41 protein-coding genes (1 of these 41 only partly in view) are annotated in these 57,671 nt (G+C 49.7%); 8 read left to right on the top strand and 33 right to left on the bottom strand.

What is annotated here, in order from left to right:
• Window positions 1-496, bottom strand: partial view of an ABC transporter permease gene (locus tag AM231_RS27335; RefSeq protein WP_054405445.1) — the 5' portion only. Its footprint begins 281 nt before the window's first position; only the first 496 of its 777 coding nucleotides appear in the window; it begins with the start codon at window positions 494-496; its stop codon lies off the left edge, out of view.
• A gap of 1,385 nt (window positions 497-1,881) precedes the next feature.
• Here AM231_RS27335 and AM231_RS27330 point away from each other — a divergent pair.
• A complete protein-coding gene (locus tag AM231_RS27330) occupies window positions 1,882-4,341 on the top strand; it encodes an O-antigen ligase family protein (protein ID WP_054405444.1) in 2,460 nt (819 codons plus the stop codon).
• A gap of 68 nt (window positions 4,342-4,409) precedes the next feature.
• Here AM231_RS27330 and galU read toward each other — a convergent pair whose 3' ends face one another.
• From galU to AM231_RS27315, 3 genes are all read right to left on the bottom strand, one after another.
• Window positions 4,410-5,282, bottom strand: a complete 873-nt coding sequence (galU, locus tag AM231_RS27325) for a UTP--glucose-1-phosphate uridylyltransferase GalU (protein WP_054405443.1) — start codon at window positions 5,280-5,282, stop codon at window positions 4,410-4,412.
• Between the two features lie 334 nt (window positions 5,283-5,616).
• A complete protein-coding gene (locus tag AM231_RS27320) occupies window positions 5,617-8,130 on the bottom strand; it encodes a U32 family peptidase (RefSeq protein ID WP_054405442.1) in 2,514 nt (837 codons plus the stop codon).
• A gap of 365 nt (window positions 8,131-8,495) precedes the next feature.
• The gene (locus AM231_RS27315; RefSeq protein WP_054405441.1) at window positions 8,496-9,593 is read right to left on the bottom strand and encodes a DNA alkylation repair protein; all 1,098 of its coding nucleotides are present in this window, start codon (window positions 9,591-9,593) and stop codon (window positions 8,496-8,498) included.
• 556 nt (window positions 9,594-10,149) lie between these two features.
• Here AM231_RS27315 and AM231_RS27310 point away from each other — a divergent pair.
• The gene (locus AM231_RS27310) at window positions 10,150-11,343 is read left to right on the top strand and encodes an MFS transporter (protein WP_054405440.1); all 1,194 of its coding nucleotides are present in this window, start codon (window positions 10,150-10,152) and stop codon (window positions 11,341-11,343) included.
• Window positions 11,344-11,494: 151 nt separating this feature from the next.
• Here the strand turns inward: AM231_RS27310 and AM231_RS27305 are convergent, their stop codons facing one another.
• From AM231_RS27305 to uvrB, 7 genes are all read right to left on the bottom strand, one after another.
• Window positions 11,495-13,450 carry a GTP-binding protein gene (locus AM231_RS27305; protein ID WP_054405439.1) on the bottom strand — a complete coding sequence of 652 codons (1,956 nt, stop codon included), beginning with the start codon at window positions 13,448-13,450 and terminating at the stop codon, window positions 11,495-11,497.
• A gap of 244 nt (window positions 13,451-13,694) precedes the next feature.
• Window positions 13,695-15,629, bottom strand: a complete 1,935-nt coding sequence (locus tag AM231_RS27300) for a copper amine oxidase N-terminal domain-containing protein (protein ID WP_054405438.1) — start codon at window positions 15,627-15,629, stop codon at window positions 13,695-13,697.
• Window positions 15,622-16,707 (bottom strand): S1C family serine protease, encoded by a 1,086-nt coding sequence (locus AM231_RS27295; RefSeq protein WP_053491220.1) that lies wholly within the window; start codon window positions 16,705-16,707, stop codon window positions 15,622-15,624. Before AM231_RS27295 ends, AM231_RS27300 begins: the two co-directional genes overlap by 8 nt.
• Window positions 16,708-16,940: 233 nt before the next feature.
• Window positions 16,941-17,150: a hypothetical protein gene (locus tag AM231_RS27290; protein WP_053491219.1), complete on the bottom strand. Its 210-nt coding sequence runs from the start codon at window positions 17,148-17,150 to the stop codon at window positions 16,941-16,943.
• 277 nt (window positions 17,151-17,427) lie between these two features.
• On the bottom strand, window positions 17,428-18,384 hold the full coding sequence (locus AM231_RS27285) for a fibronectin type III domain-containing protein (RefSeq protein WP_054405437.1): 957 nt from the start codon (window positions 18,382-18,384) through the stop codon (window positions 17,428-17,430).
• Between the two features lie 307 nt (window positions 18,385-18,691).
• Window positions 18,692-21,559: an excinuclease ABC subunit UvrA gene (uvrA, locus tag AM231_RS27280; protein WP_054405436.1), complete on the bottom strand. Its 2,868-nt coding sequence runs from the start codon at window positions 21,557-21,559 to the stop codon at window positions 18,692-18,694.
• A gap of 101 nt (window positions 21,560-21,660) precedes the next feature.
• Window positions 21,661-23,652 carry an excinuclease ABC subunit UvrB gene (uvrB, locus tag AM231_RS27275; protein ID WP_054405435.1) on the bottom strand — a complete coding sequence of 664 codons (1,992 nt, stop codon included), beginning with the start codon at window positions 23,650-23,652 and terminating at the stop codon, window positions 21,661-21,663.
• A 211-nt stretch (window positions 23,653-23,863) separates the two neighbouring features.
• On the opposite strand from uvrB, the gene AM231_RS27270 reads away from it, so the two are divergent.
• Window positions 23,864-24,658, top strand: coding sequence for a flagellar motor protein (locus tag AM231_RS27270; protein WP_054405434.1), 795 nt, complete (start codon window positions 23,864-23,866; stop codon window positions 24,656-24,658).
• The gene (locus tag AM231_RS27265; RefSeq protein WP_054405433.1) at window positions 24,642-25,454 is read left to right on the top strand and encodes an OmpA/MotB family protein; all 813 of its coding nucleotides are present in this window, start codon (window positions 24,642-24,644) and stop codon (window positions 25,452-25,454) included. The genes AM231_RS27270 and AM231_RS27265 overlap by 17 nt, the downstream gene beginning before the upstream one ends.
• A 136-nt stretch (window positions 25,455-25,590) precedes the next feature.
• Here the strand turns inward: AM231_RS27265 and AM231_RS27260 are convergent, their stop codons facing one another.
• From AM231_RS27260 to AM231_RS27250, 3 genes are read right to left on the bottom strand one after another with little or no spacing between them, the layout of a single operon-like run.
• Window positions 25,591-26,754, bottom strand: coding sequence for an ABC transporter permease (locus AM231_RS27260; protein WP_054405432.1), 1,164 nt, complete (start codon window positions 26,752-26,754; stop codon window positions 25,591-25,593).
• Window positions 26,747-27,925 (bottom strand): ABC transporter permease, encoded by a 1,179-nt coding sequence (locus AM231_RS27255; RefSeq protein ID WP_054405431.1) that lies wholly within the window; start codon window positions 27,923-27,925, stop codon window positions 26,747-26,749. The genes AM231_RS27260 and AM231_RS27255 overlap by 8 nt, the downstream gene beginning before the upstream one ends.
• A gap of 47 nt (window positions 27,926-27,972) precedes the next feature.
• Window positions 27,973-28,911, bottom strand: coding sequence for an ABC transporter ATP-binding protein (locus tag AM231_RS27250; RefSeq protein ID WP_054405430.1), 939 nt, complete (start codon window positions 28,909-28,911; stop codon window positions 27,973-27,975).
• A gap of 190 nt (window positions 28,912-29,101) precedes the next feature.
• On the opposite strand from AM231_RS27250, the gene AM231_RS27245 reads away from it, so the two are divergent.
• Both AM231_RS27245 and AM231_RS27240 read left to right on the top strand, forming a co-directional pair.
• Window positions 29,102-30,268: a sensor histidine kinase gene (locus AM231_RS27245; protein ID WP_054405538.1), complete on the top strand. Its 1,167-nt coding sequence runs from the start codon at window positions 29,102-29,104 to the stop codon at window positions 30,266-30,268.
• A 38-nt stretch (window positions 30,269-30,306) separates the two neighbouring features.
• Entirely contained in the window at window positions 30,307-30,960 is a 654-nt protein-coding gene (locus AM231_RS27240) for a response regulator (RefSeq protein WP_054405429.1), read from the top strand.
• A gap of 202 nt (window positions 30,961-31,162) precedes the next feature.
• Here the strand turns inward: AM231_RS27240 and AM231_RS27235 are convergent, their stop codons facing one another.
• The 5 genes from AM231_RS27235 to ftsE form a co-directional block, all read right to left on the bottom strand.
• Window positions 31,163-32,485: a PDZ domain-containing protein gene (locus AM231_RS27235; RefSeq protein ID WP_054405428.1), complete on the bottom strand. Its 1,323-nt coding sequence runs from the start codon at window positions 32,483-32,485 to the stop codon at window positions 31,163-31,165.
• An 80-nt stretch (window positions 32,486-32,565) separates the two neighbouring features.
• Entirely contained in the window at window positions 32,566-34,035 is a 1,470-nt protein-coding gene (locus AM231_RS27230; protein WP_054405537.1) for a S41 family peptidase, read from the bottom strand.
• Between the two features lie 132 nt (window positions 34,036-34,167).
• The gene (locus AM231_RS27225) at window positions 34,168-35,454 is read right to left on the bottom strand and encodes a murein hydrolase activator EnvC family protein (protein WP_054405427.1); all 1,287 of its coding nucleotides are present in this window, start codon (window positions 35,452-35,454) and stop codon (window positions 34,168-34,170) included.
• Window positions 35,455-35,481: 27 nt separating this feature from the next.
• Window positions 35,482-36,390, bottom strand: a complete 909-nt coding sequence (ftsX, locus tag AM231_RS27220) for a permease-like cell division protein FtsX (protein WP_053491205.1) — start codon at window positions 36,388-36,390, stop codon at window positions 35,482-35,484.
• Complete coding sequence (gene ftsE / locus AM231_RS27215) at window positions 36,380-37,066, bottom strand: cell division ATP-binding protein FtsE (RefSeq protein WP_053491204.1); 687 nt, start codon at window positions 37,064-37,066, stop codon at window positions 36,380-36,382. The genes ftsX and ftsE overlap by 11 nt, the downstream gene beginning before the upstream one ends.
• Window positions 37,067-37,272: 206 nt before the next feature.
• Here ftsE and AM231_RS27210 point away from each other — a divergent pair, with 206 nt between their 5' ends.
• On the top strand, window positions 37,273-38,709 hold the full coding sequence (locus AM231_RS27210) for a VanW family protein (RefSeq protein WP_054405426.1): 1,437 nt from the start codon (window positions 37,273-37,275) through the stop codon (window positions 38,707-38,709).
• A 105-nt stretch (window positions 38,710-38,814) separates the two neighbouring features.
• Here the strand turns inward: AM231_RS27210 and AM231_RS27205 are convergent, their stop codons facing one another.
• On the bottom strand, window positions 38,815-39,543 hold the full coding sequence (locus AM231_RS27205; protein ID WP_054405425.1) for a polymer-forming cytoskeletal protein: 729 nt from the start codon (window positions 39,541-39,543) through the stop codon (window positions 38,815-38,817).
• Between the two features lie 299 nt (window positions 39,544-39,842).
• Between AM231_RS27205 and AM231_RS27200 the strand changes: the two genes are divergently transcribed.
• A complete protein-coding gene (locus tag AM231_RS27200) occupies window positions 39,843-40,616 on the top strand; it encodes an alpha/beta hydrolase (RefSeq protein ID WP_053491201.1) in 774 nt (257 codons plus the stop codon).
• A 148-nt stretch (window positions 40,617-40,764) separates the two neighbouring features.
• Here the strand turns inward: AM231_RS27200 and argH are convergent, their stop codons facing one another.
• The 13 genes from argH to AM231_RS27135 form a co-directional block, all read right to left on the bottom strand.
• Complete coding sequence (gene argH, locus AM231_RS27195) at window positions 40,765-42,180, bottom strand: argininosuccinate lyase (RefSeq protein WP_054405424.1); 1,416 nt, start codon at window positions 42,178-42,180, stop codon at window positions 40,765-40,767.
• Between the two features lie 134 nt (window positions 42,181-42,314).
• Complete coding sequence (locus tag AM231_RS27190) at window positions 42,315-43,547, bottom strand: argininosuccinate synthase (protein WP_054405423.1); 1,233 nt, start codon at window positions 43,545-43,547, stop codon at window positions 42,315-42,317.
• Window positions 43,548-43,660: 113 nt separating this feature from the next.
• Window positions 43,661-44,617 carry an ornithine carbamoyltransferase gene (gene argF / locus AM231_RS27185; protein WP_054405422.1) on the bottom strand — a complete coding sequence of 319 codons (957 nt, stop codon included), beginning with the start codon at window positions 44,615-44,617 and terminating at the stop codon, window positions 43,661-43,663.
• 57 nt (window positions 44,618-44,674) lie between these two features.
• A complete protein-coding gene (locus AM231_RS27180; protein ID WP_054405421.1) occupies window positions 44,675-45,892 on the bottom strand; it encodes an acetylornithine transaminase in 1,218 nt (405 codons plus the stop codon).
• Between the two features lie 284 nt (window positions 45,893-46,176).
• Window positions 46,177-47,013, bottom strand: coding sequence for an acetylglutamate kinase (gene argB / locus AM231_RS27175; protein WP_054405420.1), 837 nt, complete (start codon window positions 47,011-47,013; stop codon window positions 46,177-46,179).
• Window positions 47,014-47,108: 95 nt separating this feature from the next.
• Window positions 47,109-48,335: a bifunctional glutamate N-acetyltransferase/amino-acid acetyltransferase ArgJ gene (gene argJ, locus AM231_RS27170; RefSeq protein WP_054405419.1), complete on the bottom strand. Its 1,227-nt coding sequence runs from the start codon at window positions 48,333-48,335 to the stop codon at window positions 47,109-47,111.
• Window positions 48,336-48,353: 18 nt separating this feature from the next.
• A complete protein-coding gene (gene argC, locus AM231_RS27165) occupies window positions 48,354-49,412 on the bottom strand; it encodes an N-acetyl-gamma-glutamyl-phosphate reductase (RefSeq protein ID WP_054405536.1) in 1,059 nt (352 codons plus the stop codon).
• A gap of 256 nt (window positions 49,413-49,668) precedes the next feature.
• Window positions 49,669-50,238 (bottom strand): GNAT family N-acetyltransferase, encoded by a 570-nt coding sequence (locus tag AM231_RS27160; protein ID WP_054405418.1) that lies wholly within the window; start codon window positions 50,236-50,238, stop codon window positions 49,669-49,671.
• Between the two features lie 287 nt (window positions 50,239-50,525).
• A complete protein-coding gene (locus AM231_RS27155) occupies window positions 50,526-51,431 on the bottom strand; it encodes a YitT family protein (protein ID WP_054405417.1) in 906 nt (301 codons plus the stop codon).
• 26 nt (window positions 51,432-51,457) lie between these two features.
• Window positions 51,458-52,571 (bottom strand): peptide chain release factor 2 gene (prfB, locus tag AM231_RS27150; protein ID WP_106406129.1). Its coding sequence is split into 2 segments (ribosomal slippage): window positions 51,458-52,498 and window positions 52,500-52,571, totalling 1,113 coding nucleotides; the frame shifts between segments, so codons are not numbered across the junction.
• Window positions 52,572-52,846: 275 nt separating this feature from the next.
• Window positions 52,847-55,360 (bottom strand): preprotein translocase subunit SecA, encoded by a 2,514-nt coding sequence (gene secA / locus AM231_RS27145; protein ID WP_054405416.1) that lies wholly within the window; start codon window positions 55,358-55,360, stop codon window positions 52,847-52,849.
• 452 nt (window positions 55,361-55,812) lie between these two features.
• Window positions 55,813-56,379: a ribosome hibernation-promoting factor, HPF/YfiA family gene (gene hpf, locus AM231_RS27140; RefSeq protein WP_054405415.1), complete on the bottom strand. Its 567-nt coding sequence runs from the start codon at window positions 56,377-56,379 to the stop codon at window positions 55,813-55,815.
• A 184-nt stretch (window positions 56,380-56,563) separates the two neighbouring features.
• On the bottom strand, window positions 56,564-56,761 hold the full coding sequence (locus AM231_RS27135) for a cold shock domain-containing protein (RefSeq protein WP_054405414.1): 198 nt from the start codon (window positions 56,759-56,761) through the stop codon (window positions 56,564-56,566).
• Window positions 56,762-57,671: the final 910 nt, after the last annotated feature.

The following is a 57,671-nucleotide window of genomic DNA, read 5'->3' as shown; positions in this document are numbered from 1 at the left end:
AGACAAAGATGGTGGACAAGATCATCCCCGCACCCATCGCAATTATAAGCAATAAAAACAAAGGAATTATTATTAAGAAATTATAAAAAGAGAAGTGAACTCCCGTTAAAAGCATAACCAGAATAATTGGTATTAATGAAATCAATGAAGTAATGAACGATGAACAAACCCGAGACAAGGGAAAGAAATACTTTGGAACATATACTTTTCTTATTAATTGGCTGTTATTAATTATGGAGTTCATGGCAAAATTGGTTGATTCCGAGAAGAACGAATATAACATTCTACCTGTAAGAACATAGACCGGGAAATTCTCTATCTTATTCTGAAAGACTTCAGAGAAAATAATAGTCAATACAATCATCATCAACAGAGGGTTCAGTAAACTCCATAAGACACCCAAATATGAATTCTTATATTTCAAATTAATATCTTTCCTGATCAATTCCAAAAATAAATCCTTGTATTTCAAGAAATTATAAACATGCGTTTTCATGCAATTTCTCCTCTTTGAATTAGTACCACTATGGATCTATATCTAAAATAATTCAAGTATCAAATGCAAAAGAGATAAATTCGTGTCGAATCCAGTATACGGGAAAAAGGCGACAGCGTCGAGGACGAAGGAAAATTATGACTGGTTTAGTCATCAATATAATTACTGGGCGGTAATGATCAGTTAGCCGTTGATGCAGCATGGGTGTAGCATCCTTTAAGCAGATGAGACTGGAAGTCGGCAGAATCGTCTGGGTATTGTTGATACCTGAGACCTACACACTCAGCCTGTTATCGGCGGCAAGCTAGTATTTTGCTATGTATTATTTCAGAACATGTACTCTTTCACATTTATCATTGGATTGTATTTACTTCAATACAGGTTAGCAAATAAGGTTTTAGAAATTTCTGTAATCACGCTTATATGGTCATTATGCTTGGCTTTGCTGAACTGGCTGGGACAAGACTTAGTCCGAGGCTCAGCGTGACTTTAACTCGCCTGATGATCGTGCTGCCATGCACCATTACTCCCTCGGACTCTTTCCTATAGACGACTCACTTCACCTTGTCGGCTCATAGAGCATTTTTTCACGAGTTTTTTTCCGTGGAGGGAATGGCCTCCCAGTTCACTGTATTTTCTCTCATACTATGTCAATTCCCTACACCGGAGAATTCACTTCATGTTTCGGTCTGGTACTTTTCTCGCCTAGACTCTGACTGGTACATTTGTCAATATACGCTTCTACGTACAGATTTCGCCATACACATGCATTCAAGCTACACGGGGGCTCGGACCTCATGTAGTAGACTTTCACCGTCTAGAAGATGTGCGCTTAGCAGGGCTGTGCATAATAAAAAGACCTCGCATTAGCAAGACCTTGTTTGTTTTCTTATTTCGAATATTCTTGAAAGCTACCGGTCTTCCAACTAAATCGGCGTTGAAGGACGCCATACAGTTTGAAGCATCTACTTCAGAAGTTGAATCTGACCATTTATCAGCACCAAAGTAACACATATATTCTGCATTTAAGATCTTTAGATCGACTCCATAAGACGTCATCAACTCAGGATACGAACTGGTAAGGTTGTTATCACCCAAGAGTTTTTTTAGATTAAAGTTCCTACCATACCTTTGAGGAATTCATAAACTCAACGATCGATTACATTCACTTTAAAAGAGTTTAAGATTACAAGGGAAGTTTGACGTCCTTTTCCTGTAGGTTTCAGTTTGAAGGCCCTTTAACGACTTTTATTATTTCTATATCTAATTGAGTGGTTTAATTCTATCATAGATGAAGCGGGACACCTTATTTCCATATATGTGGTCTCTGTTACTAGAGTTATGCTAAAATATTGTCGTATATACACGAAAAGGAGCTAATTACGTTGTCGAAACCAGTATACGGGAAAAAAGCCGCCTCATCGAGGAAACCTGAGACCAGATCGGTTTTATTTTGGGTGTTAATTGCAGGAATCATACTTTTTTTAACCTGGACACCGTTCCAGACGGCACTATTTAACGGACAAATGCTTGAATTTGAGAAACCTATTTTTTGGGCTGCTATATTAGCGTGTCTATTGTTATTTCTCTGGGTTGCGCAATATTATAAAAGCATTCAACTCAAGGATCAGAGAGACTGGCTTGCTGTTGGCGTATTCTTACTACCCCTAACTTACATACTATCACTCATCAGTGCAGCCTCTTATTATCTAGCGATGAACATGGTCATCATTAACTGTATATATGCTATTATGTTTATCATTGGATTGTATCTGCTGCGTGATAAACTGGGAAACCAAATCATACAGACAACCATTATGACGGTTGCCTATCTGATCGTCGGGTTCGGTTTACTGAACTGGTTCGGTCAAGGGAAGGCAGCAGGTGCCATCGCAAAATGGTTCTCCAATACGGTCTCTGACGGTATTTATAGACAAGCAGTTATGACAGATTCCAACGGTCTGCGTCTAACGTCAGTATTCCAATATGCAAATACATACGCTGCCTTTCTAATGGCATTCTTGTTTGCGGCAGTCTTCTATATTACGACATCGCGTAAATGGTACAGTCAAGCGTTCCACAGCTTCATGCTAGTACCTATCATTGTATCATTGCTCTTGACATTGTCCCGGGGCGGACTCGTCATGCTACCGGTTGTATTTGTTCTGCTGTTACTGTTTCTGAAACCCTCGAAACAACTGTTGTGGATCCTTTATTGCGGAGTTGCAGGTATCGCCTCATTGCTCATATCCAAATCGGTTACAGAGCTTGGATTGCAACTAAATAAGAATTTTAATGGAAGCGAAGCTCTTAAAGGTTGGGGAATTCTACTTGGTATATCCGCAGTCGTAGGAATACTAGGTTGGTTGATCCAACAATATGTCGCTCCGAAACTAGAAATAACACTGGACAAATGGTCCGCAAAAAAAGGCTCTGCCCTATGGATACCGATTGGTTCCTTAGTTGTTGGTGGAATCCTGATCTTCCTATTCATTGGCACCAACCTTAAAAGCTTACTTCCGAAGAACATCAGTATCCGACTCGAGAATATTAACTTCAATCAGCACAGTGTTCTGGAACGATTCACTTTCTATAAAGATGCTTTAAAATTACTTGCAGACTATCCAATTATCGGTGCAGGCGGAGGAGCATGGTCCGCACTGTATGAGCAATATCAAAATAACCCGTATACAAGCCGCCAAGCCCATAACTTTTTCTTACAATACTTGGTCGAGGTCGGTATTGTCGGTTTCCTTGTATTCATGTCGTTCATTTTGTTCATATTCTATAAATATATTATTCGTTATATCAAAGACAATGAAGAAAACCGCAATTCGCATTTCCTGTATTTCATCATCGTATTGTCGATTTTCATGCATAGTATTCTGGACTTTAACATGAGTTACGTCTTTTTAGGAATACTCGTATTCCTTGGACTGGGCGGGATGGCTACTGCAATAGACAGTAAACCGATTAAACGACGGAGTCTGAAAAACTCAACTGCTAGTGGTGTGTACACTGCTTTTGTCAGCCTCTTTGCAATCATTGTACTAATCACCTCCATTCGTTATGTTCAAGCTGCTGATGCAGCTATGGAAGCTCGAGTTGTTGCCCAGGTTAGCACATCGTATAGTGAGATAAAAGCACCACTGGATAAGGATTTAAGTATTCGGCCTAGTCATCCGGACTCCGTTCTACTTATGAGTTCACTGTATCAATCTGTTTACAAACAAAATCAAGACGAAAACTTCTATCAATTATCATTGCAGTTGTTAAACAAGGCATTAAAAGATGAACCTAATAATAAATCTATGCTAAAACGATTAATCGACTGGTACGAGTTAAAGCAGGAGCCAGAGGAAGCCTATGAGATACTCATTAACAATGCTTATAAATACAAATGGGATATCGAGTGGTATGAGCAGATTATCGATAAAGGTTACAACCTCGGTATGAATGCTCTAGGAACAGGCGAGACCGCTACAAAAGACAAGTATTTTAAGCAAGCAACGGAAGCGTTCACTGAAGTTCAATCAGGTATTCAATATCTGGCTACATTGCCGGAAGGGCAATTACAAGGACGTGCATTTAAAAACACGCCGGACATGATCTTAAAGACTGGTAAGATGTATTTCTTTACAAATCAACCGAAACAAGCATCCGATGCTCTAAAAATTGGCATACATGAAGACCTGTCGATAACAACAAACAAGGATATCGCCATATGGTATCTTGCATCTTTACAGCAGCAAGGTTTAAATGACGACACACTTATGGACAAATTAATAAAAGTTGATCCTAAAGCTAAGCAAGAAGTTCAACAGCTGGCTGAGCTTCTCTTCTAACTATAAATCGGGCGGTTCGTGGTAGATATACCAAGAACCGCCCGATTTTCTATATACATCTTCTTCAATTAAGTAACCTTCGTCAAGATACTGTTCATATAATCAATCAATTCATCTCTTAAGTCTTCGTGCTGAAGTGCATAATGAAGGCTTGTCTGAATAAAACCCATCTTCTCTCCCACATCATGACGAATGCCCTCAAAGTCATAAGCTATTATAGGACTACGACGAGCTAAGCTAGAGAGAGCATCTGTCAACTGAATCTCACCATTCTTACCAACTTCCTGATTCTCTAATATGTCAAAAATAATAGATGGCAAAATATAACGTCCCATAATGGCTAAATTGGAAGGAGCCTCATCACGAGAAGGCTTCTCTACTAGTCTATTGGTCTCGTAAATTCTGTCTGACTTTCGGTTGCCGTCCACTATTCCATAGCGACCAACCTCTTCCCAAGGTACCTGCTGAACGCCAACAATGGCGGATTGATATGTATTATATACCTTCATCATTTGCTTGAGACATGGAGTCTCCGACTCTACTATATCATCTCCCAGAAGCACAGCAAACGGTTCATCTCCTATGAACTTCCGAGCACACCAGATAGCATGGCCGAGACCTTTTGGCTCTTTCTGCCGAATGTAGTGGATATCCGCCATTTCAGAAGGTTTTCTCACTTCCTCAAGAAGGCCCCATTTTCCTTTCTCCGCCAAGTTATGTTCCAACTCAAATGAAGAATCAAAATGATCCTCGATTGCCCTTTTACCTTTACCGGTTACGATGATAATATCCTCAATACCCGAGGCCACTGCCTCTTCAATGATATATTGGATGGTAGGTTTATCAACGATTGGAAGCATCTCTTTGGGCATTGCTTTCGTTGCAGGAAGAAAACGTGTCCCCAGTCCTGCTGCAGGGATAATCGCTTTGCGTATTTGCATAAAAAGCTGTCTCCTTTTCGATATAAAGCACTATGTATCTGAACACATTAGTGCTATTATATCGAAATTTATGATTTTTTGTTATTATTTTCATAAATAAATATGTTGCAGTGAGGAAAATAACAACTTATCTATCTCTTCTAACACCATCTCAATTAAATAAATATGCACTATTATCCCCGCACACGAATTTCCAATTTTACGTTCAATCGTATTACCAAATAGTTGAGAATCATACTACGAACAAATACTTAACAAAAAAGCATGCCAGACCCTATAAGGCCTAGCATGCTCTATTTATTTCACCACATAATATCATAATTGGCCTTCCGTATTACTTCACCAATTGCCCACGCGTAACCCCAAGCTGGTTGGTCGCTTTCAGCTTCTTCCACACCTGAGTACCGCTGATCTCACCGCGGAGGGCGCGCTTGTAGAGATCGATAACCTCGTGTACTTGTTCCGGCGTTTCTTCGAGGAACTCGACGCGGTAGTTGGATACGCCCAGCTCCATAAAATTGGCCAGGTACTCGGCCCCGGATTGCTCGATGGCATTGTACACCGTGTTGCGGCAGCCTTCGTCTACGCGTACCGGATGGGACATGCCGATCCGGTCTTGCAGGGAGGCCCGATGCTCTTCGCACGGACGGCCGCAGTTCGTGTAGTCCGTTCCTTCGCTCAGGAACGTACAGTAGACGCAGTGCTCGGTATGGAACATCGGCAGATGCTGATGGATGACGATCTCCATCTTGGATGTGTCCGCCTTGCCAAGAAGATCGACCATCTGCTGGATGTTCAGGTCATAGGAAGGCGTGACAATGTCGCAGCCGACTTCGGTGAACAGGTCAACCGCTTTGTGGTTGGCGATGTTCAAGGAGAAGTCGCCGATCAGCCGAGGATGCTTCGTCCCCGGGTTCTCCATGCGGTGGCGCAGGTAGAAATACAGCGCACCGGTGTTGCGCACCAGCACGGCGTCCGGCTGGAGGCGCAGGATGTTGTTGTGGTAGCCGTTCTCGCCCGGCATGTGAATGCGCGGCGTAGCCAGCGCAATCTGTTTGCCGGCTGCCCGTACGGCTTCCACTGCTGCCGGGAACTGCTTGATGAACTCGAAGTCGGCGTAGATCATCTCAACGCCGGCCTCAAGTGCAGCCTCCACCTGCGGGAGGCTGCGGCACAGCGCGGTGAGCTTCGCCTCACCGCGGGCCACAGGCGCTGCGGGCACAGCCGCATCGCCATACACTGACACCGCCCGTTTCACGTATACGGGCGGCTTCGGCCGCTCGCCAGCGAGCAGCTCCACCGCACGGCGGCGGATGCTGTTGAGCTCGCGAATCGGCACAATGACGTCGCCATACAAGTCGACGTCAAGTGCCTCAAGCTGGAACACCGTTCCGCCCAGGCGTCCAAGCTGCTCTTCCAGGATCTCCTGGCTGAGCGGCCGCTTCTGGGCAATCTCCAGTTCCAGCTCCGAATCCACCTGGACCGTCGTGCCCTTCTGCACATCGGTCCACCAGGTCGACAGCGGCTGTCCAGGACGGCCGCTTACACGAACATGTACCGGGAATACCCGGTACGGCTTCTCCGTCTCGTATGTCTGACGGAGTCGCTTGTCCAGCGCCGGATCATTGGTCTTCCAGATCCGGTCACCGACATGCAGCTTGCGCAGATCTACATCGCTCCGGCCCGGAACGATATCGATGATCCAGCCTTTCTGCGCTTCACCCTCCAGCTTAACGCCTTTGCGGCGTACATCGTAGACGCGTCCGCCTTCTTCCTTTTTCGTCGGATCTCCAGCATCAAACACGATGCCGTCCCCGCGCTTCAGCGGCGCATCCAGCTTGCAGACAACACCGTCGCGCAGAATCTGTTCTACCCGACCAAGATACACGCCGCGGCTTTTAGGGAACGTACCTTCAACCAGCTTTTTATTATTCGTACCGTCCAGGAATCCATGCGTGAACCCGCGAGAGAAGCTCTGCTGCAGCTCCCGCACCTCTTCCTTGCTCGGTCTTGCATCTTCCCCGTCAAAATACCGGTCGATCGCCTTCCGGTACTTGCTCACAACGTTAGCCACGTATTCCGGGCTCTTCAAACGTCCCTCAATCTTGAACGAGGTCACACCCGCTTCAATCAGCTCTGGCATCAGGTCAATCGCCGCCAGATCTTTTGGAGAGAGCAGGTACGCTACGTCTCCCATCGGCTTTTGCTCGCCATCCACAATCAGATCATAAGGCAGACGGCAGGCCTGCGCGCACTCACCGCGGTTGGCGGAACGGCCCCCCCACATTTCGGACGTCAGGCACTGACCCGAGTACGATACGCAAAGAGCGCCATGCACGAATACTTCCATCGGCAGCTTCGCCTGTTCTCCGATCTTCTGGATTTGCTTCAGATTGTTCTCGCGTCCTAATACGACACGCTCCATATTGAACGGCTTCGTGAACTCAACGGCCTCTGGCGACGTAATCGTCATTTGCGTAGAGCCATGGATTGGGAAGTCCGGTGAAATTTCGCGAATCATTTTGACCAGACCCAAGTCCTGTACGATTACCGCATCCACGCCAGCATCCACACACGCATCAATCAGTTCCTTGGCATCCTCCAGCTCGTTCTCGAACACGAGAATATTAAAGGTCAAGAATCCCTTAACCCCATAACTGTGCAGAAAGGCCATAATTTCGGACAGCTCGTCCATCCGGAAATTGTTCGCTCGTGCGCGCGCATTAAATTTCTCAACCCCAAAAAAGATCGCGTCCGCCCCGTTTGCCACGGCAGCTCGCATGCAATCCCAGTCTCCTGCCGGCGCCAGCAATTCCACGTCTTCTCTTCGTAGTGCTTTCGTGTCCATCTATTTCCTCCCAGGCCGGTTCAAGCCGGCGTGCTGTGTATTCCTATTCTTCCATTGAAACCTGCAAGCCATACTCTATTTTCATAGAACAAGGCCACCGACATCTATATCATATGATTGTAAACACTTTGAAAGTTTTTCAACTTATCTAGTTTACCAAAAGTCGGGCTTCTCTTCTACCTGCTAACTTGATTTCCACAGTTTTAATAGTGTTGCCATAATCCACATAGCGATATTAGGTTTAAATGATAATGAAACATCCTCGGCTCTAGCTCAACTATAAAAAAGAGAAACCAAAACAAGCCTTCCCATCGGAAGACTTGTTTCTTCTCGCCCATCGCCCTGCGACGGTCCACGACTAACCCTTACTCCACACCCTCCAGCACAAAGTCCATGCTGGCCAGGCGCTTGCCGTTCACAATAATATGCAACCGGTGATCGCCTGAGTAGAAGCGGCGGGTGGAGATCGGCTTAAAAGACTGTTTCTTCTCGACTTTCCAGCTTCCCGGCGCGTAGATTTTGTCCGAGCATTTATAACGTTTTGGCGCCAGCTTGCCGCTTGCCTTCATATAATCAATTTCATAATCGATGCGGAGCACCATCTTCTGGCCGGTTTCGTTAACCAGCTGAAAAGCAAACTCCAGATCATCGCCCATCGCAATGACCGAACGCTTCAAGCGCAGCTCACGCACTTCTAGGCCTTCGAGCTCCTCAAGCTCCTCATAACCAAAAATGGCCAGTGCCCGGACATCCCCTTTTCGCAGCAGCGAGCGCAGTCCATGCCGGACAATCCAATCCGTCAGCGGATGCCCGCCATACCATTGGGACGCAATCTCTAACACAAGCTCCGGGTGATCCTTCGAGATATCGTTCAAGTGATTGGCGACGCTTTTTCTAACGTATAAGGAAGAGTCCTCCTTCAACTGCTCCAGAATCGGCAGAGCCGGACGAGGTTCCTTGATGAGGGCCGGAAGCTGTGGTGCCCAGGGCAACCGCGGCCGCAAGCCTTCGCTAGCCAAGCGGCGCAGATGCTCATCATCCGACTTCGCCCAAATCATCATCTGGGCCAGCATCCCTTCCTGATCCCGCATGATAAAAGGCCGAACCGCAAACTCTGCCGTAGAATAATGCGTAAACACAGCCAGCGCCTCCATGGATGTCTCCAGGTCCTCCATCCCGTTTACTTCAACATAGTCGGGAAAAAATATATATTCCACACCCCTAAAATGTGAAGCCACCTGCTGCAGAATCTGCACCGTTTCGGGATAAGAAGCAGGCAGCGTGTCGGTTAGCGCCAACGTAATATGCCGGATGCGCTGTTTAAATTCCTCATGCTCCCAGGTTTCGTTATATATCAGCTCCATGAAGCGGTTCGTTTCAAATGCCGAATAGGTCTCTTTCAAGCGATCGGTCACTTCTTGGAGCAACGTATTCGTATATAGATCCTTCAGTGTCTCTCTCATTTCAGATCTCCTCAATAAATAATTTCACCATATCTTATCAACAACTTCATGAATCCTGAAACTCCTTATTGCATCAAGGATCGGGCGGTTCCCTGCCATCCTGAACGGAGCCTTTTCATCCCGCCGACTACCTCCCTCTCCTCTTCCCAATCTTTTTCAAGTGATGTAGGATGAAGTTGCACGCCTTTCGCTTTAGTGCGGTAATCGGGTTATTTCCAGATTACCTAATTTGGGGGGCGTTTTGCTATTTCCAAATTCGTCGACAGACATCCAAGCATCCCCGTCCCGGGCCACGCACCTCACGAGGTTGGAGGCCATGGCGATGAATAGATGGAGAGGCCTTTTATCAATAAGATAAACAACAAGCGACGTACTTTCACTAATTACAGCCCACATTAAAAAATGGTTTCTTTTGCGAGATAAGAATGATAGGCCCTACAGCTTGTACTTTCTTATCTGTTTAAAAATGTATTTACATAGATTATATCCTTATTAAAATGACAGGAGGCGAGCACGGAGGACTACAACAAATCATACATCAGGAGTTGAAGAACACATGGAAAGTTGGAAAAAGAATTTATGGGTCTTGTGGTTCGGCTCATTTATCGTTTCATCAAGCTTCTCGATGGTCATACCCTTTCTCCCGCTTTTTCTGATTGAACTCGGCGTTACCCAGCATACGGAAATGTGGTCAGGACTGCTCTTCAGCGCCTCTTTTTTGGCAGGGGCTTTGTCCTCTCCCTTCTGGGGAGCCGTCGGTGATAAATATGGACGAAAGCCCATGATTATTCGTGCAGGTCTGGTGCTCTTTGTCATCTATGTACTCATGGCTTTCGTAACGAATGAATATCAGGTTCTCATTCTCCGTGTGTTGCAAGGACTACTATCTGGCTTTATTCCAGGCGCTATCGCGATTGTAGGCACCAACACACCCGAGAACAAAGTCGGCTATGCCCTCTCCATGATATCCACAGCAACCGCTACTGGCGGCATTATGGGTCCGATGATCGGAGGCACCCTGGCCTCCCTGTTCAGCAACCGAATGGCATTCGGACTGGCAGGTACGCTCTGTCTGGCTGCCACACTGCTCGTCATATTCTGGGTCAAGGAAGAGAAATTTGTTCCCGGCAAAGAGCGCGTCTCCGTCATCAACACATTCAAGGTGGCCGGACATAATAAAGCGCTATTGACCGTGCTGATGCTCACTGTGCTGACACAGTTCTCTGTCATGACGATCGAACCCGTATTGCCGCTGTATATCGCCCAAATCAACGGCTCTTCTACGCATACCTCGATGATTGCGGGCTTCGTCTTCTCCATTGTCGGGATCGCTAGTATTCTGTTTGCCGCCCGCTGGGGACGCTTGGCAGATAAAATTGGGTTCCAGAAGGTGCTGCTGATCGGACTGCTTGCCAGCGGAATCGGTTCGCTCGCCCAAATTCTGTTCAGTAACATCTGGGCATTCTCGGCCATTCGCTTTGCTTATGGCGCCTTCTTCTGTGCGGTATTTCCGGCGCTCAACGGCCTTGTCGTCCAAAATACAGCAAGTGAATTTCGCGGGCGGGCATTTAGCCTCAATCAAACAGCTAACCAAATCGGCGGCATGGCCGGGCCTCTCGCTGGCGGCTTGATCAGCGGTATGTTTAACATCCATTCGGTATTCTTAATGACCGGTGTCTTGATGCTAATTACGACCGCCATCACTTACTGGACCATGCGATCTTCGCGCCAACAACCTGCGGAAAGATAAAGAGTCCCTTCCTTCATAATGCCTTGATTACGCACGCGTTAAGATTGAAGATCACGCGTGCGTAATAATTCTGTTCCAAGCCTTCGCTTCCCGATCTTTCACTTAATTTCAGACCTTCACTTTAAGGCTTTGCATGGTATCTCCCCAACCATCACACATGCATATGACGGTCCGCCTCATCCCACGGAACCGCATAACCGCTTCCCTTGGCGCAGAAGATCGAAGAAGAGCTGTATTCGGGATCTGCATTCTTGTCATAACCCTTGCGTTCGATGACCTCTGCCTCGTTATGGCACCAGTCATAACCGCCGAAAACAAGGGATATCGTCCCTCTTCCTTTTGTAAATGAAGCTAATTCCATGCTGTAGTTCATCATGGTCGATACGGGAGCGGATCCTGTGACTGTTACCTGATCTCCCGCCGTTTCTGGAGGTTCGAAGCTCGCCTTGGCCTGCGTCAGATCCGACATCAATCTGCCGATATACTCCGCAGACACCTTAATCTTGAAGTGATAGTATGGCTCAAGCAGCCGATTGGTTGTCTTCTCCAGGCCCTGACGCAGAGCGCGATAAGTGGCTTCCCGAAAATCACCGCCATGCGTATGCTTGTTGTGCGCCCTGCCTTTTAGCAAGGTGATCTTGAGATCGGTGACCGGAGATCCTGTTAGCAGCCCATGATGATCTCTTTCGCCAACATGCTGGGCAACCAGATGCTGATAATTCACCGGCAGCATATCGGGATGACAAGCATTCTCAAACACGATACCGCTGTTCCGCTCTCCCGGTGCAAGCTGCAGGTGCACTTCCGCATAATGCTTCAACGGTTCAAAATGGCCACAGCCCACCACCGCCTCCGTGATGGTCTCTTTATATAGAATCTCCGGTTCACCGAAGGTAATCTGGTAGCCGAACCGTTCGAATACGATGCGTTCAAGCACTTCAAGCTGAATAAGACCCATGACATGAATATGGATCGCTTGGGCCGATTCATCCCACTGAACGGACAAGGAGGGATCCTCTGCATCCAGCAGACGAAAGCCCCGCAGCATGTCCTTGGGATGGATTGAGGAATCAAAATGGACCTTCGACTTCAGTGTCGGTACAAGCTCATATACCGTCCGGTCGCTCAAAGTCCCAAGTCCGTCTCCTGCTGCAGCGGCTGTAAGGCCCGTAACCGCAAACAAATCACCCGCTTGCACCTGATCGGCAGCGATCAGCCGCCCTCCATTGATCATGCGGATATGTGTCACCTTCTCTGTGATTGTCTCCCCTCCCGCAGAATACGTAAGCTCGTCCCGGACTCGCAGCGTCCCGCCCAAAGCTTTTATGTAGGTCAGCCTCGCCCCCTGATCATCATGGCGGATCTTGTATACCCTCCCGGCAAATGCTGCTCCCGGATCATAATCCGTCTCCGTCAGCAGGTCCAGTTGGTGCAAGAAATGGGTAACGCCCACATTTTGGAGCGCAGATCCGCTGAAACAAGGGAATAACTGCCCTCGCTTGATCATTGCAGTCATTGCTTTTAGCCACCGGGATGGTTCATATCCCTGTTCCATATAAACATCAAACAGCTGCTCATCCCGTTCCGCGACAGCTTCAATAAGCGAGGTCTGCCATACCCCTTCATGCAGCATATCTTCTTCCGTAATCATGCAGACATCCTCGGTGAGTTCACTGCGGATCTCCGCCAACACACGCGCGGCATTCGCTCCCACCCGGTCGATTTTATTGATAAACAGGAACGTCGGCACGTTATGCTTGCGCAATAATTGCCATACCGTCTCCGTGTGTCCCTCCACACCTTCCACAGCACTTATAACAACCACTGCGGCATCCATGACTGCAATCGCCCGCTCCATCTCCGGCGAGAAGTCGACATGACCCGGTGTATCCATGACGTAATAGGTGGACCCGTTAAACAGCATGGTCGCCTGATCGGCAAATACGGTGATGCCCCGTTCTTTTTCGATATCGTGACGATCCATATAAGCATTCTGATGATCCACACGGCCGCGTTCCTGAATGGTGTTCGTTATATATAACAACTGTTCCGCCAGCGTGGTTTTACCAGCATCCACGTGAGCGAATATGCCTATTGTTTTTTTCATCCGCTTCTTCCCTCATCTATCAACCGATTTCGGATATGATATTCCTTACGCTTATCCATAATTTTATCACATCAGGCCATGTTTACGCACATATGTTCTAGTAAACTTGATTATGTCCATTCGCGATATAAATCGAAATAGCTGCCCTTCCACACCCCTAAGAGTGCAGCTGGACAGCTATATACATTACGAAAATTCATAAAATGTATGATCTGAAATGCTTCCCTAAACAATCCTGACGATCTTATTTTACCAGTTCAAATGAGGACAATGTGCGCTCCAGTGCCGCCTTCTGTGCTTCTGTAGCATTCGCATCATTCAACGTTGTCGTAATCGTATAAACGATATCTCCGCTCTCAAAGACAATCTCCTCTGTCGTAAAGCCCACGCCACCCTTGACCTGATGCACCTTGAAAGTGGTGGCAGGGACACCGGCGAATGTCTTCTGCTCCACACCAAGCAGTTTCATTTTGCTTCCTGAAGCCGATCCGGCCTCCTGATAGTAGCGTTTCAGGCTGCTGACAATGTATTCTGCGGTAATGTCCCGATCTACCTTAATCTCGAAGCCCCCTCCAGCAAAACCATATTCCACTTGGGATTGCTCGAATTGATCTCTCGCCGGTTCCCAGTACCTTGGAATATCAATATGATAGTGGTAGGCTTCCGAGTTCTTGCTTCTCATCTTGGTCTTATCCATTAAATAGCTTTCATCGCCAATACGGCCGAAGTTCTCGGGTACCACATCATAATCGATCTCGACAGATGCCAGTACCTTCTTCCAGTCGGATGCCGTCTTCTTCTGCCCATCCGGTACCGCATACTCTAGATAATAACGATAGCCGTTCTTCTGGATCATCACTTCATATTCCGTTATCCATTGATCTCCGAAGTTGTACCGCACTTCCTGAATCTGTCCTTTAACGCCCGATATCACCACGGGCTTAATTCCAACATATTCGTATGAATCTTGTACGAAGGATTCCGCCAGCCATTCTTTAAGCCGCTGTCCCCAAGCTTCAAGCGTACCCTCGGCTCCCGGGGGAGCTGATGTCACCAAGACGGACAGATAGCCTTCTTTTTCTTTGCCATATAACATATCTTTGTTGTTGATCTCCCAGCCTGCGGGTATGCCAAACCAGATTCCATACTCTTCGTTCCCTGCTTCGCGCAGTCCGGCCACGATCGAGGATACGTCTTTGATGGTTCTGTCTCCTGCCGAATAGCTCGTGCGGAAGGAGCCCAGCAGCCCTGCGTGTTTGTCCATATCCTTGTAGTGAACCGCTTCTCCATCGGCAAAATACAGCTCATACACACGTTCATTGGCATAATACTGCCGGCTTTCCCATAAGACGCCATCCACATCACGCGAGATCACTCTGGCATACGGCACAGTGCCTCGCAAGACGGTCTCCTGATGGAGCACTACGTCTCCAGAGTCACTCACTTCAGTCAGAAGACGTTCGAGCAGATCATCCGGGATTAGCTTGGCCTTCTGGGAGGAGGCGTGCACCTCCAGGTAATAGCGTCCTGTAGCATCATTAAATGCAGATCCGCTCTCATCGTCCGTTCCTCTCCCAACGATCATCCAGGAAGGATAATTCATGCTCCACCCATAATAGCTGTTCCCGATCCGTGTCTTCCCGTTCGTATTGTCGATTTTGTCCTGATCATGCTTCTCTTCCTTATCAATGACGATGAGGCTGATCGACAGCTTGCCCTGGGCAGAGCTTACCTTCGCTCCAATACCCGCAGCCACCGGGCGCAGCGGTACCATCAGCGTTCCTGAAATCATCGTTGGTTCAACCGGAAGCTGTACTTTTTTGCCATCAATCCATGCTGTCTTGCTGTCGATAACGAGCACGATCGTATGAGCTCCTTGCAGCAGCCGAACCCGATTCTCACCCTCCAGCTTGATTTCACTGCCAAACGCTTTCTTGAACACACCCAGCGGAGCCATAAGTACGCCCTGCTTCAGCTGCGGCTTAGCAATTGTATACGAGGTACCATTGACCGACGCTGTACTGCTGCCGTTTTGGACCGTAAGCACACGTTTTTCCGGCACCATGTCATCTCCCCATACAGGAAACGATAATGTCGTAAATAACATCAAAGCCGATATCGCTCCGGCCGTCATCCGGCGCAAACGCCGGCTTGGTTTTGTTCCTTTTCTCTTATTCATCGATCTCAGCCTCCCCAACGCTTGACGAAGCAGCTCCGTAACCGTCCTGGCTGAGCGTCAATTTCACATTCACGATATCTCCATCCCGCTGCATCAGCAGCTGAACCTGCTGGCCTGGCTTGAATGGCTTTAATCGTTCATTGATATCTACGACGGAATAGATGCGTTTGCCATTAATCGCGTATAATACATCATCTTCTTGTATGCCAGCTTTTTGGGCTTGTGCAGACAGCACCTTCGTCACAGTCAACGGATCGTCAGAAGGAAGCCCCACGATCGCAGACCAGCTTTCTTCCAACTCCAATCCGAGGGCTGCTCTTCTAACCTCGCCGTATTTCATGAGATGGTCTACAACGTAATGTACGGTTTCTGCGGGAATCGAGAAGCCCATATTCTCAATGCCGACTGCAGCAAATTTCTTGCTATTAATTCCAATGACCTCGCCCTTCAGATTCACGAGCGGGCCTCCGCTGTTTCCCGGGTTAATGGCCGTATCGGTCTGAATGAGGCGGTATGAGCCGTCTACACTCCGGTTTAGGCCACTTACGACACCGACAGATGCCGAATTGCGCAATGAGAAGGAGATTGGCGTGCCGATAGCAACCACTGTCTCACCCACTAGCGCATGCTGTGCCGTTGCGGCAAATTGGGCCGGCTTCAGAGATTTGGCATTAATTTTTACCAAAGCGATATCGCTCTTAGGATCACTGAAGACCTTCTTGGCTTTGTAGGATTTACCGTCCGAGGTCACGACCGTGATTCCGGTAAGACCATCTACCACATGCGCATTGGTCACGATCCAGCCATCCGACTTCCAGATCACCCCGGTACCATGTGCCAGGTTGTATCGGTCATCCACTTCGCCGCTTCCTTCTGCTGACTTTCCGATGATGCCCACAACGGACGGAGACATCCGGTTGATTACCTGCGGCACCATATTTTGTTCGTATGTACTCTGACTCTTCGCGCTTGCTGCATGAACAACATCTGTATGCATCATCCCACTGCTGCTCCCGGCCAGTATGATGGCTCCCAGCAGTACGGGCGCTGTTCGTTTACCCCATTGGTTCTTCTTCAATTCTTAAGTTCCTCCCCCGGTTCCATCCTCTATCCAGCTTGTACTCCTCAATTTATCATGTTTTTCCATTTGCAACCATTGCTTCAAGACCTATTTCTTAGATATGATCCTGCGACTGTGCACTCTTCCCTAATAACAAAAAGACGCCTTCATACTGCCATAGCAGACGGGCGTCTTGTTTGTATGTATTCCATTCGTCTTATAAACCGCTTGAATACGGTGCCAAAGCCAACCTAATTATTAATCCATCCTGTAATCATCGCATAGTCAGAGTACAAGAAGACTAACAAGCTGACGATACCGAAAGCGATTGCGAATTTATTTTTTTGGCGGGCCATCAACAAACGAACCACACCTACAAAGATCAGAATCGTAAACAAAATCATAAAAATATCAAATGTCTTAAATGTCGCCGTCGCATCCGATGCAGCTGCAAGGATCATGAATCGTACCTCCTCGTGGGTTTCTTCTCGGTCAAATTTACATATCTTCTTCTATGTTATCCATGTGCCCGTCCAGATGCAAGCCCTCCGTCACGAAAAACGAAAAAAAGTCATAAATATTTCTCATTTTTAACCAAATTGTCAGACATTAGCATGATTTTCATCACGGCGACAGTCAAAACCATGCTTGCTTATAATAAGGAGTCAATCAAGGCAAAACCTCGCTTCTTCTTCAGACAAAAGATCGCAAGATCATAAAGCTGGTTATACTAGCCTTCTAGTTCCCCTGCTTCTCCGTAGTCGGTTTCTGTCCAGGCGGCGCTGTCTCCTCCTCTAAATCCTCACTAGGCCAAGCCACGGACGGGTCCGTAATCGTTATTCGATCCTCGGGATACTTCTTAACATCCAGAGCAACCTCATTGGACGGTTCACTATGTACGTTCCACTCATTCACCGTAATCACATGGATCGCATACCTGCCGGAAAGCCCGGACAGCATGTTGTGATTCGGAATGAGATAGGAACGGTCCTTTATCGGCTCTTCATTCAGACTTGACAGCATCCCGTCTGGTCCGACGTAGTATAAATGATATTCCATGCCTTCTTGTGGATCTGACCACGTTAAGCGAATGGATTCATCTTCCTCATTTAGAATAGCCTTTAGACCTGTTACTTTATTCGGACTGCTCGAAACTTCGTTGGAATAGCCGCTCTTGCCCAAACTATTGACAGCCTCAACTACATAGAACGTAGGCTCATGATAACGCATTTCCCGGACAGTATAAGCCCCCGTACTCACTTTCGACGCCATAGGCAGCAGCTTATACTTCCCTCCGGGCTGCTCACTGGAGTAGACATTATAAGTTTCTCCTGGTTTCGGAGTCCAGCCCAACTGAATATGCCCCTTCAAATAATAAAGCTTCAGATCTTTTGGAGTTGTGGGTACACTGGTCAGTGAATCCGCCAATGCCTCTTGCGACTCTGTCCCCGAACGAGAGGGATTCGGTCCTGCTGTAGGAGGCGTTGATAAGGTAGATTCCTGAACTACAACCGTCCCATGAACTACCGGGGAAGGACCGTTAATCTGTGGTTTCGTCTCTTCCTTGGATTCCTTGGAGATAGAAATCTCCTTCTCCGATGGCACACCTGCATCCGCTTGAACACCAGGAGACGAGTATATGTACAGAGCACTTGCCGCCAGAGCAACCAGAATTGAACTTGTGATCCTCTTCATGCCATCCCTCCGTTACTAGCTTCACCAAGATCATACCATATCCTGGAATACGAAGATATTGGAGAAAAATATGAAAATGGAGCAACCATAAAGGCTCCATAATTAAACATCAATTCGACCATTATAAAAAAGCCCCGGTGTTTCCACCGGGGCTTTGTCACTGCGCTTTTATCGCACAAACTAAATACGAACGGAAGATAAGCGTTTAAAACCTATTGTGTTAGCTGGTAAAGATTGACCGCGAGTCAGTGCATCTGATTAACGATATGGACACTCTCTCAAGCAATCCATAATATCCTGGCAGCTGTTAACGAGCTGCCTCCATCTTATGCAGCTCTTCGGTCCGCTTCGTATCACGTTCCAGAATCGGCTTCAAATACCGGCCTGTATAGGATTCCGGTACCTTTACCAATTCCTCGGGTGTTCCGGTAGCAATAATCGTACCACCGCCGCTTCCGCCCTCGGGACCCAAGTCAATGAGATAATCGGCTGTCTTGATGACATCCAGATTATGCTCGATTACGAGAACCGATTCGCCGGATTCCACCAGACGATGGAGCACGATTAACAGACGGTCGATATCGTCCACATGCAGGCCAGTGGTCGGTTCATCCAGAATATACATCGTTTTGCCCGTACTGCGGCGGTACAGCTCCGAAGCCAGCTTTACACGCTGCGCTTCACCACCGGACAGCGTGGTGGCAGGCTGGCCTAATGTGATATAACCCAGGCCCACGTCCATCAGCGTCTGCATCTTGCGGTGAATCTTCGGAATGTTCTGGAAGAAGTCCGTTGCATTCTCAACTGTCATCTCCAGGACATCGGCAATACTCTTGCCTTTATATTTGACTTCCAGGGTTTCGCGGTTATATCGTTTGCCCTTACATACTTCGCAAGGCACATAGATATCCGGCAGGAAGTGCATCTCAATCTTGATAATACCATCGCCGCGGCAAGCCTCACATCGGCCGCCCTTCACGTTGAAGCTGAACCGGCCTTTCTTGTAGCCCCGAATCTTCGCTTCATTCGTCTGGGAGTATATATCCCGGATATCATCGAAAACGCCTGTGTAGGTTGCCGGGTTGGAACGAGGCGTACGACCGATCGGAGACTGGTCGATATCAATGACCTTCTCGATATGCTCCAAGCCTTTCATCTCACGATATTGCCCCGGTCTCACCTTTGCTTTATTCAAATCACGGGCAAGTGTCTTATAGAGGATCTCGTTAACCAGCGTCGATTTACCGGATCCCGATACTCCCGTCACCGCTGTAAATACGCCGATCGGAATTTTCACGTTAATATTCTTGAGATTATTCTCCTTCGCGCCCTTGATCTCCAGCCAGCGTCCATCCGTCTTGCGCCGCTTACTGGTAACCGGAATGAACTTGCGGCCGCTCAGATACTGACCTGTCAACGAGTTGGCATCCTCCATAATCTCCTTTGGTGTCCCCTCGGCAATGACCTGGCCACCGTGGATGCCTGCACCGGGACCGATATCAATGATATAATCCGCAGCCATCATCGTATCTTCGTCATGCTCAACGACAATCAGCGTATTGCCCAGATTACGCATATGCTCAAGTGTAGAGATCAAGCGGTCATTATCTCGCTGATGCAGCCCGATGCTAGGCTCGTCCAGAATATACAGCACACCCATCAGGCTGGAGCCGATTTGCGTAGCTAACCGAATCCGCTGCGCTTCACCGCCTGACAACGTACCGGCCGAACGGCTTAGAGTCAGGTAATCCAGTCCGACATTGACGAGGAAGCCCAAACGGCTGTGAATTTCCTTCAGAATGAGATTCGCAATCTGCTGTTCTTTCGCACTAAGCTCCAAGTGATCGAAGAAATTCAGAGATTCCCCAATCGACAAGCTGCTGACATAAGCCATATTGCGCTCATTAATGGTAACCGCTAGGCTTTCCTTACGGAGTCGATGCCCTTTACATACATCGCATGGCTTGCTGCTCATATACCCTTCGATGTATTCGCGAATGCCCTCGGAATGAGTATCACGATAACGGCGTTCCAGATTTGGAATGATGCCCTCGAAGGTTACATGCGCTTCTTTACGCTGGCCGAAATCATTCTCATAGCGGAAGTGGACCTTTTCCTTGCCCGTACCATATAACAGCTTGTTCATCTGTTCCTGACTGAGCGTGCTGACAGGCTTATCCTGCGGAATGCCGAAATGCACGCAGACCGAACTCAAGAACTGCGGATAATAAGTCGATGTCCCTCCGCTCCAAGCGGCAAAGGCGCCTTCGTTGATGCTCTTGCTCGTATCCGGAACAAGCAGCTCGGGATCCACGATCATCTCGACGCCCAAGCCATCACATTCCGGACAAGCGCCGTAAGGGGTATTGAAGGAGAACATCCTTGGCGTCAGTTCTTCCATGCTGAAACCGCAGATCGGACACGCAAAATTAGAGCTGAACCGCAGCTCCTCTTGCCCCATAACATCGACCAGAAGCTGACCGCCTGACAGATTCAAAGCCGTCTCGATCGAATCGGCCAAACGGGCCTCGATGTCTTCCTTAACGACGATCCGGTCCACGACCACCTCGATAGTATGCTTTTTATTCTTCTCCAGCTCAATGCTTTCCGACAGGTCGCGCAGTTCTCCATCAACGCGCACCCGAACGAAGCCCTGCTTCGCAATATCGGCGAACAGGTTCTTATGCTCGCCCTTGCGTCCGGAAATGACCGGCGCGAGAATTTGCAGTCTCGTCTTTTCGGGGTACTTCATGATGCGATCTACCATTTGTTCGACCGTCTGGGAAGTAATCTCCACGCCATGCTCCGGACAATGCGGATGACCGATGCGGGCAAACAGAAGACGCAAATAATCATAAATTTCCGTTACGGTACCCACCGTCGACCGCGGGTTGCGGCTTGTCGTTTTCTGGTCAATCGATATGGCCGGCGACAGGCCGTCAATCGAATCGACATCCGGCTTCTCCATCTGTCCGAGAAACTGGCGCGCGTACGCGGATAATGATTCCACGTAACGGCGCTGCCCCTCGGCATAAATCGTATCAAATGCGAGAGAGGATTTGCCCGAGCCGCTCAGCCCTGTCAGAACGACAAACTTATCACGCGGTATCGTGACGTCGATATTCTTCAAATTATGTGCGCGTGCGCCTTTAATAATAATATTTTCACTTGCCAAACGATATCATCTCCTACTTCATATGGCATGCATGGTGTAACATCTATTTCAACAAAGAGAACGACCGTGCAGGTCGCCCCCCCTGTTACTCATCTCTTCCTCTATTCTGCTTGCAGCTCCAGCAGCGCATCACGAAGCTCGGCCGCACGCTCAAATTGCAAGTTCTTCGCCGCTTCCTTCATCTCGGACTGCAGACGCTGAATCAGATTCTGACGCTCTTTCTTCGACATCTTCTGTCCCTCGCCCACGAGATAATCCGCCTTGCCCTCCGCTACCTTCGTGGCTTCGATAACATCGCGGATCTTCTTGCGAATCGTTTGCGGCGTAACGCCGTGCTCCTCATTGTATGAAATCTGGATGCTGCGGCGGCGCTCGGTCTCTTTAATCGCTCGATCCATAGAATCGGTGATCTTGTCACCGTACATAATGACCTTGCCCTCCGAGTTCCGGGCCGCCCGCCCAATCGTCTGGATGAGGGAGCGGTCGGACCGGAGGAAGCCTTCCTTATCCGCATCCAGAATCGCAACCAAGGAAACCTCCGGCAGATCAAGACCTTCCCGTAGAAGGTTAATACCCACCAGCACGTGGAATGTACCTAGCCGCAGATCACGCAGGATCTGCATCCGCTCCAATGTTTTGATATCCGAGTGCATATAACGAACCTTAATGCCGATCTCCTTCAGATAATCGGTCAGGTCCTCTGCCATCTTCTTCGTGAGGGTCGTCACAAGCACACGCTCATCACGATCCACCCGTTCATGGATCTCGCCGATCAAATCGTCGATCTGCCCCTCGGAAGGCCGCACATCAATGATCGGATCAAGCAGGCCGGTTGGCCGGATAATCTGTTCGACCATCGTATCGCAGTGCTCCATCTCATACGGACCCGGCGTCGCGGATACATAGATGATCTGGTTGACCTTCTCCTCAAATTCCTCGAATTTCAGCGGCCGGTTGTCCAGCGCGGACGGCAGCCTGAAGCCATGATCAACCAGTACGGTTTTGCGTGCCCGGTCACCGTTATACATAGCGCGGATCTGCGGCAGCGTGACGTGCGATTCATCGATGACAAACAACATATCATCGGGGAAGTAGTCGAGAAGCGTATACGGCGTTGCTCCAGGCTCCCTGAAGGTTAGAGGACCAGAATAGTTCTCAATGCCGGAACAGAATCCGACCTCCTTCATCATCTCAATATCATAACGGGTACGCTGCTCCAACCGCTGTGCTTCCAGCAGCTTGCCTTCCGAGCGCAGAACCTCAAGACGCTCTTCCAATTCACGCTCAATATTCACGAGTGCTACCCGCATTGTTTCCTCACGGGTGACGAAGTGAGACGCCGGGAAGATCGCGACATGATCACGTTCCCCAACCAGCTCGCCGGTTAAGACATCGATCTCCGTGATCCGTTCGATCTCATCGCCGAACAGCTCAACACGAACAGCATGCTCCCCCTTCGAAGCCGGGAAAATCTCAATAACATCGCCGCGCACGCGGAATGTGCCGCGAACGAAGTTGATATCGTTCCGCTGATATTGAATATCAACGAGCCGCGACAAAATCTGGTTGCGCGGCTTCTCCATGCCCACCCGAAGGGAGAGCAGCAATTCTCCATATTCATGCGGTGAACCCAAACCATATATGCATGATACGCTCGCCACAATAATGACATCGCGCCGTTCGAACAGCGAGCTCGTAGCAGAGTGGCGGAGCTTATCAATCTCTTCATTAATGCTGGAATCCTTCTCTATATAGGTATCAGAGGAAGGGATATAGGCTTCCGGCTGATAATAATCGTAGTAACTCACGAAGTAATCCACCGAGTTGTTCGGGAAGAACTCCTTAAATTCACTGGCCAGCTGTGCTGCCAGCGTCTTGTTATGTGCAATGACGAGTGTCGGACGGTTTACCTTGGCGATTGTCTGCGCGATTGTAAACGTCTTACCCGTTCCTGTGGCACCCAATAGCGTCTGTTGTTTTTTCCCTTGGCGCAAGCCTTCGACCAATGCATCAATAGCCGTGGGCTGATCGCCCTGCGGCTGGAATTCGGACTCGATCTCAAAGGATTTGGTGCTAACTACTAAATCGCTCATTGCCCTTCATCACCCTCATACTCTAAAATGGAAATCATACTAAAAGATATGTCGAAACTTCCCGATGATATACTAGGGGAAATTAGTGGTGTCTTTGCAATGGATAAGAATATTTGTTCCCGTCTCATTATACCCTTTACGTTTTTTTGATGCAAACAGTTTAGTGAGCATTTCAACAGGCAATTTTTCCTTAAGGAGATGATAGAGCGTTATGGATATTACGATTATTCTAGGCATACTCGCGGGCCTGGCCGCTTTGATTGGAGGTTTCTTATGGGAAGGCGGGCATCTGAGCGGTCTGCTGCAGGGTGCTGCTGCGCTTATAGTGTTCGGAGGCACTCTCGCTGCTGTCATCGTCAGTTTCCCGGGCTCTAGGCTCCGCACCATCCCGGCTGCACTGAAACTGGCCTTCGGCCGCAACCATCGTTCTTCAGACGAGCTGATTGACGCTATCATCGATATGTCAATGACGGCGAGAAGAGACGGCGTGCTGGCGCTTGAGCGTCTCTCGTCCGATCACAGCGATCCCTTCCTGCGAGAGGGCATGCAGATGGTCGTTGACGGCAATGAACCTGACATCGTACGCCAGGTGCTGGAGCTCGACATCCAAGCTGCCGAACAGAAGCATGAAGGGTATGCCAAAATATTCGAATCTGCCGGCGGGTATGCGCCTACCATGGGAATCATCGGTACGGTCATGGGCTTGATTCATGTGCTGGGGAGTCTGCAGGACCCTACCAACCTTGGACCTTCGATCGCCGTCGCATTTACTGCTACTTTATATGGTGTCGCAAGTGCCAATATTATCTTTTTGCCCATTGCATCCAAGATTAAAGCACGCTCCGAGGAAGAAATTGCAATTATGGAGCTGCAGCTTGAAGGCATTATCGCTGTTCAGAACGGAGAACACCCGCTGTTGATTCGCAAAAAGCTGGCCACTTTCGCTAACGCTGGCACCACGGATATTCCTTCCTCAAGGAGGATAACGCATGAGACAGCCGAATAGACGGCGGCGAACCCGTAAGCAGGCTGAAGGCGACCAGCGTGACCGCTGGATGATTACCTATGCCGACCTGATTACGCTGCTTCTGATCTTTTTTGTTGTAATGTATGCCATGAGCCGGCTGGATACGGAAAAATATAAACTCGTCACCCAATCCCTGCAGGCCACCTTCACGAGCGGCGACAGCATTCTGGAGATGGGATCCGGCATAACCGGCACTGCCGATACGGAGACCCATAAGAATCCGCCTTCACCGCCGGCTGTCGTAGAGGAGGAGGAAGACAAGGAAGAAGGCCCGCAGCCGCTAACCGAGCGGGAGCTGGCCTTCCGGGCACAAGAAGAAGAGCTGGCGAACTTTATGGGGCTCATTCAGCAATATGTGAAAGATAATCAGCTGGAGGACGATATCTTTATCGCGGACGAGCCGCAGGGAATTGCCATTACGTTAAGCGACCGCTTCCTGTTTGACATCGGTAAGGCCGAGCTTAAATCCGAGGCTGCTCCGGTGCTGGGCAAGCTGGCAAGCCTGTTCGGCAATTTAAACACCACGGTGAGTATCGAAGGGCATACGGACAACATACCGATCCGTAACTCCAGCTTTAAGGACAACTGGGAGCTCTCGGGGGCTCGCGCCATGTCGGTCTTGAGATTCTTTCTCGAGGAGAGCAAGCTGAACCCGGCAGGCTTCCAGTATGCAGGTTATGCCGACACGAGACCCGCTGCGGATAATGCAACTCCCGAAGGCAGGCAGAAGAACCGGCGGGTTGAAATTACCGTGCTGCGGCAGTTAAGAGAATAAAACAGCCTATTACAATAGGCCAGATACGAGACAATCTGCTGTCCCTCGTATACTGGCCTTTTTTTCTGAAAAAAATATACTGATGAGGGTTATTCCCTACGATTCCTCTTCCAACTCCAAGAGATCCAACCTCAACCTATGCACGGTGCCCTGCCGCGCTCTCGCTTGGCCGCAGGACAGCGGAACCTACCGCCAGCAAAATGACAGCCATCAAGCCGAGTATGGCCAGCGGAAGTCCAATATCGGATAATGTACCACCTGTAGCTGCGATCTCCACAGCCTCGATGGCCCATTTTTGCGGAATAAAATTAGCGATTTTCTGCATGAATCCCGGCATGATCGCAAGCGGCCAGAAGCACCCGCCGAGCATGCAGGTTGGCATAACGATCATGGAATTGATCATGGCCGCATTTTGACCGTTTCGGACCAAGCCTGCGATGGTACTGGCCAGACCTAACGATACCAGCATAAAGGTCATCAGGATCAGGAAATGCTGCAGTAACGGAATTCCATATTCATAATGGAGCACATATCGGCTGAGAAGGAGCATGATCATCACCTGCAGCGAGCCGACCACCAAGCTTCCCAGAAAATTGCCCAATGCGATCTGATACGCACGAACGGGTGCCGTGTACATACGGGACAACGTTCTCTGCCTGCGATCATCAATGATCATCGACACGACGCTGGTGATGAGAGTCATCATGAACATCAGGGTAAATCCCGTAACGTTCGACATCCCCGGCTTGGCATACAGATTCAGATCGGTGACTTGGGTATCCACCCGATTTTCTCCTGATTCACGAAGCACTTTTTCCAACAACAGCATGGCATCCTCGTCTGCCTCTGCGGTTTCTCGAATCAAGGCTGCCGTACCGCCAAGACGCGTAACGGTGGAGTCTGCCGTCATTCGGATCATCACCGAAGCTTCCGAGGTTGAAATTTCGTATATTTTTACCGTAGGTCCCAATCCGTTGATTAATTCGTCACTAAAACCCTCGGGTATATAAACGCCGATCGTGCTCTTATTCTCGATTAGGTCCTCTTTCAGCTTGTTCTCGCTGACGGACTCCTTGAGTACATATTGACCGCTGCGCTCAAGCTCATTCATCAGATGCTGGCCTGCCGGACCCTCGTCTTCATTCACATAAGAAACTAGAATGCTTGCGGCCGTCGTCTGTCCCATGAGAAACACCGTCAAGGTAATGACCACGCAAGGGAGCAGCAGATTGACGATCCAGCCTCTCTTTCTCCCTAGCGTACGCCGTACCATATGCCATGCAATGGTTAAGCTATGCATGATATCCCACCTTCCTGTACGTCACCATGGCCGCAGCCGACAGGAATGCGGCTATAACTGCCAGCATCCCGATGCAAGTCATAATTAAGTGAATGTCGCTATTCAGCATCATGCGCAGCATGCTCTGCATCGCCCAATGATTGACGGTGAAGGCGCCGATCTTATGGAAGAACTCTACCGGAAGCGGCATAAAACCTCCGCTGACAAACGTCATGGCGATAATGATCGCCTGCATCAATCCCCTGGCCCCTGCTGCTGTCGAGGAGACGAGCGTGATGAGTGTGGCAAGAGTCATGGAGGCAAGGGTGATTAATAGGCAAACCGCCATGAGCAGCAAGGGGTACGGGCCCCATTTCACCCCATACATCCACTGGGATCCAAGTACAATGGCTGCCGCCTGGGCAATCGTGATCAGACTGCAACCAATGATTTTTCCCGCGAAGATAGTGCCTGGGGTCACCGGTGCGCTTTGCAGACGAAACAGAGTCCGGCTTTCCCTCTCTCCCAGCAGACTACTGCTTGCCATGAGACCTGAATACAACAGAAACATGATCAGCATGGAGGCTGCAAAATATTGAGCGGCAGTATATGTGGTCCCTTTCTCGCTGAGTTCCCCGATCTCCACCTTCGGTCCTTCGTAGGCAGCAGACGCTGTGGCTGGGACTGCAAGCATCCTCTCTGCTCCCATAACGACAGCTTGAGCCTGCCCATGATTGACGTCCGCGATGAAGGTCTTAAAGATAGTATCTGCCACCAGATTAAGATCGTGGTTTCTTCCCGGCAGCAGCTCGAGCTTCACCTCCGCCCCCTGGCCTATTCGCTCATCAAAATATTCGGGGATCACCACCGCATAATCCAAATCGTCCCTGCGCAGCTTATCTTCCACCTCTTCGCGGCTGGCTGCAGTCTGCTGGATCACTATATCCTGGATACCCGGCATGCTGGTTAATGCTTGAATGCTCTCCGGCAGCTGACCTTTATCTGCAGGGCTCCCTACAAAGCCCACTCGAATAGGCTCCTGCTGATATTCCTGATCATTGCCAAACCAGCCCGAGAGCGCATTTCCCAATATAAAAATAAGGATGAGCGGCAGCAAGAACTGGTTGATCAGCACCGATCGGCTGGTAGCCATCCGCCTCAGCTCAAACCAGGCGATTATCATCATTTTCATCTTCGGTATTCCTCCCCCATGAATGCCACTTTTGTTTCTTTCTACGATTAATCGCGAAGCGTCCTCCCGGTCAAACTAAGAAATAACGTTTCAAGCCCCGGCTCTTCACACTGCAGGGAGCTAAGCGTCGCATGATGTCTACTGCAGATGAACAGAATATCCTGCAGCTCATCCTGAGCCGATGGTACATAGATTTCGATCTCGTTATCATGGTGAATGACGCGCTTCACACGCGGGTGAATGGTCAGCTCCTCCACCAGGTCCGGTGTGATTCCTTCCGCGGTAAGAATGATTCTCTCCTCATGGGCAACGCGTGCGCGAAGCTCCTGCTGAGTCCCGCAAGCAATGACATGTCCTTGATCCATAATCGCCACCCGGTCACTGATCGCGGCAACCTCCTCCATGTAATGACTTGTGTAGATAACGGTGGAACCCATGCGGTTCAATGTCTTTACCGATTCTAAAATATGATTCCTGGACTGCGGGTCAATTCCCACCGTAGGCTCATCCATAATAATCAGCTTCGGACGGTGCGTGATCGAGCATGCAATATTCAGTCTTCGTTTCATCCCCCCGGAGAAGGTGGACGGCCTTTCTTTAGCCCGATCCTGCAGACCGACAAACTCCAGCGCCTCCTCCACCCGTTCCTTCAGCAGATGGCCGCGCAGTCCGTATAGTTTTGCAAAAAAAACAACATTGTCCCAAGCGGACATTTCTTCATAAAGAGCCAGATCCTGCGGCACCAAGCCGATTCTCCGCTTCACTTCGAGCGGCTGCTCCTCAATCAAAATACCGTCTACCTTGATGCTGCCCTGATCCTTCGGCAGAAGGCCGCAGATCATATGGATGGATGTGCTCTTGCCAGCCCCGTTCGGTCCGAGAAGTCCAAAGATTTCCCCTTCGTTCACCTCGAGGTTCATATGATCTACTGACAACTTGCCTCCATATCTTTTCACGACATCCTTCATCTGAAGAAAGACCGCCATATTTACCACTCCATTTCCCTCGTTCTCTTCTGATAAATTCATTCTAGCTGAAATCGTCGGCTCTTTAAGGTAGAGGAAGTCATATTACAGGGTGACGAAAGTCATCTTCTTGGTAAAAAGGGGCCTGTGATATAATGAAGCCAATCGCTTAGAACGGTTCAATTCACTATGGAAAAGGGTCTGATTGCTCGTGACATCTCCTCTCGCCTATCTTCGATACGGCTTGATTCTCCTGCCGGCTGCCGCTGATATCTTCTTGCAGCAGCTGGACGATTATGGAGAATATATGGTGTACATATTGCTATTTCTCGCAGTTACGGTGCTGAGCCGCTTTTTGTCATCGTCTGTTTATCGGAAAGCAGCAGTTCTGGTGGAGGTTTCATTGTCCCTGTGGTTATGCCATCAGTATGGCTTCATGATGGTGTTCCTGTCTCTGTCCGCCCTATGTGTCTATTTGCCTTTGTTCGAACGGCAAGGCAGGCTGTGGCTGGCGGCTGGTCACCTAGCGATGCTTAACATCGCCATTTCCGATTACGATGTAACGCTGCTTGTGACGGCCAATCTGTTATTTTTATTTCTAGCGGCAACGATCAACCATATACATGAGTTGAATCTGAAGCAGTGGAATCATATTCAGTTATACGATGAGCTGAAGAAGCTCCATTTCCAGCAGGACGAGGCTGGCAGACAGCTGCTGCAGTTTGCCCATCAGGTAGAAAGCGCAGCACAAACCGAGGAGCGCAACCGCATCTCCCGCCAGCTGCATGATGATATCGGACACCGGCTGATTCGCGTAAAAATGATGATGGAAGCAGCCCTCCATATTGTCCCCCATGATTCCGTTCGCGGAATGGAGATGCTCCATCAGATCCGTGATCAGCTGGAAGAGAGCATGGAGCAAATGCGAACGGCCGTGAAGCGGATGAATCCAACCAGGCGGATCGCGGACGACTATTCTCTGGATCGGCTGCTGGAGGAAACCAGCAGGGAGACCGGAATCGAGACCAAGCTGACATTACAGGGCATGCCTTATCCGCTCTATCCCAGTCACCAAGTGGTGCTGTACAAAAATGCCCGCGAAGCCATCACGAATGCCATACGCCACGGTCAGGCTAAGCGGGTCGAGATTTCACTTCATTACGGGGATCAGGAAGTTCATATGGAGGTTTCTAATGATGGCACCGTTCAGGAACCCGCGGCTGGCTCCGCTATTACAGACCCAGACCTTCAAGGCATCGGCATAAGCGGCATGCTCGAACGAACCAAGGTGCTGGGGGGAACGTTAACGGTGCAGAAATCCGTACCCTTTACCGTCATCACCAGACTGCCTGTCTACCAGAAGCGCGAGATTATGTAAGCCGTAATATCCTATTTACAGAAAGGACGTCGTCCTCCATGATTTCTGTTGTGATTGTCGATGATGACCCGTTCATTCGGGAAAGTTTGAAATTGTTAGTGGGGATGGACCCGGATATTGAAGTATCCGCGGTCGCGGCTAACGGAGAAGAAGCTCTGTCTTTATTGGGAGATGATCTTCAGGCCGATGTCGTACTTATGGACATCCGGATGCCGGTATGCGACGGCGTAGAAGGTACGCGGCGAATTCGTGAGCGATATCCCGATATACGCGTGCTAATGCTAACCACTTTTGATGACGATGATTACATCGTGGAGGCCCTGCAGAACGGAGCCAGTGGCTATCTGCTGAAAAATATTCCGCCCGATCGCATCATCCAAGGGATCAAAACGATCCATGACGGGAACGTACTAATCCATCCTGATATCGCCCGCAAGCTGACCAGCATGCTTCGTCCTGCATCCCAGCCGGTCCCAAAATCCGCTGAACTGGAACAACTCGGACTGACCCCAGCCGAGAAGAAAGTCGTCACCCTGATTGCGGAAGGCCTGTCCAATAAGGAAATTGCCGGACAACTTTATTTGAGCGAGGGCACCGTCAAAAACTATGTCACTGAAATTCTGGGTAAACTGAATCTTCGGGACCGTACCCAGATCGCTATTTTTTATTTAAAAAAAGTGCAGGGCCAGTAACCAGCTTCGAATCCTTCCGCCAGCATGGAGATAGATATCACTTCATGGGTCAGCAGCTTGAAGATGATAGAAATCAATCGTTCCATTTACATATGTGTCCCCATATGTTTATTCGGTCTAATGCCCGCTCTCACAAATTATATAACGGCATAGCAAAGAAGCGGGCCCTTGTCCATGTAGGACACAGGCCCGCTTCTTGTTTTTAGGATAAAGGCAATTCGGCTTCTTCGGAACCACCGGACGTCTTGCTCCCTGTTGAATTTCGTTGACTGCGAATATGCAGCTTATTCGCTAGCAGTGTGATCAAGCTTACCGGCTTCAGCCCAACGGCAATGCCATCACTTGGGTCAGGCGAAACGATCGCCCCCAATTGATGGTGATCCCCCGCGTATATCGCCCGCTGCAGAAACTTGCTTTCTCCTTGATGGTTCTGAACCTCCAATTTACAGAAGGCCGGATTCTGACGCAGCGCGCTGTGCAGCTGCTCCTTGCTGTGAATCAGTTTACCGTTCACCTTCAGGATGGTCTCTCCTGGCTGAATGCCAAGCTCGCTTGCCGGGCTATCCGGCAGTACAGCGAGGACCCGCAAGCCGCATAAAGGATGAACAAAAATAGGACTCCGCTGCTGTTCTTCATGCCGGCTGTACCATACCAGGCCTTCATGAAGTAATAAAGCCGCCAAGGCTGCAACGATGGTGAGCGGCGCCCACCATTCAGCCAGCAGACTTAACGCCAGCACGATCGCTCCATAGAATATAAGCCGCTTTGCCGTAACCGCTGCTTTCTCTTGCGGCAGCCTGCTCTGCGTCATTTCCCCGAAGCCAATCACGACGGGGAGTGCCATCATGGTAAAGCCTGCACTCCAGGCATCGCCTCCAAAGAATGGCGTCCACGGCAGTACACTGCCGCCGCCCACTGCAGGAACGAGTAGGAACAGCGGCAAAGGCCAGAAGCTCTGCATCTGGTAACCGCCAACGAGCTTGCCGCGCTTGCCCTCCAGAAACAGCGGCGTAGCAAACCTTGAACCCTGAATCCTTACCAGCAAAGCTTCCGCAAAATGCAGAACGGCGGATAGAGCAAGCAAAGCCGGAATATCCAAACCAAGGATCGTCGATGTTACCTGCCCAATCCAGCCTTCCGGCTGCCAGTTCGGAAACCAGCTCAAGCCAAACTGAATAATCCCTAGAAGACCGATTGAATAAGCAAAGCATAAATACCGTATATGAAACAGCATTAGAATTAGCGATGTGACCCAGATACATATGATGGCTCCCAGGCTCAAGGAGATCCCCAGAAAGGCCACCACAATGGAGACAGCGATGCCTGCCAGCAGCCCGCCAACAAACGTACGCCAGGTCTGTTGACCCCAGGAATGCAGCTTCACATGGAATAGCTTGCGCTCGACCAGCACCTGTCTTCGGTAAAACAGCATCACAAACAAAATCGAAATATAATAAAAGGGTTGCGTCAGCAGTTGTATGCCTGCATCCATCCCATACATAAGCAGTTGTTTCAATGTCTCCAACAGCTTGCCACGCTCCTTTCAGCCTACGAAGTTACTCGCTAATATCTTAAAAGAAAAAAGAAGGCTAAATTTCAGCCTTCTTACTTGTTCGACACCTGAGCGGCGATTTCCTTCCGAACCTCGGCGATTCCGCGATTCATTTGGTTATCCTCTTTCGGATCCTGAATCTTCTCAATCAATGCGCCTTCCAATGCTTCAGCGGTTGCGTTGTTGATGATGCCATCCGCCTTCAGCTTGTGCTTGCTCTGGAAGCTCTTGACCGCCTTCTCCGTGTTCCGATCAAAATAGCCATCGGAGCGTCCCGGCTTATAACCAATCGCTTCAAGCATGATCTGAGCATTCTTCACATCCGTGCTGTTCGTGTCATACGCATAGGTCTTCTTCTTATCGATAGGTGCAACAGAGAAGTATTCAGGCTGTAACACCTTGATATCAGGTTCAATCCCCTTCTCATGGATCCAGGTACCGTTTGGCGTCAGCCACTTGGCAATCGTTACCTTGAGCAGACTTCCATCGCCAAATTGCTTGTCAAAGCTGGTTTGTACGGTTCCCTTACCAAAGGAATGCTCGCCCATCAAGGTTGCTCCTGCCGATTGCTGCAATGCTCCGGCCAAAATCTCCGAAGCGCTTGCGCTTCCTTTGTTCATCAGCACCGTAATCGGATAGGATTTGGCTGTTCCGCTCGAAGGATGCTTCTCCCGCTTCTTATTCTTATCCTCGACCTGGACGATCAACTGGCCCTTAGGTACAAATTGCTCTGCAATGTCGATGACAACAGACAGCACGCCGCCTGGATTGTTCCGGACGTCGATCAGCAGTCCCTTCATGCCTTGGCTTTCCAGTTTCTTGAGCTCTTCCTCAAAGCGTTTGCCCGTATTCAGCGAGAATTGGGAAATCTCAATGACGCCGATTCCGCCCTTCTCCATACGTGCCGACACGGTTTCGAGATCAACATCATCACGAACGATAACGTACTCAATCGGCTGTTCAGAGCCTGCGCGCTTGATCTGCAGGACCGCCTTTGAGCCCTTCGGACCGCGGATTCTGTTGACTGCTGCATTGAGCTCGAGTCCTTGCAGGGATTCCCCGTTTACGGAAAGGATGGTATCCTTAGCCCGAATCCCGGCTTTATCCGCAGGCGAGCCCTTGATCGGAGATACGACGACCACGCTGCCATCTACAGAAGACACCTCCGCGCCAATTCCGGTGAAGGAGCCTTCAATGCTCTCTTCAAACTGGGCTGCTGTTTCTTTTCCCATATAGTTGGAATACGGATCTTCCAGCGCCTCCATCATGCCGTTGATCGCGCCGTCGATCAGTTTATTCCGATCGATATCCTTGTAATAATTACTTTCGATGAGGTCAATCGCTGTCCCCAGTTTCTTCGCTTCTGACTGCTCCAAACCGTTCCTGTTGGCTATACTGGCCAGCAGCCCCTCACCGTCTCCGGTCTGAGTCGGAGCAGGCAGCTGAGTCAAAGCCATTGTTAACAGTCCGCCGCAGAGCATGGCAGCAATGACCAGCAGGAGCGCCGTTCGTTTTTTCAGCAAGTACTTCACCGCCTTTGTACGTTTCAAGTGCACACACGGGGAAACCCGTCCACCTAGTATATGATTGGCTTACCGGGAATATTTATACAGCGGTTTGAAGGTTATATGGTTGAAGATAAGAGTTTTCGTTGCTTACAGATAAGGCGTAGGATTCACCGGTTTTCCATTGACACGCACTTCGAAATGCAGATGCGGCCCTGTGCTCTGACCTGTGGAGCCTACTTCAGCAATCTTCTGCCCTCTGGACACCTTATCGCCTTCGCTGACTTTAATGCCGCCGTTGCGGATATGCCCATACAAGGTCCATACGCCGCCCCCATGATCAACAATAACACAGTTTCCGTAACCGCTCCACCACTCGGCCAAGATGACCGTACCGCTCTCGGCTGCACGGATCTCTGTCCCTTCCGGAGCTGCCATATCCTGACCTGTATGCATCTTGCCGACCTGACCTGTTACCGGATGGACCCGAGGGCCATATCCGGAAGACAGTCTGGCTCCAGATACCGGAAGCGCAAACGGACCGCCGTTCCCGATGAATCCACTGCCGCCGCCTTTACTGCCGCCCAGAGTTGTCGCCTTCGCTCGCTTCGCCGCCGCGGCTTTGGCCGCAGCTGCTTTGGCGGCTGCTGCTCTACGTGCAGCTTCCTCAGCAGCAAGCTTGTTCTTTTCCTGCTGCAGCTCCGAACGCTTGCTTGCCAGGGCAACCAGCATTCGATCCTGTTCCTCGGTCAGGATTTCCGCATCCTCGATATCCTGATCATACTGGGCCAGCAGTACCCGCTTCTCCTGTTCCTTCTCATTCAGGAGGCTCTTGCGGTCCTCCATCTGTCCGTACAGATCCTTCGCAGTGGCATACTGCCCTTCAAGCTCTTTCTTCTTATCGATTACCAGCAGCTTGTCGTGTTTATGCTGCACCAGCAAATCCTGGTCCTGATCAACGATACTCTTTAATGAATCCGCACGCTCAATGAAATCACTGAAGCTGGTCGAGGAGAGCAGCACATCCAGATAAGAGACTTGCCCATCCATATAAATGAGGCGAATCCGGGATTCCAGCAGTTTCTCACGGGAGGCGATACGCTCCTCCGCCGCTTCAAGCTCCTTGGTCGTTTTTCTCAGCAGATCCTCTGTCTCATCGATCTTGACGGAGATTTTAGTTAACTCGCTGCTTACGATATTGATTTGCTCCATTACATATTTCAGGTTCTTGGTCGTTTTATTCTTGTAATGCTGGGCTTCCTGTTTATTATCTGCGGCCTTATTCTTCTGAGACCGAGCTTTTTGTACCTGTTCCTGAAGCACCTTCAGTTCTTTATCTACATCGGCTGCCGTTTTCTTCTCAGCTTGTCCGACTTGTGGTTGAATCATAACAGTGGCCAGTAATAAGGCTGCTACTCCTGCGGCGATTTTTTTCAAGTTTCGCTCCCCATCCTTTACCTTGTTTTATACTTTCAGAAATTTACGTATCGACATGGTACTTCCCCAGATGCCAATGACCATGCCCAGCGCAACAATAATGGTGCCGAGCAGCAACCACAGATCTCCTAGTGGAATCAGGCTCTGCGCCAATGTCAAATCCGTCTGCGATGCAGCATAGAGGCGATTGTATCCTACGAACAACAGCGCAACGGTGACAATCGAACCCAGGAGACCGATCATGGCGCCTTCCACAAAGAAAGGCCAGCGGATAAAGTTGTTGGTTGCCCCGACAAGCTTCATAATGCCGATCTCGCGGCGGCGGGCCAAAATCGTGACCCGAATCGTGTTTGAAATGAGGAACATGGACATCAAGCCAAGTCCCGCTACAAAAATAAATCCGATATTCCGCACGGTTTTCGTAATCTTGAACAAAGTTTCTACCGTGCCTTCCCCATACTTGACGCGCAGGATCGGCCCCTCCGTGTACTTCTGGTTAAGCGCCTTAATCTTATCGGCTACAAACCCGACGGTGGTCGGCTCAATTACGGAAACCTCGAAGGCATCCGGCAGCGGATTCTGGTCGGCTTCGCTGAAGCCTTCCACCCACTCGGAGCCCAGGCTTTCCTCAAGCTCCTTCATTCCCTCTTCCTTGGAGACGAACTTCAGGCTGCTGACCTCTGGCATGGCCTCGATCTCGCCTTTGATGGTTTCGCGCATCTTCTTGTCCACATTGAGATTTAAGTACGTATTGATTTGTACATTGCTATCTGCTTTATCGGCTAATGCGTTCACATTCATGACTAACAGCATGAAAACGCCAAGTATAAATAATGACACCACGATGGACGTAATCGATGCGACCGACATCCATCCATTCCGGAAAACGCTCTTCGCCCCTTCCCGCAAGTGCCGCAAGAAGGTTCTAAAATTCATACCCGTAATCTCCTCTCTGCTGGTCACGGACGATCTGTCCATGCTCAATCGCAAGCACGCGTTTACGCATCGTGTTCACAATATCCCTGTTGTGGGTCGCCATCACGATGGTGGTTCCCCTGAAATTAATTTCGTCCAGTAGCTGCATGATGCCCCATGAGGTTTCCGGATCCAGATTGCCTGTAGGCTCGTCCGCTATGATAACAGAAGGATTATTCACAATCGCTCTGGCGATGGCGATCCGCTGCTGCTCCCCCCCGGAGAGCTGGGAAGGCTCTCGGTTCGCCTTATTCCTCAGGCCTACCAGATCCAGAACCTCCATGACCCGCTTCTTGATGATGCGCTGCGGCGCTTCAATCACTTCCATGGCAAAAGCTACATTTTCGTAAGCGGTCAGCTTGGGCAGCAAGCGGTAGTCCTGAAAAATAACCCCGATATTTCGCCGAACATAGGGGATTTTGCGCTGCTTCAGCTTTCCGATATTAAATCCGTTCACGGAAATTTGCCCTTTGGTGGGCACTTCTTCTCTATAGATAAGTTTCATAAATGTCGATTTGCCTGCACCTGACGGTCCGACAACATAGACAAACTCGTTGCGATTGATTGTAACGGAGACCCCTTGAAGTGCATGAGCACCGCTCGGATAGGTCTTCCATACGTCCTGCATTTCGATCACTTCATCACTTCCCAATCCTTAATTAGCCATTATACTTTCGACAGTTTCCATCGAATTCCTTTAAAAATCATGAAAAATCCTCACAACCTCGTCTATTGTAACAAATTTGTTACCTTTTGAGTACCCGAAAGTTTACGCACTCCGTGACATATACATGAAGATGTGCACCAACTGCAGCTAATACGAAGTCTAAGAAGGTGGTTTCTATGAAAAAGATTCATGTTGGTCTCATCCTTGTCATCAGTCTGGCGCTTCTTTCCTCCGTTGGTTATGGTCTAATGACGATGTACGTCAATCAGAAGGAACTTCCAAAAGGGGTCATGGTCTCCGGCTGGGAGATCGGTGGTAAACCTGTGGACGAAGTACTGTCCGAGCTCGATCAGCGGCTGCAGACGATGACGAGCATGAGGGTAATATTGGAGTCGGAAGCTTTAAAGGGACATAAAGAAAGCTTTAGCCTCCGCGAAGCCGGCGTAATATTTCAAGCAGCCGATTTACGGGAGGCCATTGCCAAGCTGTCCGAAGGATCACTATGGGAGCAGGTGCTTTACCGGCGTAATTTTCAGCTGGAATGGCATATATCCACGGACTGGGACCGGGATGTGCTTAAAGAGAGGCTGGACGAAGACTGGCAAAAGGAACGGTTCGGTGAACCCGTGAACGCGGTGCGGAGCATTTCCGAAGATGATGTGGTCCGGTATACTCCGGAGAAAACGGCATACCGCATCGATTGGCCGGCATTCTACGACGGATTTAACGCTGCGCTTCCGGATGAGCGCCTATTCGTTAATCCAAATCCGGAAGAATACATTTCCATTCAGCTCCCACTGATCCGCCAAAAACCTCCCGTTACCGTGAAGTCGCTGCAGGACGAAGGTATTGAGCGCAAAATTATCGAATTCTCCACCAGCCTCGGGTCCAGCGGGCCTGGACGTGTCCATAACGTAACCGCGGCTGCCAAAGCTGTAGATGGCATGATTCTTAAGCCGGGCGATGAATTCAACTATGCCCATGTGATCGACATGGCGAAGAAGGAGTATGGTTTTGAAGAGGCTCCCGTGATCGTTAACGGTCAGCTCGTTCCGGGTATCGGTGGGGGTATCTGCCAGGTATCCAGTACGGTCTATTATGCCGCCCTGCTCACCGGGCTTGAGATCACCGAGCGGCGGAATCATTCGCTTCCCGTCAGCTACATGCCCAAGGGGCAGGATGCCACATTTGCCGAAGGGGCCATCAATTTCCGTTTCCGGAACAATACAGGCAAGCATCTGCTCATCCTATCCGAGGTGTCGCATGGCAATCTGACACTGAAGATGTTCAGTACTTTTCCAGAGCATACGGAATATGAGCTGGTGTCTACCACAGTCGAGACTCTGCCGTCACCCGAGAAGGTGATCCATAATCTTTCGCTGCCGCCAGGGCTCAAGCAGGTGATTCAAAACGGGAAGCCCGGTTATGTGGTTGAGACATATCGAACCAAGAAAGTGAACGGCAAAGTTGTGGAGAACGTCAAAATATCCAAGGATACATATCGTCCTCAGAACAGCATCGTCGCCATGAATCCGAACGAAGAGGTTCAGATACCAGAGGCGAAGGAACCCTCTAAAGAGGAAGTGGTTGAGGATGGTATCCGCACACCTTAAGGCAAAATCGAAATAACAGGAAACAGCCCGCATTCGCGAATAAACCGCGATTACGGGCTGTTCTATTATCGTTGTGATGGAGCCTTGTGTAAATATGGATTAAGCTTAAAACCGCCGGGACGTTCCGATCTCGGCCTCCGGATCCTGCCGCAGCTCATCCCTGTACTCTACTTGCCGTATTTGGCATCCCTTGCCGAGGATGACGCGATTACCGCGGACAATATCAGCCTCCACATATTCAAGATCAAGGACATCGCCTTCGATCATACGTGTTTCCAGGCATGTTCCCCGGAGCGGCAAAGACAACATCTCCCAGAGCCGCTTTCCTTTTTTACGGATCGTGATCCGGTCACCAACGATTTCCTCTGCATGGCATCGGCCCAGTACCCGAATGTCCGCTGTTCCTACATGCAGGCGGCCATCGATCTTAAAGGCTCCTTTACATATCGCGGATTCACTCCGTACGTCTCCATGGCTGCGCAGATTTCCGTTTACCTCCAGCCGCTGCGACTCGGAATCCCCATGGATGCTGCAATGTCCACCGATAAAGATGGAGCGGCTGCGCAATCCTTCCTTTATACTCAAGCTTCCGGCCACGTTTAGGTCCTCCGATTCGACGGCTCCTTTGATGGTTCCCGAGCCGTTCACGCGGATGGTTCTAGCAATGACAGAGCCTTTTACACTCATCGTGCCGTTGGCGGTCAATTCCTGGCAATCCAAGTTTCCGTTCACTTGGCCTGAACCATCTATTCTTACCTTGCCGTATTGGCCCCCGTTTGAGCTCCCTGTCCCCGTAATCTTCAGATCGGACAGCTTATCGTCATGTGGTATCATGGGTATCCTCCTCCAGATTTAAGCAATAATCATCATCTATATTGTCTCTGCTAACTTAACAGCAGATGATTCCTGAACCATTTTCGGCGTTTTCGCCGAGTGTTATATGCTTCCTCTAAGATACCACAGCCGAGCTATTCATAGAACAGCCCGATGACTGAAGTTCATCTCGGTCTGTAGACCGAGGCGTAATGGAGACATATCTTATTTTGCTTGGAGCAAATAAGATCACTTGTGATATGATTCTAACAAGTCCTTCATCAATCTCTCATTTACACAAATGAAAGGGGTTACACACCATGGCTCTTATGCAATGTCACTTTTACTCGGAGGTACTCGGTCTCAGCACAACCATGACCGTTATTCTCCCTCAGCAAACCTCTACGCAGCTCGGTATGACCAATCATGCCGAGGGCGGTTTACACAAAACGCTCTACCTCCTGCACGGCCTCTCTGACGATGACTCTATTTGGCTGCGCCGGACCTCCATCGAACGCTACGTAGCCGAAATGGGCATAGCCGTCGTGATGCCGCAAGTCCACCGCAGCTTCTATACGGATATGGAATACGGGGGCAAATACTGGACTTTCATCAGCAAGGAGCTGCCAGCTATTGCCCGTTCCTTCTTCCCGCTATCCCATGCCAGAGAAGATAACTTCGTAGCTGGCTTATCCATGGGCGGATACGGTGCGTTCAAACTGGCGCTTCGCTGTCCGGAAACCTTCGCCGCCGCGGCCAGCTTGTCGGGAGCACTTGATATAGCAGGTCTTATCCGGACTAATACGGACCTTTTCAATCACCAGATCGTGTTTGGGGAACAAGATATTGCCGGTACGGACAACGACCTCATCTGGCTGCTTCAGCAATTGGAACGCTCCGAAGCTCCGAAGCCGATGCTCTATCAATGCTGTGGAACGGAAGATTTCCTCTATGAAGACAACCAGGTCTTCCGCAAAGCCTGCGAAGCAACCTCACTCGACTTTACATATCAGGAAGGCCCCGGCGGTCACGATTGGGGTTACTGGGATGCCCGCATTCAAGATGTGCTGAAGTGGCTGCCGTTGAAAGCATGAACATTTAGTCCCCTAGGCCATGTCATGCTATGCCTCGATGCTTTGATGGCGGAGAGGCCAAAGTAGATTCGCAAATAAAAAAGGTGGGCCGGCAAACGAAAAGTTTGCTGACCCACCTTTATTTTTTCTAGGCATTCATCAACTGACTCTATTCCACATTCCCTTGACGAAGGCCGAGCCACTCTTCCGTGACCTTAAGTGTCTGAACGCTGCGATCAATCGCCGCCTTCACTTGCTCGGTTGCCGTACCGCCGTAAACATTACGGGCGTTCACCACGGTTTCCGGTTGAAGCACGCCGTAGATGGAGTCGTCGAACAGCTCCGAGAATTGCTTGAACTCATCCAGGGACAGGTCCAGGAGATACTTGTTGTTTTGGATACAGTACAATACGGTCTTGCCGATCACTTCATGCGCCTGGCGGAAAGGAAGCCCTTTGCCGACCAGGAAGTCCGCAATGTCGGTTGCATTCGAGAAGTCGGTATTGACCGCTTCGCGCATGCGGCCTTTGTTGACCTTCATTGTGGCGATCATTGGAGCAAACAGCTGCAGCGCCCCCTCCAGCGTAGCCACTGTATCGAACATGCCCTCTTTGTCTTCCTGCATGTCCTTGTTGTAAGCAAGCGGGAGCGACTTCAGGACGGTGAGCAGTCCCATCAGGTTGCCGTATACCCGTCCGGTTTTGCCGCGGACCAGCTCTGGCACATCCGGATTCTTCTTCTGCGGCATAATGCTGCTGCCTGTGCAGAACGCATCATCCAGCTCGACGAAGTTGAACTCGGTGCTGCTCCAGAGCACCAGCTCCTCGCTCAGGCGGGACAAGTGCATCATGATGATGGAAGCATCCGAGAGGAACTCCAGGATGAAATCGCGGTCGCTGACCGCATCCAAGCTGTTCTCATACACGCCGTCGAATCCAAGCTGCTCGGCCACGAAATGACGGTCGATCGGGAACGTCGTACCTGCAAGTGCGCCCGCCCCCAGAGGCAAAACGTTAATGCGCTTGTAGCTGTCGATCAGGCGGTCGATATCCCGCTGGAACATGGATACGTATGCCATCAAATGATGGGCGAACAGAATCGGCTGCGCACGCTGCAGATGCGTATAACCCGGAATAATGGTATCCAGATTATCCTTTGCTTGTCCGATCAAGGCGGTTTGCAGCTCATGCAGCATACCGGTCAGCGCCACCACACGGTTGCGCAAATACAAGTGCATGTCCGTTGCCACCTGGTCGTTACGGCTGCGGCCTGTGTGGAGTTTGCCGCCGACGGGTCCAATCTCCTCGATCAGATTCTTCTCGATGTTCATATGAATATCCTCATCCGAGACGGAGAATTCAATGCTGCCCTCACGAATGCGCTCCAGAACTTTGTTCAATCCTGCTTTGATCGTCTCCACGTCTTCAGCCGGCACGATCCCGCATTTGCCCAGCATAGACACATGCGCCAGACTTCCCTGGATATCCTCTTCCGCCAGCTGTTTGTCAAAACCGATGGATGCCGTATATTCTTCTACCAATGCGTTGGTCTGCTTCGTAAAGCGCCCGCCCCATAACTTGCTCACAACACTTGCCCCTCTCTGTTTAAGGCAGAGGGCCGCTTTCCCGCTTAAGATGCCCGCATTCCTCGTTGTTGCACGAGAATGATCGAAGCCCTCCTAGCATGAAAACGGCCTTCAGCCTGTTCATTATTGTTATCTTAGTGATTCTGATTTACGCCGGTAGCCACTTTCAAACGCAGGGCATTCAAACGGATAAATCCAGTTGCATCCCCTTGGTCATAGGCTTGCGTTGGATCAGCTTCCATCGTAGCGATATCCGGGTTGTACAGACTCACCGGGCTCTTCACGCCAGCGCCGATAATGTTGCCCTTGTACAACTTCACGCGTACCGTACCGGTTACGTTCTTCTGACTTTCAGTTACCAAAGCCTGCAAAGCCAGACGCTCCGGTGCAAACCAGAAACCGTTATAAACCAATGTGCTGTAACGGGTAATCAGGCTATCACGCAGATTCATTACTTCACGGTCCATTGTGATGGACTCCATTTTGCGATGAGCGGTGAACAGGATCGTTCCACCCGGCGTCTCATAGACACCGCGGCTCTTCATGCCGACAAAACGGTTCTCTACCATATCCACACGGCCAATGCCGTGCTTGCCGCCCAGTTCGTTGAGCTTCTCCATCACTTGCAGTGGGCTCATCGACTCGCCGTTCAGTGCCACGACATTCCCTTTTTCAAACGTAAGCTCGAGGTATTCAGCTTCATCCGGTGCATCTTCAGGAGATACGCTGAGCAAGTACATATCCTTGCTGTCCTCTGCGCTTGCATCGAACCAAGGATCTTCCAGCACGCCGCTCTCATAACTGATATGGAGCAGGTTGCGGTCCATGGAGTAGGATTTGGCTGCCGATGCCGTTACCGGAATGCCATGTGCTTCCGCGTAAGCGATCATCTCCGCACGTCCTGGGAAGGAGTTGCGGAACTCCTCGTTACGCCAAGGAGCGATTACTTCAATATCTGGTGCCAAACCGGCTACGCCGAGCTCGAAACGAACCTGGTCGTTTCCTTTGCCGGTAGCGCCGTGGGCAATCGCTGTAGCGCCTTCTTCACGAGCGATATCGACCATACGCTTAGCAATCAACGGACGTGCGATACTGGTGCCGAGTAGGTACTGCCCTTCGTACATGGCGCCCGCCTGGAACATCGGATAGATGAAATCATTCGCAAATTCGTCGCGCAGATCGTCGATGTATACTTTGGAGGCGCCGGTTGCCAGCGCTTTTTCCTCAAGTCCGTCCAGCTCTTCCTTCTGGCCGATATCAGCCGTGAATGCAATGATCTCCGCATCATATGTTTCTTTCAGCCACTTCAGGATAACAGACGTATCCAGACCACCGGAATACGCCAGTACGATTTTTTGTTTTGCCATGGTTAAACTCCCTCTCTTTGTTACTAACTACCCTATCCCTCATTATACTAAAGAAAACGTCCATTGACGTATTTTCATAGAGAATGTTCGCTATATTTGATGCTCTGATGGCACTAAGCCATCAAAGCAACCATCAAAGCCTTCTGTGCATGGAGGCGGTTCTCAGCCTGATCAAAAATGACGGAGTTCGCACCGTCGATCACGCCTTCGCTGACCTCTTCACCCCGATGGGCCGGAAGACAATGCAGGAACAAGTAATCCGGCTTCGCCGCTTTCACAAGTTCCTCATTCACTTGATAGTCAGCAAACGCAGCTTCGCGCTGTGCCTGCTCCTCTTCAAAGCCCATGCTTGCCCATACGTCCGTATAGATTACGTCCGCATCCTTCGCAGCTTCGATCGGGTCTTGCGTGATCGTGATTTTGCCGCCGGTTTGCGCTACGATCTCCTCGCTTAGCTTCACGATGCTGGCATCTGCCTCATAGCCCTTCGGACTGGCCACTGCCACATGCATGCCCATCTTGGCTCCACCGATCAGGAGTGAGTGCGCCATATTGTTGCCGTCGCCGATGAAAGCCATCTTGAGGCCTTTCAGCTTGCCCTTGTGCTCCAGCACCGTCTGCAAATCAGCCAGAACCTGACATGGATGCGCCATATCGCTCAAGCCGTTAATTACCGGGATGGAAGCATACTTTGCAAGGTTTACGACATTGTCGTGGCCGAAGGTACGGATCATCAGGCCGTCCAGATAACGGGACATCACCTGCGCCGTGTCACTGATCGGCTCGCCACGTCCTAACTGAATATCATTTTTGCTTAAAAAGAGTGCATGACCACCCAGCTGGAACATACCAGACTCGAACGACACCCGCGTCCGCGTGGACGACTTCTCAAAAATCAAACCAATCGTCTTGCCTTTCAACGGCTGATATACTTCACCGTTCTTCTGCTTGCGCTTAATCTCGATCGCCGAATCGAGCAGGAATTGAATTTCTTCCGGAGAGTATTCATCCAGCTCGATCATATCCCGCCCTTTCAGGCTTAACTCCTTCACTTGTCCGCTTGCACCCATAAATTCAAGTCCTCCTAACGTAGGCTGTTATTGTCACGATGTTACTGCAAGGTTCATCTATGCTTGGCTAACCGCCGTATGTTCATGAATAAGTTCGGTAATAATCGATACTGCCTGGTCGATCTCTTGCTCTGTCACGTACAGATTCGGAAGCAGTCTGATCACATTTGGTCCTGCTGTTACGAACAGCAGCCCTCGGCTCTGTCCTTTCAGTACCAGCTCGCCAACCGGCTCAGCGCATTCGATACCAATCAGGAGGCCTTTACCCCGAATCGCCTTCACAAAAGGATGACTGCCCAAGCTCTCATTCATCTTCTTCATCAAATACTCTCCGGCTTCCGCTGCGCGCTGCGGCACGTTGTCCTCCAGCATCGTTTCAATGGTGGCCTGGATGACAGAGCTCGCAATCGGTGTGCCGCCAAAGGTCGTGGCATGGCTGCCTGCCGTAAAGGCGTCGCGCAAGTATCCTTTGCCCAGCATCGCGCCGACCGGGAATCCGGAACCAAGCCCTTTGGCTACTGTGAAAATGTCGGGCTCGATGCCATAATGCTCATGGGCAAACAGTTTGCCGGTCCGGCCCATGCCTGTCTGCACCTCGTCAACGATCAACAGCAGTCCGTGCTCCTTGCACAGCTTGGTAACGGCTTGAAGGAATTCCGGTTCGACTGGATAAACGCCGCCCTCCGCCTGTACCATCTCGATCATGATGGCGGCGGTATTGTCGTTAATGGCTGCTTCCAATGCCGGAAGATCATGCAGCGGAACGCTCTTGAACCCTGTTGGAAGCGGAAGGAAGCCTTCCTTCACCTTATCCTGACCCGTTGCCGTCAGGGTAGCCAGTGTCCGTCCATGAAAGGATTGGGTGAACGTAATGACCTCGTAACGGCCTGTTCCCTTTACCTTCTGGTGGTAGCGGCGTGCCAGCTTGATAGCTGCTTCATTCGCTTCAGCTCCGCTGTTACAGAAGAAGACCGCATCCGCACAGGTGTTGGCTGTCAACAGCTCGGCTGCTTTTTCCTGGCCCGGAATGTGGAACAGGTTCGAGACATGCCACAATTCATCCAGCTGGGCCTTCAGCTTCTCTTTCACTTTCACCGGGGCATGACCGAGATTCGTTACCGCCAGACCGGCCATAAAATCAAGATACTTGTTGCCTTGAGTGTCCCACAGCCAGCTGCCTTCCCCTTTGACCAGGGCGATTGGATATCTGGCGTATGTCTGGAACAACGAGCTTTCATTCGCGGCTTTGATACCCTCTGCTGCTTCTTTTCCCATAACCTCACACACTCCTTTGCATTTGGACAAAACAGGTTCATGAAAGCTCATGAACTCATGTATGGTTGATCAACACTGCGTATGCGGATTGTTCTTCCGATCGCTGTTGCCCCCAGATTTCTATGAAATGAATATCGCGGATGAAATCCGGGTGCAAAGGCGACCGCGCTGCTTCTCCAGAACAATTCCGCCTTCTCCGTTGAAGTTTTCTATAGTTCCGGTTTATACCAAACCGGATTTATTACGTTCGCACGATCACGATGCGGTTCCGAGGGTTTCGCCGCCTACATCCGCACGATGCGCGTTCCGAGGATTTCTCCTCCAAGCACCCGGCTCAGCACATTCGGCTCGCTTCCGTCCACGATGACGACTTCGCTCACTTTGCCGTGAATGCAGCTGATGGCTGCTCTGACCTTCGGAATCATGCCGCCATAGATCTCTCCCGTGCCGATCATATCCTCAACCTCTTGCACGGTTACGGTTGGAAGCACCCGCTTCTCGCTGCCCGTTCCCTTCAGGATCCCCGGCACATCGGTGACAACGATCATACGATTGACCCCCATGTGGGAGGCAACGGCGCCTGCTGCTGTATCTGCATTGATATTGTAACGCTGGCCGGATTCATCCACGCCAATGGGTGCAACGACAGGCATGTAACCCATATCCAGCACACCACTTAGAATCGATGACTTCACATGTGTAACATCTCCAACCCAGCCAACCTCCGCATGGTTGATCACCGGCTTCGCTTCAATCAGACCGCCATCCGAACCGGATAAGCCGATAGCTGCACCGCCTACGCTTAAGATCCGCCTCACGATCTGTTTGTTAATGGTGCCTGCAAGCACCATCTCCACAACATCCAGCACATCCTCCGTCGTCTTGCGCAGCCCGTTCACAAACTCGGTCTCAATGCCGAGCTTCTCCAAATTACCGGAGATGGCAGGTCCGCCGCCATGAACAATCACGGGACTGACTCCTTTTTGCTGCAAATCCTTCAAATCCTCAAAGAAGCTGTCTGGCAGCGCAGCGAGTGTGCTCCCGCCACATTTCATAACGAACGTATTCATCCCCATTGTTTGGACCGGCAACGTCTCCGTTTGGTCGATTGTGCTCTTCATATCCGTCTCCTCCGCCCCATAGGTTATTTATCTGTGCATGCTTCAGGATGCTTACCTCAGCAAGTTGCATCCTCTATCAGCATTTGCAAAAACATCTAAGTACGGTAAGCCGCATTAATGCGGACATAGTCATAGGTTAAATCACAGCCCCAGGCCGTAGCAGATCCATTACCAATGTGCAATTTCACTTCGATATCAACGGTATCCCCCTGAAGGTACGCCAGCGCCGCATCCTCATCAAAAGGAACGGGCCTTGACTGCTCGAGCACCGGAATCGGACCAATGGCAATATCCACTGTATCAGGGTTGACTGGCCGGCCCGCCCGGCCAACCGCTGCGATAATGCGCCCCCAGTTGGCATCTGCGCCGAACACTGCAGATTTAACCAAGCTTGAGCCGATGACGGTCTTGGCAATCGCCTCCGCATCATCGTTGCTTTCAGCACCGTCCACACGTACCTCGATCAGGCGTGAAGCACCCTCTCCATCACGGGCGATGGCTTTTGCCAGCTGCTGGCATACATAGTGGAAGCCCGCAACGAAAGCCTCCCAATCGGGATGCTCCGGTGACAACGCATCATGCTCCGCCAAACCGCTGGCCATCGCAACCAGCATATCGTTCGTGCTTGTATCTCCGTCTACCGTAATCATATTAAAGGTCAGATTGGTCGTTTGGCGCAGCAGCAACTGCAGCGACTCCCGGTCAATGACCGCATCTGTTGTCATAAATCCGAGCATGGTCGCCATGTTCGGGTGAATCATCCCCGACCCCTTCGCCGCCCCGGCGATCGTTACCTTTTTACCGTTCACCGAAACGGTGACGCAGGCTTCTTTTTTCACGAGGTCTGTAGTCAAAATCGCCTGGCTGAAGCTTTCAGCTCCTTCGCTTCCGCCGTTCAGCTTCGCTGGCAGACCGGTAATCCCCGACGTCACACGGTCCATCTTCAACAGCTCTCCGATAACGCCCGTAGAAGCTACGGCCACATCGTTCTCTTCCAGACCAAATTGTGCCGCTGTGCTCGCACGCATCGTGTAAGCATCTGCTTCACCTTGTTTGCCTGTGCAGGCATTGGCGTTCCCGCTGTTCACAACAACAGCACGCAGCATGCCATCCTGCAAGCTCTCGCGGGTTACCTTGAGTGGTGCCGCCTGAATAAGATTCGTTGTGTATACGGCAGCCGCTACAGCTGGGACGTCACACACAATAACGCCCAGATCGTTACGGTCCGTCTTCTTAAGTCCACAGTGGAGCCCGGCTGCCTTAAAGCCTTGCGGTGTTACAATGCTGCCATCCTCAATAATTGCAAACATATTCTCTCCCATGTCTGTGTCCCCAGCTGCTTACGGATAAATCGGCGTAAACGTAAGCCCGAGGCTCTCCTCCCATCCCATCATCAAGTTCAGGTTCTGGATCGCCTGCCCGGCTGCACCCTTCACCACATTATCAATGACCGATATAATGGTCACTCTGTTCGTACGCGCATCCACTGCAAATCCGATATCACAATAATTAGAGCCGCTGACTTCCTTGGTTGCAGGCCATACGTCCAAATCACGAATTCTCACAAACTGGCGGCCTTTGAAATACTGGCGATACAGCTCAATGAAATCCTCTGTCGTATAAGCTCCGTTCAATGTTGCATACATCGTGGTCATGATTCCCCGCGTCATTGGTACCAATTGGGTTGTAAACGTAACTGTAATCGGTTCGCCTGACACCTGTGTCAATACTTGCTCTATTTCCGGGATATGCTGGTGCTTATTCACCTTGTAGGCTTTGAAATTCTCATTGATCTCGGCATAATGCGTCATCAGGCTCGTTCCCCGTCCTGCACCCGAAACGCCCGATTTGGCATCGATAATAAGGGAGGAAGCATCAATCCAGCCCGCGCTAAGCGCCGGGATCAGTCCAAGCAGCGTCGCTGTTGGATAGCAGCCCGGATTCGAGATGAAATCCACATCACGGACCTCTTCGCCAAATACTTCACATAAGCCGTATACAGCCTTCTCCAATAGCTCCGCTTTCGGAGCCGGATGTTTATACCACTGTTCATACACCGCTCCATCCTTCAAGCGAAAATCCCCCGAAAGATCAACGACCTTCAGGCCTGCATCCAGCAGCTCCGGCACCAGCTTGGTGCTCACACCTGAAGGCGTAGCCGCAAACACGAGATCTGCCACCTCAGCAATTTCCGCAGGATGAACACCATCCAGGTTACGCGTTATAATATTCGTCAAATGCGGAAAACCGTCCGAAATCGGTACGCCTGCAGTCGATGAAGAGATCACCGATGTAATCTCCACCCGCGGGTGTGCTTGCAACAATCGGATCAGCTCCACACCCCCATATCCGGTAGAACCAATAATAGCGACTCTTACTTTGTTGTTTGTCTCCGTCATATCCTCATCCCTCTCCCCTGGATGAACAGCTTGCAGGTCCTTATACACGCCGCCATTCATCCGTTCCCTTTATCTAAAATATCATGCTTATATGGCATAATGGCCCAAAATTACAGCCCACATTATCTTCTATATTCAAAAACATCAAGTAGGTTTCAATGACTCATCCGTCTCATAAATATGTATTATTATACGACCGTATTCATATAAATACAATGGATTATTCAAATTTGGTACTAACTGTCCATGATTATATTTACTGTCGTGCTTGGAATTCTTCTTTTAGAATGGAATACATTTTGATGTCCCAGTGGCGCCCCTTGATCTTGATTCCTTTTCTCAAAGTTCCCTCATAGGACATGCCGATCTTCTCCATGACACGCTGAGACCCTATATTCTCTGAAAAACAGCGGGCTTGGATTCGCTCAAGCTCCATCTCCCCAAAAGCAAGTTTCAGTAAAGCGGCGGCGGCTTCCGTCATAAGCCCTTGTCCCCAGCATTCTCTTGCCAGCACATAACCGATCTCCGCAATCTGCTGCTCCGGTTTCCACCACACAAAATCCACGGTACCCACCATGCGCCCATTTTCTTTCAGCTCGATTGCCCACGGAGCTATATCATGCTTGGCATACTGGAATAGAATGAATTGAATGAAGTTCTTACTGTCATCGATCGAGGAATGGGTTTCCCAAGTCACGTACCTGGCAACCTCATCATCCGAGGCATAAGCAAACATCTGATCTGCATCCTGCATTGAAACTCTGCGGAGACGAAGACGCTCGGTTTCCAGCGTCGGTAGTTTTGCATAAATCTGCGCAATTTCCACAATTACCCTCCTGCTCATTAATAGTTACCATTATATGCTCTTTACGAAAAAAATAAAGGAGTATTGAAAGCCTGCACCCAGCTGGACAGCAAACCCCATGGGGAAAATGTGAATGGAGACTTCATAAGAGGTCGTTTGGTGTGCAGACCAAATTTTGCTTGCGATCATCGAATGGCTCAGCTTTGCTGAAATTTTATACATCCTAATACATGCAGTAAACAAAAAAAGAGACGGTTAATTCACCGTCTCTTTCATTGCTCGGATATGTCCGAGTGCTGTCTATGATTTTATGTTTTAATTTGGCGGAATCCTTCACCCAGTACCTCATGGGCATTGCTAATGATTACGAACGCATTCGGATCTACCGATTGCACCACCGTCTTCAGACGAGGAATTTCATTTTGTCCGACTACCACCATCAGCACGGTCCGATGTTCACCCGTATAGCCTCCCTCGGCGGTCAGCTTGGTTAATCCACGGTCAAGGTCTTCGAGAATGGCCTTCGTAATGGAATCCGTATGCTCCGATATAATATAAGCCACCTTTGTAAAACTAAAGCCCAGCTCCATGGCATCAATGACTTTTCCCGTCACATACAGTCCAATCAGGGCATACAATGCCTGCTCCAGCGACAGCACTAGAGCTGCTGACGAAATGACGAGCGCATCCAGCATGACGACGCAGATTGAAAAGCTAAGTCCGCTGTATTTTTGCAGAAGCTGTGCCACAAGGGCCATCCCACCGGTTGAACCTCTGCCCCGATAGACCAGCCCCATACCGATGCCTATACCGATACCGCCATAAATGGACGCCAGCAGCGGGTTGGAGGTGGGGACTGGCCAACTGCTGGTCAAAAAGACGAACAGGGGTAGAATCACACTGCCGAGCAAGGAACGCAGGCCATAATTTCGTCCAAGCAGCCAGAAGCCCAGCACAAGCAAGGGAATATTAATCGCCCACTGCGTAAACGCCGGTTCAAACCCTAGCCATGCCTGGATAAGAACGGATAATCCCGACACACCGCCGGAGGCGATGTGATTCGGCAGAAAAAACAGATTAAAGGACAGCGCCATAATAAAGGAGCCAATCACGATAAAAATTGCATCCACCGTCTGCCGCAGAGGACCATTGATGGGAATCAGCGGTTCTCTTATTCTTTTGTTTATCGATGGAGTCCTAGCCGTATGCGCCATAGTTCTATCAATCTCTCCTCAATGTCCTACTCGACTTCCTGTCTGATCTGACTGCGCAGATATCCGTCGATAAACGCATCCAGGTCTCCATCCATGACAGCACCGATATTACCGGTTTCCACCTGAGTACGGTGGTCCTTAACCATGCTGTACGGGTGGAAGACATACGAACGGATCTGGCTGCCCCAAGCAATCTCCGACTGCTCGCCACGAATTTCAGCCAATTCCCTCTGCTGCTCTTCGATTTTACGTTCGTAGAGCTTGGACCGAAGCATCGTCATCGCCCGCTCGCGGTTCTTGATCTGGGATCGTTCATTCTGGCAGGTTACCACCACGCCGGTCGGCAAGTGCGTGATCCGTACGGCCGAGTCCGTCGTATTGATATGCTGTCCACCCGCACCGCTCGCACGATATGTGTCAATCTTCAGATCCTCGGTGCGAATATCCAATTCCACCTCATCGTTAATCTCCGGCACAACATCACAGGAGACAAAAGAAGTATGACGGCGGCCAGATGAATCGAATGGGGATATACGCACCAAACGATGAACCCCTTTTTCCGCTTTCAAATATCCGTATGCATTATAGCCTTTAATCAGCAAAGTCACGCTCTTAATTCCCGCTTCATCGCCAGGTAGATAATCCAGCGTTTCCACCTTGAGGCCGCGCTTCTCGGCCCAACGGGTGTACATGCGAAGCAGCATTTGGCCCCAGTCTTGAGACTCGGTACCTCCTGCGCCCGGATGCAGTTCGAGAATTGCATTCATTTTATCGTAAGGCTGGTTCAGCAGCAGCTGGAGCTCAAACTCCTCCACACGCGCCACCATTTCCTTGATCGTCTCACCAATTTCTCCCGCAAGGGAGTCATCGCCTTCTTCATCCGCCAGCTCGATCATTACGACAGCATCATCATAATCCGCCTGCAGCTTCTGATATTGATCCACGGATGATTTTACAGCATTCATCTCGGCAATAAGCGCCTGAGCCTTCTCATTGTCGTCCCAGAAATCCGGGGCCGCCATCTTCTCTTCGAAATTCTCAATCATCTCTTGTTTGAGATCTAAGTCAAAGAGACCCCCTAAGATTGGTTAGTTTCTTGCTGATTTCACGCAAGTCATGCTTTACACTTGGATCGATCATAAGTTCTCATCCTTTCTGTCTATACCTATCATTCAGTATACCCTCTCTTGTATGGAAAACGTTCCATATAAAGTGAAGATTCATTCAGTTTCCTGTACTAAGTTACATATATCACTCAGATAAACTCCCTTAAGTGCAGCAGGGATTTCGGATGTACCCGGATAAGGAACACGCGGTCACCCAATTCATCTGCTGCTCTTAAGGGAGTTGAAAAGTCCGCCCAAATTGCGGGCGGACTGATACATGTGAATACCTTTACTGCTCTATCGTATCAATTAAGCGTTCTGTCCATGGCAATGCTTGTACTTCTTGCCGCTGCCGCAAGGACATGCATCATTCCGGCCAATCTGTTCAGCAACTTGAACCGGACGCTTCTCGGCAGGCTCGCTGCTGCTGTTCGTGGAGACCTTATTCTCATCCACAACCGCTTGACGCTCCTGATTCGTTGCGATTTGAGCCTTCATGATGTACGTCGCAACTTCTTCCTGGATCGTAGCGATCATAGCATTAAACATCTCGAAGCCTTCAAACTGGTATTCGCGGAGCGGATCGGTACCGCCATATGCACGGAGGTGGATACCTTGACGCAGCTGATCCATCGCATCAATATGATCCATCCACTTGCTGTCCACGGAACGCAGAACGATAACCTTTTCGAATTCACGAACCATTTCTTCGCCAATCGCTTGCTCACGCTCTTCGTACTTCTTCATCACGCGGTCAAAGATATATTCCGTAATCTCTTCCGCTTCCTTGCCCCATAGATCATCACGTGTAATCGCGCCCTCGTCAAGCAGCTTGCGATTCGCATAATCCGCCACTTCTTGAATCTCCCAGTTCTCTGGAATGTCGTCGCTGCAATGAGCCTGAACGACACGGTCAATGACCGGCTTAATCATCTCTACGACGATTTGCTTAATGTCCTGGGATTCCAGGATTTCGCGGCGCTGCTTATAGATAATTTCACGCTGCTGGTTCATAACGTCATCATATTGGAGAACGACTTTACGCATATCAAAGTTGTTGCCTTCAACGCGCTTCTGTGCGGATTCAACTGCCCGGGTGATCATTTTGCTCTCGATCGGCTGATCTTCTTCAAAACCCAGACGCTCCATCATATTCAGTACATTGTCTGTACCAAAACGCTTCATCAGCTCATCGCCAAGGGACAGGTAGAACTGTGTGGACCCCGGGTCGCCCTGACGACCTGCACGGCCACGGAGCTGGTTATCAATCCGGCGCGATTCGTGACGTTCCGTACCGATAATATGAAGTCCGCCAATCTGCTGCACGCCTTCGCCAAGCAAAATATCCGTACCGCGTCCCGCCATATTCGTCGCGATCGTTACCGATCCTGGCTCACCCGCACGCGAGATAATCTCTGCTTCTTCCTCATGATATTTCGCATTCAGAACTTTATGCTTGATGCCTTTGCGCTTCAGCATTTCGGATAACCGCTCGGAGTTCTCGATCGAAACCGTACCTACCAGAATAGGCTGGTTCTTCTTATGACGTTCCACAATCTCCGCCACGACGGCCGTGAACTTGCCTTCTTCGCTCTTATAGACAACATCCGGCATGTCGATGCGCTGATTCGGTTTGTTCGTAGGAATTTGCAGCACTTCAAGACCGTAAATCTTCTTGAATTCTTCTTCCTCAGTCTTCGCAGTACCGGTCATACCGGCCAGCTTGCGATACATCCGGAAGTAGTTCTGGAATGTAATCGTAGCCAGCGTCATGCTCTCGTTCTGAACTTCAATGCCTTCCTTCGCTTCAATCGCCTGGTGCAGACCGTCGCTGTAGCGGCGTCCTGCCATCAAGCGGCCTGTGAACTCGTCGACGATGATAACTTCGTCTTCAGTCACAACGTAATCCACGTCGCGGCGCATAATCACGTTCGCTTTAAGCGCTTGTACAATGTGGTGGTTCAACGTCACATGTTTCTGGTCATACAGGTTATCGATACCGAAGGCTCGTTCAGCTTGCGCTACACCCTTTTCTGTCAGAGCTACGGATTTAACCTTAATATCTACCGTGTAATCCTCTTCCGGGGTCAGGCGCTTCACGAAACGGTCCGCTGCAAAATACAGCTCCGTCGATTTTGCAGCTTGTCCGGAGATAATGAGCGGCGTACGCGCTTCATCGACCAGAATGGAGTCAACCTCATCAATGATACAGAAATAGAGCGGGCGCTGAACCATCTGCTCTTTATAGAGGACCATGTTGTCACGCAGATAGTCAAAGCCGAACTCATTGTTCGTGCCGTACGTAATATCGCATGCATAAGCATGCTGTTTCTCTGGGTGCTCCATACCGCTCAGGTTCACACCGACGGTCATGCCCAGGAAGTTATATATTTGCGCCATTTCTTGGCTGTCACGCTGCGCCAAATAATCATTGACGGTAACCACGTGAACACCTTTACCAAGCAGGGCATTTAAGTAAACCGGCAGTGTACCTACAAGGGTCTTACCTTCACCGGTCTTCATCTCTGCAATTTTACCTTCGTGGAGGGCCATTCCTCCGATCAACTGCACGTCATAATGACGCTTGCCAAGTGTCCGTTTGGAAGCCTCGCGAACTGTGGCAAACGCTTCAGGAAGAATCTCCTCCGGCGTCTCGCCTTTTTCGATCCGCGCGCGGAACTCTACGGTTTTGGCTTGCAGCTGCTCATCCGAGAGCTTCTCAAAATCCGGTTCCAGTTTGTTAATTACATCCACCGTCTTCATGAGACGTTTGACATCACGCTCGTTGGTATCGCCGAAAATCTTTTTGACAAGTCCTAGCATGGTTAACCCCTTTCGTGCAAAACAAGTGATAGAATCAACTTCATTAAATGCCAAAGGGTTAAATGATGAAATCGATTCATTGATTCCTTATTATGATCCCATTTCATGCAGGCGCGAGCCCGTCCCATAAAATGAGGGTTTGCATAAATTGTAACAGTTTGTAAGGGATGCCGCAACAATATGTGCTTACAAGAGATGTCTAAAACCTGGAGTTCTATTCATATGAGACGCTGCAAAGCTTCAAAAAGTTGCGTGGAGCATTTACCCAGCCCCAAAACTCTGGGACATTACTCCATTTTTACCGCATCTGAAACAACCTATATATCCAAATAAAGAGCCCCACCCGCTAAACACGGATGAAGGCTCATCTTACATTTCAATTTCATTCACTTTAATTTGAGACGAGCTTGATGCCTTACGCATTCCATTCAGAATGCAGATAGGATAGAAACTTAGTCCCGTTCAATCAATCCGTACTTGCCGTCATCACGCTTGTAGACGACATTTACTTCTTGTGTGTCAATGTTGGAAAATACGAAGAAATTATGGCCTACCATGTTCATCTGCAGAATGGCTTCTTCCACATCCATTGGCTTCATGGTAAAACGTTTCGTACGGACAACTTCGTAGTCATCCTCGTCATACTCCGCTTGCTCTACAGCCGTCTGACCGGTTAATGCTGCTCCGTTGTCAGCAACGAGCGTTTTCAGCCCGCCTTCTTGTCTGATCTTGCGGTTCAACTTGGTTTTGTGCTTGCGAATCTGACGTTCCAACTTGTCCACGACAGCGTCAATGGAAGCATACATATCGTCGCTTCGGTCTTCCGCACGCAGTACCACACCTGTGAGCGGAATGGTCACTTCCACTGTGTGCAATCCTCGAACGACACTCAGTGTAACATGTCCTTCGGAGGTAGGGGGTGCATCAAAATACTTATCTAGCCTGCTGAGTTTCTTGTCAACATAGTCTTTCAAAGCATCGGTCACTTCAATTTGTTGACCTCTAATTGTGAATTGCATTGGGCACTCCTCCTTTGCACCCTCATTATACCATTTTGTTAAGCCTATGTAAAAGATTTAATTGTGAATTTTTGCACAAAAATTATTCACAAAAAAAGACCCCGGAAGTACCGGAGTCTTGGGCTAGCGAATCTCGAATTGTTAACCATCGTACCGTTTATGTAGGTCGGCTATGCCGGGATGATTATAATTTGATTACGTTAGCTGCTTGCGGGCCACGAGCACCTTCAACGATTTCGAATTCTACATCTTGTCCTTCTTCCAACGTCTTAAAGCCCTCGGATTGGATAGCGGAGAAGTGTACGAATACATCGCCACCGTCCTCAGTCTCGATGAAGCCATAACCCTTCTCTGCGTTGAACCATTTCACTTTACCTTGCATGCACTAACATTCCCTTCATTGTCAAATAAAGTGTGACACAACTTGTCCACATTTTCGACTATAGCACCCGCCCAATCCAGTGTCAATCGCTCCTAAGACGCTTTTTCCGTAAAGAAAACGTTGAAAAATGTCGACTTGGCTTAAACACTGAATTAGTTAGCACTGCCGAAATATGCTTTATCGATAATTACCCAGCAGGGAGGGGGGTGAAACAGATTTATTTAATAATTCACCAATAATCAGATGTAGTGATCAGGTTTCTAAATAAACCAGCAAAGAGGGACTTAAAAAAGCTCTTGGAAATACCCCACGGTATCTCCAAGAGCTTAAAACTTCAGATTTTAATGAGCCTCTGGATCATACGGAGGGGTTTCTGGAATGCTTGTATCCGCACCGTATGCATTTACTTCAAACGTAATAATCTTATCGTAGAAAACGTAATCCTTACGATTCACAAATGGACCTTTATTATTGTTATGTTTATTGATACCATACATCATGGTTCCTACCCCATTTGCACGATCTTCATACCAATTAATAAAGGCATTAACTTCAGACATGGATAAGTCGTATTCTCTATCAATGCCATTAATGAGGATAAGACGAAGTAGTGCCCGTTCTCCTTCTTGATCCTCACCAGGAGGATTCACGGGAGGATTTCCAGCTTTAGGAGTAGCAATAGCTTCATTTGAATCACTGCTTGAACCGACCCCAGTAACTGCCGTAACAATATAGTAATATGTAGTACCATTAATAACGTTACTATCCGTGTAGCTGTAAGTGTTACCGGTAACACTACCAATCACCGTGTAAGGGCCGCCTGATACTGTAGCCCGTTTAATATTAAAGTTCGTAACGGCATTGTTAGAATTGCCCCATTGTAAAACAACGTTTTTGTTTCCAGCCGTGG

The sequence above is a fragment of the Paenibacillus solani genome (assembly GCF_001277345.1).
In the GTDB taxonomy this organism is placed as follows: Bacteria; Bacillota; Bacilli; order Paenibacillales; family Paenibacillaceae; genus Paenibacillus_AQ; species Paenibacillus_AQ solani.
Note: the sequence above shows the minus strand (reverse complement) of the source record. Positions and strands in the feature narration are given on the sequence as shown.

What these genes read in the sequence shown, in the direction of transcription:
- galU (WP_054405443.1), bottom strand. Translation starts at nt 5,282, where the DNA reads ATGCAAATACGCAAAGCGATTATCCCTGCAGCAGGACTGGGGACACGT.
- AM231_RS27320 (WP_054405442.1), bottom strand. Translation starts at nt 8,130, where the DNA reads ATGGACACGAAAGCACTACGAAGAGAAGACGTGGAATTGCTGGCGCCG.
- AM231_RS27315 (WP_054405441.1), bottom strand. Translation starts at nt 9,593, where the DNA reads ATGAGAGAGACACTGAAGGATCTATATACGAATACGTTGCTCCAAGAA.
- AM231_RS27310 (WP_054405440.1), top strand. Translation starts at nt 10,150, where the DNA reads ATGGAAAGTTGGAAAAAGAATTTATGGGTCTTGTGGTTCGGCTCATTT.
- AM231_RS27305 (WP_054405439.1), bottom strand. Translation starts at nt 13,450, where the DNA reads ATGAAAAAAACAATAGGCATATTCGCTCACGTGGATGCTGGTAAAACC.
- AM231_RS27300 (WP_054405438.1), bottom strand. Translation starts at nt 15,629, where the DNA reads ATGAATAAGAGAAAAGGAACAAAACCAAGCCGGCGTTTGCGCCGGATG.
- AM231_RS27290 (WP_053491219.1), bottom strand. Translation starts at nt 17,150, where the DNA reads ATGATCCTTGCAGCTGCATCGGATGCGACGGCGACATTTAAGACATTT.
- AM231_RS27285 (WP_054405437.1), bottom strand. Translation starts at nt 18,384, where the DNA reads ATGAAGAGGATCACAAGTTCAATTCTGGTTGCTCTGGCGGCAAGTGCT.
- uvrB (WP_054405435.1), bottom strand. Translation starts at nt 23,652, where the DNA reads ATGAGCGATTTAGTAGTTAGCACCAAATCCTTTGAGATCGAGTCCGAA.
- AM231_RS27270 (WP_054405434.1), top strand. Translation starts at nt 23,864, where the DNA reads ATGGATATTACGATTATTCTAGGCATACTCGCGGGCCTGGCCGCTTTG.
- AM231_RS27265 (WP_054405433.1), top strand. Translation starts at nt 24,642, where the DNA reads ATGAGACAGCCGAATAGACGGCGGCGAACCCGTAAGCAGGCTGAAGGC.
- AM231_RS27260 (WP_054405432.1), bottom strand. Translation starts at nt 26,754, where the DNA reads ATGCATAGCTTAACCATTGCATGGCATATGGTACGGCGTACGCTAGGG.
- AM231_RS27255 (WP_054405431.1), bottom strand. Translation starts at nt 27,925, where the DNA reads ATGAAAATGATGATAATCGCCTGGTTTGAGCTGAGGCGGATGGCTACC.
- AM231_RS27250 (WP_054405430.1), bottom strand. Translation starts at nt 28,911, where the DNA reads ATGGCGGTCTTTCTTCAGATGAAGGATGTCGTGAAAAGATATGGAGGC.
- AM231_RS27240 (WP_054405429.1), top strand. Translation starts at nt 30,307, where the DNA reads ATGATTTCTGTTGTGATTGTCGATGATGACCCGTTCATTCGGGAAAGT.
- ftsX (WP_053491205.1), bottom strand. Translation starts at nt 36,390, where the DNA reads ATGAATTTTAGAACCTTCTTGCGGCACTTGCGGGAAGGGGCGAAGAGC.
- AM231_RS27210 (WP_054405426.1), top strand. Translation starts at nt 37,273, where the DNA reads ATGAAAAAGATTCATGTTGGTCTCATCCTTGTCATCAGTCTGGCGCTT.
- AM231_RS27205 (WP_054405425.1), bottom strand. Translation starts at nt 39,543, where the DNA reads ATGATACCACATGACGATAAGCTGTCCGATCTGAAGATTACGGGGACA.
- AM231_RS27200 (WP_053491201.1), top strand. Translation starts at nt 39,843, where the DNA reads ATGGCTCTTATGCAATGTCACTTTTACTCGGAGGTACTCGGTCTCAGC.
- AM231_RS27190 (WP_054405423.1), bottom strand. Translation starts at nt 43,547, where the DNA reads ATGGCAAAACAAAAAATCGTACTGGCGTATTCCGGTGGTCTGGATACG.
- argF (WP_054405422.1), bottom strand. Translation starts at nt 44,617, where the DNA reads ATGGGTGCAAGCGGACAAGTGAAGGAGTTAAGCCTGAAAGGGCGGGAT.
- AM231_RS27180 (WP_054405421.1), bottom strand. Translation starts at nt 45,892, where the DNA reads ATGGGAAAAGAAGCAGCAGAGGGTATCAAAGCCGCGAATGAAAGCTCG.
- argB (WP_054405420.1), bottom strand. Translation starts at nt 47,013, where the DNA reads ATGAAGAGCACAATCGACCAAACGGAGACGTTGCCGGTCCAAACAATG.
- argJ (WP_054405419.1), bottom strand. Translation starts at nt 48,335, where the DNA reads ATGGGAGAGAATATGTTTGCAATTATTGAGGATGGCAGCATTGTAACA.
- argC (WP_054405536.1), bottom strand. Translation starts at nt 49,412, where the DNA reads ATGACGGAGACAAACAACAAAGTAAGAGTCGCTATTATTGGTTCTACC.
- AM231_RS27155 (WP_054405417.1), bottom strand. Translation starts at nt 51,431, where the DNA reads ATGGCGCATACGGCTAGGACTCCATCGATAAACAAAAGAATAAGAGAA.
- secA (WP_054405416.1), bottom strand. Translation starts at nt 55,360, where the DNA reads ATGCTAGGACTTGTCAAAAAGATTTTCGGCGATACCAACGAGCGTGAT.
- hpf (WP_054405415.1), bottom strand. Translation starts at nt 56,379, where the DNA reads ATGCAATTCACAATTAGAGGTCAACAAATTGAAGTGACCGATGCTTTG.
- AM231_RS27135 (WP_054405414.1), bottom strand. Translation starts at nt 56,761, where the DNA reads ATGCAAGGTAAAGTGAAATGGTTCAACGCAGAGAAGGGTTATGGCTTC.